The 40670-nt window shown below is 71.1% G+C and carries 33 protein-coding genes; 10 read left to right on the top strand and 23 right to left on the bottom strand.

What is annotated here, in order from left to right:
• Positions 1-316: 316 nt before the first annotated feature.
• From ACFY1P_RS27015 to ACFY1P_RS26990, 6 genes are all read left to right on the top strand, one after another.
• On the top strand, positions 317-976 hold the full coding sequence (locus ACFY1P_RS27015) for a response regulator transcription factor (protein WP_361533752.1): 660 nt from the start codon (positions 317-319) through the stop codon (positions 974-976).
• 272 nt (positions 977-1248) lie between these two features.
• The gene (locus tag ACFY1P_RS27010) at positions 1249-3237 is read left to right on the top strand and encodes a 2-oxoacid:acceptor oxidoreductase subunit alpha (protein ID WP_361533749.1); all 1989 of its coding nucleotides are present in this window, start codon (positions 1249-1251) and stop codon (positions 3235-3237) included.
• The gene (locus ACFY1P_RS27005; RefSeq protein ID WP_390752102.1) at positions 3230-4279 is read left to right on the top strand and encodes a 2-oxoacid:ferredoxin oxidoreductase subunit beta; all 1050 of its coding nucleotides are present in this window, start codon (positions 3230-3232) and stop codon (positions 4277-4279) included. The genes ACFY1P_RS27010 and ACFY1P_RS27005 overlap by 8 nt, the downstream gene beginning before the upstream one ends.
• 90 nt (positions 4280-4369) lie before the next feature.
• Positions 4370-6331: an APC family permease gene (locus ACFY1P_RS27000; RefSeq protein WP_390752101.1), complete on the top strand. Its 1962-nt coding sequence runs from the start codon at positions 4370-4372 to the stop codon at positions 6329-6331.
• Between the two features lie 219 nt (positions 6332-6550).
• Entirely contained in the window at positions 6551-7549 is a 999-nt protein-coding gene (gene rarD / locus ACFY1P_RS26995) for an EamA family transporter RarD (RefSeq protein ID WP_361533740.1), read from the top strand.
• Between the two features lie 110 nt (positions 7550-7659).
• Positions 7660-8658, top strand: a complete 999-nt coding sequence (locus ACFY1P_RS26990; protein ID WP_390752100.1) for a M28 family metallopeptidase — start codon at positions 7660-7662, stop codon at positions 8656-8658.
• A gap of 391 nt (positions 8659-9049) precedes the next feature.
• Here ACFY1P_RS26990 and ACFY1P_RS26985 read toward each other — a convergent pair whose 3' ends face one another.
• The 6 genes from ACFY1P_RS26985 to ACFY1P_RS26960 all read right to left on the bottom strand — a co-directional run bounded on the left by ACFY1P_RS26985 (position 9050) and on the right by ACFY1P_RS26960 (position 16557).
• Positions 9050-9937, bottom strand: a complete 888-nt coding sequence (locus ACFY1P_RS26985; RefSeq protein ID WP_390752099.1) for an ABC transporter permease — start codon at positions 9935-9937, stop codon at positions 9050-9052.
• Complete coding sequence (locus ACFY1P_RS26980) at positions 9924-10910, bottom strand: ABC transporter ATP-binding protein (RefSeq protein ID WP_361526283.1); 987 nt, start codon at positions 10908-10910, stop codon at positions 9924-9926. Before ACFY1P_RS26980 ends, ACFY1P_RS26985 begins: the two co-directional genes overlap by 14 nt.
• A gap of 70 nt (positions 10911-10980) precedes the next feature.
• The gene (locus ACFY1P_RS26975; RefSeq protein ID WP_361526280.1) at positions 10981-12192 is read right to left on the bottom strand and encodes a DUF2092 domain-containing protein; all 1212 of its coding nucleotides are present in this window, start codon (positions 12190-12192) and stop codon (positions 10981-10983) included.
• 573 nt (positions 12193-12765) lie between these two features.
• Positions 12766-13776, bottom strand: coding sequence for a polyprenyl synthetase family protein (locus tag ACFY1P_RS26970; RefSeq protein WP_361526278.1), 1011 nt, complete (start codon positions 13774-13776; stop codon positions 12766-12768).
• 276 nt (positions 13777-14052) lie between these two features.
• Positions 14053-15255 (bottom strand): NAD(P)-binding domain-containing protein, encoded by a 1203-nt coding sequence (locus tag ACFY1P_RS26965; RefSeq protein WP_361526275.1) that lies wholly within the window; start codon positions 15253-15255, stop codon positions 14053-14055.
• 42 nt (positions 15256-15297) lie between these two features.
• The gene (locus tag ACFY1P_RS26960) at positions 15298-16557 is read right to left on the bottom strand and encodes an ATP-grasp domain-containing protein (RefSeq protein WP_390752098.1); all 1260 of its coding nucleotides are present in this window, start codon (positions 16555-16557) and stop codon (positions 15298-15300) included.
• Positions 16558-16880: 323 nt separating this feature from the next.
• On the opposite strand from ACFY1P_RS26960, the gene fahA reads away from it, so the two are divergent.
• From fahA to ACFY1P_RS26945, 3 genes are all read left to right on the top strand, one after another.
• Positions 16881-18056, top strand: a complete 1176-nt coding sequence (fahA, locus tag ACFY1P_RS26955; RefSeq protein WP_390752097.1) for a fumarylacetoacetase — start codon at positions 16881-16883, stop codon at positions 18054-18056.
• A complete protein-coding gene (locus ACFY1P_RS26950; protein WP_390752096.1) occupies positions 18053-18706 on the top strand; it encodes a GPP34 family phosphoprotein in 654 nt (217 codons plus the stop codon). Before fahA ends, ACFY1P_RS26950 begins: the two co-directional genes overlap by 4 nt.
• A gap of 72 nt (positions 18707-18778) precedes the next feature.
• Positions 18779-19267: a hypothetical protein gene (locus tag ACFY1P_RS26945; RefSeq protein WP_361526268.1), complete on the top strand. Its 489-nt coding sequence runs from the start codon at positions 18779-18781 to the stop codon at positions 19265-19267.
• A gap of 61 nt (positions 19268-19328) precedes the next feature.
• Here ACFY1P_RS26945 and nuoN read toward each other — a convergent pair whose 3' ends face one another.
• From nuoN to ACFY1P_RS26875, 14 genes are read right to left on the bottom strand one after another with little or no spacing between them, the layout of a single operon-like run.
• Positions 19329-20945 carry an NADH-quinone oxidoreductase subunit NuoN gene (nuoN, locus tag ACFY1P_RS26940; RefSeq protein WP_361526295.1) on the bottom strand — a complete coding sequence of 539 codons (1617 nt, stop codon included), beginning with the start codon at positions 20943-20945 and terminating at the stop codon, positions 19329-19331.
• Between the two features lie 32 nt (positions 20946-20977).
• Positions 20978-22600 carry an NADH-quinone oxidoreductase subunit M gene (locus tag ACFY1P_RS26935; RefSeq protein ID WP_361526264.1) on the bottom strand — a complete coding sequence of 541 codons (1623 nt, stop codon included), beginning with the start codon at positions 22598-22600 and terminating at the stop codon, positions 20978-20980.
• Positions 22601-22602: 2 nt separating this feature from the next.
• Positions 22603-24522: an NADH-quinone oxidoreductase subunit L gene (gene nuoL, locus ACFY1P_RS26930; RefSeq protein ID WP_390752095.1), complete on the bottom strand. Its 1920-nt coding sequence runs from the start codon at positions 24520-24522 to the stop codon at positions 22603-22605.
• A gap of 12 nt (positions 24523-24534) precedes the next feature.
• Positions 24535-24834, bottom strand: a complete 300-nt coding sequence (gene nuoK / locus ACFY1P_RS26925) for an NADH-quinone oxidoreductase subunit NuoK (protein ID WP_361526258.1) — start codon at positions 24832-24834, stop codon at positions 24535-24537.
• Positions 24831-25661, bottom strand: coding sequence for an NADH-quinone oxidoreductase subunit J (locus ACFY1P_RS26920; protein WP_361526255.1), 831 nt, complete (start codon positions 25659-25661; stop codon positions 24831-24833). The genes nuoK and ACFY1P_RS26920 overlap by 4 nt, the downstream gene beginning before the upstream one ends.
• Positions 25658-26251, bottom strand: a complete 594-nt coding sequence (nuoI, locus tag ACFY1P_RS26915; protein ID WP_361526252.1) for an NADH-quinone oxidoreductase subunit NuoI — start codon at positions 26249-26251, stop codon at positions 25658-25660. Before nuoI ends, ACFY1P_RS26920 begins: the two co-directional genes overlap by 4 nt.
• Complete coding sequence (gene nuoH, locus ACFY1P_RS26910) at positions 26244-27584, bottom strand: NADH-quinone oxidoreductase subunit NuoH (protein ID WP_361526292.1); 1341 nt, start codon at positions 27582-27584, stop codon at positions 26244-26246. Before nuoH ends, nuoI begins: the two co-directional genes overlap by 8 nt.
• A gap of 32 nt (positions 27585-27616) precedes the next feature.
• A complete protein-coding gene (locus ACFY1P_RS26905) occupies positions 27617-30121 on the bottom strand; it encodes an NADH-quinone oxidoreductase subunit G (protein ID WP_361526249.1) in 2505 nt (834 codons plus the stop codon).
• Positions 30118-31497, bottom strand: a complete 1380-nt coding sequence (gene nuoF / locus ACFY1P_RS26900) for an NADH-quinone oxidoreductase subunit NuoF (protein WP_361526246.1) — start codon at positions 31495-31497, stop codon at positions 30118-30120. Before nuoF ends, ACFY1P_RS26905 begins: the two co-directional genes overlap by 4 nt.
• Positions 31494-32318, bottom strand: a complete 825-nt coding sequence (gene nuoE, locus ACFY1P_RS26895; RefSeq protein ID WP_361526289.1) for an NADH-quinone oxidoreductase subunit NuoE — start codon at positions 32316-32318, stop codon at positions 31494-31496. Before nuoE ends, nuoF begins: the two co-directional genes overlap by 4 nt.
• Positions 32319-32335: 17 nt before the next feature.
• Positions 32336-33658: an NADH-quinone oxidoreductase subunit D gene (locus tag ACFY1P_RS26890; RefSeq protein ID WP_361526243.1), complete on the bottom strand. Its 1323-nt coding sequence runs from the start codon at positions 33656-33658 to the stop codon at positions 32336-32338.
• Positions 33658-34416 (bottom strand): NADH-quinone oxidoreductase subunit C, encoded by a 759-nt coding sequence (locus tag ACFY1P_RS26885; RefSeq protein ID WP_361526240.1) that lies wholly within the window; start codon positions 34414-34416, stop codon positions 33658-33660. Before ACFY1P_RS26885 ends, ACFY1P_RS26890 begins: the two co-directional genes overlap by 1 nt.
• Positions 34413-34967, bottom strand: a complete 555-nt coding sequence (locus ACFY1P_RS26880) for an NADH-quinone oxidoreductase subunit B family protein (protein WP_361526237.1) — start codon at positions 34965-34967, stop codon at positions 34413-34415. Before ACFY1P_RS26880 ends, ACFY1P_RS26885 begins: the two co-directional genes overlap by 4 nt.
• 13 nt (positions 34968-34980) lie before the next feature.
• Positions 34981-35340: an NADH-quinone oxidoreductase subunit A gene (locus ACFY1P_RS26875; RefSeq protein ID WP_058047631.1), complete on the bottom strand. Its 360-nt coding sequence runs from the start codon at positions 35338-35340 to the stop codon at positions 34981-34983.
• Positions 35341-36055: 715 nt separating this feature from the next.
• On the opposite strand from ACFY1P_RS26875, the gene ACFY1P_RS26870 reads away from it, so the two are divergent.
• A complete protein-coding gene (locus tag ACFY1P_RS26870) occupies positions 36056-36898 on the top strand; it encodes an NlpC/P60 family protein (protein ID WP_361526234.1) in 843 nt (280 codons plus the stop codon).
• Positions 36899-37130: 232 nt separating this feature from the next.
• On the opposite strand, the gene ACFY1P_RS26865 is transcribed toward ACFY1P_RS26870, so the two are convergent.
• From ACFY1P_RS26865 to ACFY1P_RS26855, 3 genes are all read right to left on the bottom strand, one after another.
• Entirely contained in the window at positions 37131-38414 is a 1284-nt protein-coding gene (locus ACFY1P_RS26865) for a geranylgeranyl reductase family protein (protein WP_361526231.1), read from the bottom strand.
• Positions 38415-38960: 546 nt separating this feature from the next.
• Positions 38961-39653: a demethylmenaquinone methyltransferase gene (locus ACFY1P_RS26860; RefSeq protein ID WP_361526228.1), complete on the bottom strand. Its 693-nt coding sequence runs from the start codon at positions 39651-39653 to the stop codon at positions 38961-38963.
• Positions 39654-39897: 244 nt separating this feature from the next.
• A complete protein-coding gene (locus ACFY1P_RS26855; protein ID WP_390752094.1) occupies positions 39898-40548 on the bottom strand; it encodes a hypothetical protein in 651 nt (216 codons plus the stop codon).
• Positions 40549-40670 lie beyond the last annotated feature (122 nt).

Genomic DNA, 40670 nt, shown 5'->3' with positions numbered 1-40670 from the left:
GGCACACTCAAGCCGCACCCGGACACGGGCCCGGGGCGGAGCCCCGGCCGCGGCGGAGCCGCGCATCAGATGCTGCGGGAAGGGGCGGGGCTGGGGAACAAAGCGCCGCAGGCACACTCAAGCCGCACCCGGACACGGGCCCGGGGCGGAGCCCCGGCCGCGGCGGAGCCGCGCATCAGATGCTGCGGGAAGGGGCGGGGCTGGGGAGCAGAGCCCGCCGCAGGCGGCAACGCACCCCCCGGCCCCCATTTGCTGCAATGCTGGACCGCACAACAGCAGCAGCGAAACAGGGGGCAGGGAAATCGTGGAGGACAGAGTGCGGGTCGTCATCGCCGAGGATTCGGTGCTGCTCAGGGAGGGGCTGACCCGTCTGCTGACCGATCGAGGGCATGACGTCGTCGCGGGCGTCGGTGACGCGGAGGCGCTGCTGAAGGTCATCGGGGAGCTCGCCGACGAGGGCGCCCTGCCGGATGTCGTGGTCGCGGACGTGCGGATGCCGCCGACGCACACCGACGAGGGCGTGCGCGCGGCCGTGCGGCTGCGCCGGGAGCACCCGGAGCTGGGTGTGCTGGTGCTCTCGCAGTACGTGGAGGAGCAGTACGCGACGGAGCTGCTGGCGGGGAGCAGCCGGGGCGTGGGCTATCTGCTCAAGGACCGGGTGGCGGAGGTGCGGGAGTTCGTCGACGCGGTGGTGCGCGTCGCCCGGGGCGGTACGGCCCTGGACCCGGAGGTCGTCGCGCAGTTGCTCGGCCGCAGCCGCAAGCAGGACGTGCTCGCCGGGCTCACCCCGCGCGAGCGCGAGGTGCTCGGCCTGATGGCCGAGGGAAGGACAAATTCCGCCGTGGCACGGCAGTTGGTGGTCAGCGACGGTGCCGTCGAGAAGCACGTCAGCAACATCTTCCTGAAGCTCGGACTGTCGCCGAGTGACGGGGATCACCGACGTGTGCTGGCGGTGCTGACCTACCTCCGGTCCTAAGACGTCCGGCCCGCCCCCCTCCGGGAGAGCCGCCCTGGTGAGAACGGTTGCCAGGGCGGAGCCCCAGGACAAAAGACCCAGCGGAGCCGCCGCCTCCGCAAGAGCCACCGGGGTGGCTCAAAATCCGCTTACCAGGACAAAGCGGAGAGGCTACGGCGCGGGCATCTTGTGATCCATCCCAGGTAGGCGACCCTTACCCCCGTACGATGGCGATGGGAACGCCGGCCGTCACCACCGTGTGCGAGCCGCCGCCACGAGGGAGGTCCGAAGCAGTGACCAGCCAGGTCAGCAGCCCGGCCGAGCAGGCCGAACCAGGCGAGCAGCCGAGCGGGGCCGCCCCGCCGTCGGCAGAGCGGGAGCCTTCACACCTCAGCCCGCCGCGCCATCTCGACGAGGAGTCGTCGGGCGCCAAGTCCGTGCGGAAGCTGGAGCGGGTGATCATCCGGTTCGCGGGGGACTCGGGTGATGGCATGCAGCTCACAGGTGACCGGTTCACGTCGGAGACGGCGTCGTTCGGGAACGACCTGTCGACGCTGCCGAACTTCCCCGCCGAGATCCGCGCCCCCGCCGGGACGCTGCCGGGTGTCTCCAGCTTCCAGCTGCACTTCGCCGACCACGACATCCTCACCCCCGGCGACGCACCCGACGTGCTGGTGGCGATGAACCCCGCCGCCCTGAAGGCGAACATCGCCGACGTCCCCCGGGGCGCGGAGATCATCGTCAACACCGACGAGTTCACCAAGCGCCCGATGGCGAAGGTCGGTTACACCGCCTCGCCGCTGGAGGACGGGTCGCTGGACGCCTACCGCGTCCACCCCGTGCCCCTGACGACGCTGACGATCGAGGCCCTGAAGGACTTCGACCTCTCGCGCAAGGAGGCCGAACGCTCCAAGAACATGTTCGCCCTCGGCCTGCTGTCGTGGATGTACCACCGCCCCACCACCGGCACCGAGGCATTCCTGCGCAAGAAGTTCGCGAAGAAGCCCGACATCGCGGAAGCGAACGTGGCCGCCTTCAGGGCCGGATGGAACTTCGGTGAGACGACGGAGGACTTCGCGGTCTCCTACGAGGTCGCCCCCGCCACCGCCGCCTTCCCCACCGGCACCTACCGCAACATCTCCGGCAACCTCGCCCTGTCCTACGGCCTGATCGCCGCCGGCAAGCAGGCGGACCTGCCGCTCTACCTCGGCTCGTACCCGATCACCCCGGCCTCGGACATCCTGCACGAGCTGTCGAAGCACAAGAACTTCGGCGTGCGCACCTTCCAGGCCGAGGACGAGATCGCCGGCATCGGCGCCGCACTCGGTGCCGCGTTCGGCGGGGCGCTCGCCGTGACCACCACCTCCGGCCCCGGCGTGGCGCTGAAGTCCGAGACCATCGGCCTGGCCGTCAGCCTCGAACTGCCGCTGCTGATCGTGGACATCCAGCGCGGCGGCCCGTCGACGGGTCTGCCCACCAAGACCGAGCAGGCCGATCTGCTCCAGGCGATGTACGGGCGCAACGGCGAGGCCCCGGTGCCGATCGTGGCGCCGCGTACCCCGGCCGACTGCTTCGACGCCGCCCTGGACGCCGCCCGCATCGCGCTGACGTACCGCACGCCCGTCTTCCTGCTCTCCGACGGCTATCTCGCCAACGGCTCCGAGCCCTGGCGGATCCCGGACGTCAACGAACTGCCGGACCTGCGCGTGCAGTTCGCCACCGGCCCCAACCACACCCTGGCCGACGGCACCGAGGTCTTCTGGCCCTACAAGCGGGACCCGCAGACCCTGGCCCGCCCGTGGGCCGTGCCCGGCACCCCCGGGCTCGAACACCGCATCGGCGGGATCGAGAAGCAGGACGGCACGGGCAACATCTCCTACGATCCGGCCAACCACGACCTCATGGTCCGCACCCGCCAGGCCAAGATCGACAACATCGTGGTCCCCGACATCGACGTCGACGACCCCGACGGCGCCAAGACCCTGGTCCTGGGCTGGGGTTCGACGTACGGCCCGATCACGGCCGCCGTACGTCGCCTGCGCACCGAGGGCGTCCCCATCGCCCAGGCCCACCTGCGCCACCTCAACCCCTTCCCCCACAACCTCGGCGACGTCCTGGCCTCCTACACCAAGGTGATCGTCCCGGAGATGAACCTCGGCCAGCTCGCCACCCTCATCCGCGCGAAATACCTGGTCGACGCCCACTCCTACAACCAGGTCAACGGCATGCCGTTCAAGGCCGAGCAGCTCGCCACCGCGCTCAAGGAGGCCATCGATGACTGAGGCGCTCAAACTGGTCCCCAAGGCCGAGGCCGCCCAGAGCATGAAGGACTTCAAGTCCGACCAGGAAGTCCGCTGGTGCCCCGGCTGCGGTGACTACGCCATCCTCGCCGCCGTCCAGGGCTTCATGCCCTCCCTCGGCCTGGCGAAGGAGAACATCGTCTTCGTCTCCGGCATCGGCTGCTCCTCCCGCTTCCCGTACTACATGAACACCTACGGGATGCACTCCATCCACGGCCGCGCCCCCGCCATCGCCACCGGCCTCGCCTCCTCCCGCCCCGACCTCAGCGTGTGGGTCGTCACCGGCGACGGCGACGCCCTCTCCATCGGCGGCAACCACCTCATCCACGCCCTCCGCCGCAACGTCAACCTCAAGATCCTCCTCTTCAACAACCGGATCTACGGCCTCACCAAGGGCCAGTACAGCCCGACGTCGGAGGTCGGCAAGATCACCAAGTCGACGCCGATGGGCTCGCTCGACGCGCCCTTCAACCCGGTCTCCCTGGCCATCGGGGCCGAGGCGTCCTTCGTCGCCCGCACCGTCGACTCCGACCGCAAGCACCTCACCGAGGTCCTCAAGCAGGCGGCCGAGCACCCCGGCACCGCGCTGGTGGAGATCTACCAGAACTGCAACATCTTCAACGACGGCGCCTTCGAAGCCCTCAAGGACAAGCAGCAGGCCCAGGAGGCGGTGATCCGCCTGGAGCACGGGCAGCCCATCCGCTTCGGCACCGACGGCGCGAAGGGTGTCGTCCGCGACCACACCACCGGTGACCTCAAGGTCGTCGACGTCACCGCGGACAACGAGGCCGACATCCTCGTCCACGACGCCCACAGCGCCTCCCCCACCACGGCGTTCGCACTGAGCCGGCTCGCCGACCCGGACACCCTGCACCACACCCCCATCGGTGTCTTCCGCAGCACCGACCGGGCCGTCTACGACACCCAGATGTCCGACCAGCTCGAAGCCGCCATCGTCCAGAAGGGCAAGGGCGACCTCGCCTCCCTCCTGGCCGGCAACGACACCTGGACCGTCGTCGGCTGACGCGTCACCCCGAACGCCGGACGGGCCGACTTTTCGGCCTGTCCGGCGTTTGGCCGTACGGAGCCCGGGGCGGGGCCGGAAGATACGGTCATGGCCGACCGCCCCGAAGTCGTACCCGAGGTCCCCGACCGGCTCGCCTACCGCGTCAAATGCCGGCTGCTCGGCCGCCCGCTGGTCACCCAGCAGCTCGCCCATGAGACGCTGTCCAACCCGCTCGCCCTGGGCGTGCTCGCCTCCGACTGCATCTCCTCCACCGCGTACGGCAGCGAGGAGATACTGCGCATCCTCGTACCCGTCGTGGGAGCCGCCGCGTTCACCCTGCTGATGCCGGTGACCGGCGCGATCCTGCTCGTCCTGCTGCTCCTCACGCTCGCCTACCGCGACGTGGTGTCGGTCTACACCCGCGCCGGCGGCTCGTACGTCGTCGCCCGCGAGAACTTCGGGCCGCGCGTCGCCCAGATCGCCGCCGTCGCGCTCCTCGTCGACTACATCGTCACCGTCGCCGTGCAGACGGCCGCGGGCACCGACGCGCTGATCTCCCTCGCGCACCTCACCGGCGACGGCTACACCGGCCTCGACCACCTCAAACTCCCGCTCACCGTGGGCGTGGTGGTGCTGCTGATGTACGGGAATCTGCGCGGGCTCCGGGAAGCGGGGCGGGCGTTCGCGGCGCCCGCGTACCTCTTCATGGCCGCCGTCGCGCTGATGCTGGTCATCGGCCTCGTACGCGCCCTCACCGAAGGGCTCCCGCACGCCGACCTGCACGCCTCCGGGGTGGTGCCGCTCGGCACGTCCGGGCACGGCTGGCTCTACGGCGCCTCGCTGTTCATGGTGCTGCGCGCGTTCGCCAACGGCGGCTCCTCGCTGACCGGCCTGGAGGCGATCTCCAACAGCGTCTCGGCCTTCCGCAAGCCGCAGGGCCGCAACGCCCGGCGCACCCTCACCGTCATGAGCTGCGTCCTCGGCGTCATGGTGCTCGGCGTCTCCACGCTCGCCCACTTCACGCACGCCGTCCCCTACCGGAACGGCAATCCGACCGTCATCGCGCAGGAGGCGCACCTCGTCTTCGGCGACGGCTGGCTCGGCACGGCGGGGCTCGTCTACGTCCAGCTCGCGACCGCGCTCATCCTCTACACCGGCGCCAACACGCCCTTCACCGGCTTCCCCTTCCTCGCCAGCTTCGTCGCCGAGGACCGCTTCCTGCCGCGCCAACTGACCCGCCGCGGCCACCGGCTGGCCTTCTCCAACGGGATCATCTCGCTGACCGTCGTCTCGCTCGCGCTGCTGATCGTGACGGGCGGCAGCGTGGACAAGCTCGTCGCGCTCTACGCCATCGGCGTCTTCACCGGCTTCACGATGGCGGCGGCCGGGATGACCGCCCACTACTGGCGCCGGCCCGGGGAGAGCCACCGGCACTGGAAGGTGGGGGTGAATCTTGTGGCGGCGGTGGTCTCGGCGCTGGTCGTGATCATCTTCGCGATCACCAAGTTCACGGAGGGCGCGTGGCTGGTCGTGGTGGTCTTCCCGCTGGGCGTGTGGGCGCTGATCCGCATCAACCGGCAGTACCGCGAGGAGGCCGAGGCGCTCGGCAACGTCCCCGCCGTGGGCACGGACCAGCCGCACTGGCGGCGGCACCTGGTCTTCGTCCTCGTCGAGGACCTCGACCTGGCCACGGTGCAGGCCCTGCGGTACGCGCACGAGCTCCGGCCCGACGACGTCCGGGCCCTGCACTTCGTCATCGACGCGGAGCGGGCGCGGCGCCTCACCGAGAAGTGGGACGCGACCCCCGGCACGACGATCCCCCTGGAACTGGTCGACTGCCCCGACCGCCGCCTCCGCCACGCGGTCGCCGCCCTCGCCGCCCGCACGACGGCGGACGGGGAGACGGCCCTGACGCTCCTGATCCCCATCCGCACGTACGCCGGGCCGCTCGGGTCCCTGCTGCATCATGACCGGGGGAACGAGATGGCGCGGGCGCTGGAGCAGTTGGCGAATGTGGCGGTGACGGTACTTCCGTTCGACGTGAGCGGGGCGGTGCGGGCGCGGCGGTAGGTGGGGGCGGTTTTTTCTCCCCAGCCCCGCCCCTTCCCGAACTGGGGGCAAGCCCCCAGACCCCCTGACCGCGCCCTGCGGGCGGCAAACGAACCCGCAGCCGGAGGTCCGGCCACGCGCCGCCGGCACGCGTCATGACCGTCATTCGATACACGCATGACACCACCCCACCCACCCCGCTACCTTCACAAGCGTCGCCGCCGCACCCAGGAGCCGCCCGTGAAGACCACCGAGAACGAGACCCGCACCGGCCTGCTGTGCAGCATCGCCGCCTATTCGATATGGGGGCTCTTTCCCCTCTACTGGCCCCTGTTGGAGCCGGCCGGGGCCGGGGAGATCCTCGCCCACCGCATGGTGTGGTCGCTCGCCACCGTGCTCGTCGTGCTCACCGTCACGAAGCGCTGGGACTGGATACGGCCGCTGCTCCGGCAGCCGAAGCGGCTGGGGATGATCGCGCTCGGCGCGGGGCTGATATCCGTGAACTGGGGCGTCTACATCTGGGGCGTCAACTCCGGGCACGTCGTCGAGACGTCGATGGGCTACTTCATCAACCCCCTGGTCAGCATCGCCTTCGGCGTCCTCGTGCTGCGCGAGCGGCTGCGGGTGTTGCAGTGGGTGGCGGTCGGGGTCGGCGCGGCCGCGGTCGTGGTGATGGCCGTGGCGTACGGGAAGCCGCCGTGGATCGCGCTGACGCTGGCCATCTCCTTCAGCACCTACGGCCTGGTCAAGAAGAAGGTCGGGCTGGGCGGCCTGGAGTCGATGGCGGCCGAGACGGCGGTGCAGTTCCTGCCCGCCCTCGGCTTCCTGCTGTTCCTGGGCGGGAGCGGCGGCAGCACGTACGCGAGCGAGGGCACCGGACACGCCCTGCTGCTGATGGGCACCGGCGCGATCACCGCCCTGCCGCTCATCTGCTTCGGCATCGCCGCCGTGCGGCTGCCGCTGTCGGTGATGGGGATGGTGCAGTACCTCGCGCCCGTCTTCCAGTTCGCCCTGGGGCTGCTGGTCTTCCACGAGTCGATGCCCGCGGAGCGGTGGGCCGGTTTCGCCCTGATCTGGCTGGCGCTGGCGCTGCTCACCGGGGACGCGCTGCGTACGGCCCGTAGCGCGCGGGTGGAGCTGCGGGCCGCGCGGCGGAAGGCAAGGGCCAACGTTCACACAGAAATCACAGACGCCACACAGACCACAGAAGCACCTGAAGCCACAGCTCAGGGGCGGTAGAGCGGCGCCCGATATCCGGAAAGCGGTGTTCGGTGTCCGAAATCCACTCTTGACTCACCCCACAGGGCCCCCGAATATCATGGCCACGTCAAATGAGTCGGGAGCCCCCCATGCTTGAACTCCACGGACCGACCCGCAGACGCCGCGCCGTAGCCCTCCTGGCCACCGGCGCGGCCCTCACCGCCACCCTCTTCGGCACGGCCTCCAGTACGGCCACCGCGGCCCCCACCACCGCGGCCGTCGCCAAAGCCACCGTCAAGACGAAGGCCGGCGCGCCCACCATCCCCGTCGCCAACGTCAAGGCCCACCTCAACCAGCTCCAGTCGATAGCCAACGCCAACCACGGCAACCGCGCGCACGGCCGCAGCGGCTACAAGGCGTCCCTCGACTATGTGAAGGGCAAGCTGGACGCCGCCGGATTCACCACCACCGTGCAGCAGTTCAGCGCCAACGGCGCCACCGGCTACAACCTCATCGCCGACTGGCCCGGCGGCGACACCAACCACGTCGTCTTCGCCGGCTCGCACCTGGACTCCGTCAACGCGGGTCCCGGCATCAACGACAACGGCTCCGGCTCGGCCGGTGTCCTCGAGATCGCCCTCGCCGTCGCCCGCGAGGGCTACAAGCCCGACAAGCACCTGCGGTTCGGCTGGTGGGGCGCCGAGGAACTCGGCATGGTCGGCTCGCAGAACTACGTCGACAAGCTGTCCTCCGACGACCGGTCGAAGATCGACGCGTATCTGAACTTCGACATGATCGGCTCGCCGAACCCCGGCTACTACGTCTACGGCTACGACTCGGGCCTCCAGAGCCTCTTCGAGAACTGGTTCGCCGCGAAGAACATCGCCACCGAGGTCGACCACGAGGGCGACGGCCGCTCCGACCACGCGCCGTTCCAGAACGCCGGCATACCCGTCGGCGGCCTCTTCAGCGGGGCGGACTACATCAAGACCGACGACCAGGCACGGAAGTGGGGCGGCACGGCGGGCAAGGCGTTCGACGCGTGCTACCACCGGTCTTGCGACACGTCTGCGAATCTTGATGACGGGGCGCTCGGGACGAATACGGATGCGATTGCTGGGGCGGTGTGGTCTTTGAGCGGGTCGTAGGTCGGGAGCGGCCCGCTGCGCCTGCGGCGGGCTTTGTTCCCCACCCCGCCCCTTCCCGAACTGGGGCGCTGCCCCAGACCCCGACCTGCGGGTCCGTTGCCTCCCCCAGCTACCTCCCCCAGACTCCGTCCGGGGGAGGTAGCTGGGGGAGTTTGAGGACACCGCGCGGAGCGCGGTCAGGGGGTCTGGGGTCTCCCCGGTTTCGGGAAGGGGCGGGGTAGGGGAACAAAGCGCCGCTGGGGGCACCTCCCAGCGGTAGCTGGGGGAGCACTCCAGCCGCACCCGGGCACGGGTCCGGGGCGGAGCCCCGGCCGCGGCGGAGCCGCGCAACAGATGCTGCGGGAAGGGGCGGGGCTGGGGAAAAAAAGAAACAGCCGCCGCCAGGCGACCTTCACGCCGTTACGTCCCGCACCGTGAACCTCGCCCAAGCCGCCGAGCCGAACACCGCCGCGTACACCGCCTGAAGCCGCAGATTGTCCAGCAACTGATCCCAGTACACCGGCTCCCGCAGCAGATCCGCGAAGCTCAGCCAGTAGTGCGGGAAAAGATACGGCTGCACCGCATGCAGCTGCGGGAACTGGTCGAGGATCTGGACCGTGATGAGCAGGCCCACCGTCGTGGCCATGGCCGCGATCCCGCTGTTGGTGAGCGTGGAGACGAACAGCCCGACCGCCGCGACGCCGATCAGCGACAGCGCGACGACCCCCGCGACGGCCAGCGCGCGCAGCAGGCCCTCACCGAAGGACACGGTCGTCCCACTGATCAGCGTGACCTCGCCCAGGGGGAACAGCAGCGCCCCCACGGCCAGCGCCGAGACGGTCACGACGAGGGTGGCCGCGAGGCAGAAGACCAGGGTCGACGCGTACTTGGCGCACAGCAGCCTGGTCCGTCCGGCGGGGGCGACGAGGAGATAGCGCAGGGTGCCGGAGTTCGCCTCCCCGGCTATGGAGTCGCCCGCGATCACTCCTATCGCCATCGGCAGGAAGAACGGCAGGGTCGCGGCGAGCGAGGTGAAGACCAGGAAGAGGCCGTTGTTGGTGACCTGGTTGATGAACGCCGGGCCGCCCCCGCCGCCCTCGTGACCGACCGTGCCGCCGCCCCTGGTCTCGATCTTCACCGCGATGCCGACGAGCACCGGCACGGCCGCGAGCACGCCCAGCAGGGCGATCGTCCGCCAGCGCCGGAAGACCGTGCCGACCTCGCTGCGGAAGAGCGACAGCTGCCACAGCGGGCTCGCCGCCCGGGGCCCGGCCGCCGCCATGGCCTCAGCCCGCGACATCGAAGCCCTCCCCGGTGAGCGCCACGAACGCGTCCTCCAGCGAGGCCCGTTCGGTGCCGAAGGCCCTCACCCGCACCCGGGCGTGGACGAGCGCGGCGTTGAGGTCCGCGAGGTCGGGCGGCGGGGCGCCCTCGGGCGGCTCCCCGGTGGGGAGTTCGCCGGTGACACGGTCGTCCACGACGACGAGATCGGTCACGCCGTGCTCCTTGAGGACGCGCACGGCGTCCGCGGTGTCGGGGGTGGTGACGGTCAGCCGGCCGCGCGTCGAGGAGGCGAGGTCCGCGACGGTGCCCTGGGTGAGCAGCCGGCCCTGGGCCATGACGGCGGCGTGGGTGCAGACCTGCTCGATCTCGTCCAGGAGGTGCGAGGAGAGGAAGACGGTGGTGCCCTCGGCCGCGAGCTCCCTGACGAGCGTGCGGATCTCCCGCATGCCCTGCGGGTCCAGGCCGTTGGTCGGCTCGTCCAGGACGAGCAGTTCGCGCGGCTGGAGCAGCGCCGCGGCCAGCCCGAGGCGCTGCTTCATGCCCAGGGAGTACGCGCGTGCCTTCTTGCCGGCCGCGGCCACGAGGCCCACCCGGTCGAGCGCCGCGTCCACCCGGGCGGCACGGGTACGGGGATCGGCGGCCGGGTCGGCGGCGTCGAAGCGTACGAGGTTGTCGCGCCCGGTCAGGAAGCCGTAGAGCGCGGGGCCCTCGATCAGCGCGCCCACCCGGGGCAGCACCCGGCGGGCGGCGCGCGGCATCGGCTCGCCCAGCACCTCGGCCGTGCCGGAGGTCGGCTCGATGAGCCCCATGAGCATGCGGATGGTGGTCGTCTTGCCCGAGCCGTTGGGCCCGAGGAAGCCGAAGACGCTCCCGCGCGGCACGGTGAGGTCGAGCCTGTCCACGGCGAGCTGGCCGCCGCGGTAGCGCTTCGTCAGGGAGCGGGTGTGGACGGCGGCGTCCGCGGACGCGCGCTCGGTGGATCCTGGCACCCGTTCTCCCCTCGTCACACCGGTGCGGAACACCCGCGGCCGGTCTCCCGGGACCGGCCGCGGGCCGTGTCTACTTCGCGGCCTTGACGAGCGCTTCCTTCGTCACCGCGCCCGCGTAGACGTGGCCGTCGTCCGTCATCAGGACGTTGACGATGCGGGTGCTGAAGACGTGGCCCGAGCCGAAGGGGCCGGAGACCTTGGTGCCGAGGGTGTCCAGGAGGGCACCGGCGCCGCCGGCGTTCTTCCCGAGGCTGCCGCCCTTGGCGTCCTTGGCGCCCTTGGCCGCGTCCGCCGGCATCTTGAACTGGGCGATGGACGTCCAGCTCTTGCCCACCACGTCGAGGCCCGACAGCTCGGCCGGGGCGCCCTTGTGGTCCCGCTGCTTCGGGGCGTCGGCCTTGTCCTCGGTGACCTTGGCGCCCTTGGGCGGGGTGAAGTCGAAGGTGCTCGCGCCCGGCTTGGCGAAGTCCACCTTGGTGAAGGCCGCGTCGATCGCCGCCTTGCCGCCGCTCTTCGGGGAGAGCGTGAACTTCAGCGGCACACCGGTCTTGGCGTCCACCGCGATCCGGACCGCGCCGACCGTCGACTCCTGCGCCTTCGGCTTGACGACCAGCTGATAGGCGTCCCGCCCGGCCACCTTGGCCGTGCCGTCGACCGAGACCGCCGTCGAGTCGTCCACGGCGGCGAGGGCCTTCTTGGCCAGCTCCTGCGGCGAGGCGCCCTTCAGCCCCTCCGGGCCCGCGTGCCGCTCGGCGTCGCCCTTGTCGCGCGGGGCGGTGGAGTGGTGGACGGTGTTGCTGCCGCTGTCGTACGCCCAGACCTGGTCGCCGTTGCGGATGACGCTGTACTCCGCGGCGGACTCGACGATCGACACACGCTGCTTGTCGGGGCCGTCGACGGCGACCCGCAGCGTGTGCGAACCCGAGGCGAGCTCCGTGAGCTTGGCCTGCGGCGAGACGTCCGCGCCGCCCGCCTTCCCGCCGTGGCCCCCGCCCAGGGAACCGAACGAGGCGCCGCCGGGCAGCGACGGCAGGCCCAGGTCGGTGGTCACCTTCACCGAGCCGGACATCTGCTGCACGTCCGACTTGGCGACCTTGGCTATCAGATCCTCCGCACTGATCTTCGGCAGATCGGGGTCACCGCTCTTGGCCAGCGCCGGGACGAGCCCGATCGCCCCCGCCGCGAGCCCCGCCACCGCGACCGGAACGGCATAGCGGACCGCTTTGCGGCGCCCCGGTGTGCGGTGGCCTTCCGGGCTCTCGGTGAGTTCATTCCGTGCCATCAGCCATTACCTCCGTCGTCGGCGCCCCCGGGCCGCTCTCATTGTGGCCCTGCCGCTGGTTGGTGGAGCAGTGTCAATTCCACCAAATGCGCTGCGCTCCGGCATCAGCCGACGGGAGCAGGTGGCTGTACCTCTTGGGTATGACGTGGCGTTGGTGACCGGACGGGCTGCGTTGCGCCTGCGGCGGGCGGCCTCAAACGCCGGCCGGGCTGGGTTGTGGTGGGTGCCGGGGGTGGGCAACATCGGGTTGTGGGGCGCGCCATGCTTTTGTTTTTCAGCCCGTTGGGGGCACCCCCGGACGGAGTCTGGGGGAGGTAGCTGGGGGAGGCAACGGACCCGCACATCGGGGTCTGGGGCAGAGCCCCCCACGCGGCGGAGCCGCAAATTAGATGCAGCCGGGAAGGGGCGGGGTAGGGGAACAAAGCCCGCCGCAGGCGCCCACCCACACGCCCCCAGAGGTCCGGGGCAGCGCCCCTCACGCGGCGGAGCCGCACATCAGATGCAGCGGGAAGAGGCGGGGCCGGGGAAGAAAAAGCCCGCCGACAGGCAACGACGGCGGGCAAGCAACCCCCGTCACCCCGCCCGGTGCACCACCGCGTCGCAGAGGTCTTCCAAAGCCGCCTTGGCGAAGCCGGACGGCAGAGGAGCCAGGATCGCCCGAGCCTCCTGCGCATAGCGGATCGTGTCGCGTCGCGCCTGCTCCAGCGCCGGGTGGGCGCGCAAGCGGCGCAGTACCTCGGCGTGCAGCGCGTCGTCGGTGAGGTCGCCGTCGAGGAGCTCGCACAGCTGGAGGTCCTCCGCCGAGCCGCTCGCCGCCGCCTGGGCGCGCAGGTGCAGCACCGGCAGCGTGGGGATGCCCTCGCGCAGGTCCGTGCCGGGCGTCTTGCCGGACTCGTGGGAGTCGCTGGCGATGTCGAGGACGTCGTCGGCGAGCTGGAAGGCGATGCCGAGCCGCTCGCCGTAGTGGGTGAGGATGTCGACGGTGTGCTCGTCGGCGCCGGACATCATCGCGCCGTACCGCCCGGAGACGGCGATCAGCGAGCCGGTCTTGCCGGCGAGGACGTCGAGGTAGTGCTCGATGGGGTCGCGGCCGTCGCGCGGTCCGGCCGTCTCCAGGATCTGGCCGGTGACCAGCCGCTCGAACGCCTCGGCCTGGATGCGGACGGCCTCCGGGCCCAGGTCGGCGAGGATGTACGAGGCGCGGGAGAAGAGGAAGTCCCCGGTGAGGACGGCCACGGAGTTGCCCCAACGGGCGTTGGCGCTGTCGACACCGCGCCGCACCTCCGCCTCGTCCATGACGTCGTCGTGGTAGAGCGTGGCCAGGTGGGTGAGCTCGACGACGACGGCCGAGGGCACGATGCCGGGGGCGTGCGGGTCGCCGAACTGCGCGGCGAGCATCACCAGCAGCGGGCGGAACCGCTTGCCCCCTGCCCGGACGAGATGCTGGGCCGCCTCGGTGATGAAGGGCACGTCGCTCTTGGTGGCCTCGAGGAGGCCCTCCTCGACGGCGGCCAAACCGGCCTGGACATCGGCTTCAAGAGCCTGGTCCCGCACGTTCAGCCCAAAAGGCCCGACGACGGTCACGAGGGGTACTCCTGTCTGCCTGCGAACACGGGGATTGTCGATGTGTCGCTGTCTCCACCGAAAGTCAGCGTATCCGGTCGGCTGTCGATCACCGTGGGCGCCTTCCCGGTCGACCGGACGTGTGCCCCGTTATGTGCGCGCTCATCCCCCCGGAACGGGCCTCAAGGACCCCTTGACACAGGCCCTGACACGACTTCGCCGCTCGTCGTCCGGCGGCGGAGGGGTCCGGTTCCGGCCAACCCCGGAACCGGACCCCTCCGCCCGTGCGGCCCCACCTCACGAAAGGGCACCCACCGCCTTCGCCAGCCGCGGCGACGCGTACTCCGTGCCGCAGACGAACCGCATCACCGGTCCGTAGCTCGCCGCCGCCGGGAGGCCCGTGAAGAACAGGCCGGGGACCGACGAGTGGTAGCCGGGGCCCAGCCGTGGCCCGCCCGCGCCGACCGCGAGCCTGGTCCGCAGGCCGTGGCCGAGGAAGTCGAGGGCGGCCAGGTCGACGTGGTAGCCGGTCGCGGCGATGACGTGGTCCGCGGCGAGCTCACCCTCGGTGGACCCGTCGGGCCCGGCGAGCGCGAGGACCGGACGGCCGTCCTCCACCCTGGCCCGCACGATCTTCTTGCCCTCCGTCACCCGCACGCGGCCGATGAAGCGGTCCCGCAGCCACCAGGCGCCGAGCGGCCCGAGCACCCGCTGGACGAGGTACTTCCGGGTCGGCGCCGGGAGCCTGCGGAATCCGTCCGCGTAATACGAGAACGCGTACAGCGACCAGGCCCGGCCGAACGGGGTGTCCGGCTTCAGCGGCGACTGGCCGTCCGGCGCCGCCCCGAAGCGCACCGCGCCCCGCCGCCGCGCGAGCACCCGCACCGACGCGGCCCCCCCGTCCGCCAGCAGCACGGCGCTCTCCAGCGCCGACTGCCCCGCGCCGACGACCACGACGTCGCGCCCGGCGAACTTCGAGAGGTCGTCGTGCTGCGAACTGTGCGAGATCGGGCCGCTCGCCGACGGGCCGTCCGGCACGGCCGCGGCCAGCTCGGCCGGCAGCCGCGCGAACCCGCTGAGCCCGGTCGCGACGACCACGGCGCGGGCCGCGAACTGCTCGCCGGAGTCCAGCTTCAGCTCGAAGCCGCTGGACCGGCGGTCCACGGACACCACCCGCACCTGCTCCAGGTCGGGCACCAGGCGCTCCTGGAACCACAGGCCGTAGCGGGCGAAGGTCTCGACCGGGATGGCGTCCCAGTCCGATTCGTAGCGCCGCTCCCCCACGTCACGGCAGAAGTCGAGCAGCGTGTGACCCGGCTGAGGGGCGTCGATGTTGGACGCCACCGGGGTGGATTTCAGCAGCATTCCGGCGGGCATGTGCTCGCGCCAGCTCACCATCGGCGAGCCGAAGACGCGGGTCGCTATCCCGTGCGCCCTCAGGTGGGCGGCGGTCGACAGGCCGTACGGACCGGCTCCGATGACTACGACAGGAAGTGCCACGAGTCCCCTCCCAGGGCGTTGCTTGCTCGACGCTTGCTCGACTTACTCGGCGAGAGCAGCGGCACGCCTGGAGCGCCACAGCTGCCAGAGGTGCCGGACGCCCGGCTTGACGAACCGGGCGAGCATGGTGAAGAACGGCTTCATGTCGTCCCTGGCGGCCCAGGCCAGCTCCGTGCCGCTCGCGCGCGCGGGCGCGTGCGGGGTGGTGTAGCCACTGCGGCGGTAGGCGGCGAGGGCCGGCAGGTCGATGTTCTCGACGACGAACCTGCGGCCCGCGAGCTGCTCCCCCTCGGGGACCCTCCGCCCGGTCAGGTCGAGGTGCTGGGCACGGACGACGTCGACGCCCGCCTCGCTCTCGAAGAGGCGGAACTGCGCGCCCATCCGCGGGTTGAAGTCCAGGAGCTTGTAGCGGCCGTCACGCCGGTCGAAGCGCCAGTCCAGGTCGATGATCCCGCTGAAGCCGATCTGCTTGATGAACTGTGCGGCCATATCGGCCAGTTCGGGGTTGTCGACGACGTACGCGTTGGCCGTCATGCCCGCGTGCGGCGGCCAGGAGCGCACCTTGACGCCGGTGAACATCGCGAGCGGGGTGCTCTCCGCGTCGAAATACGCGTGCACGATCCAGTCCTCCGCCTGCTCGCGGGGCAGGTACTCCTGGAGGATCACCCCGGGCGAGGGGCCCCAGCCGCGCGCCAGGGCCAGCAGCTCGCGCGGGCCGCCGATCCGGGTGGTGCCGTGCACGGCGGGCCTGCGGCGCCGCTCGAACGCCTCGCGGTTCTTCGCCACCAGCGGGAAGCGGGCGCGCGCCGCGTACTCCTCGATCTCCTCGTACGAGGAGGGGAAGAGGGCCTCCGGGGAGGGCACCCCGTGCTCCACGCAGAGCTCGTGCAGACCCTGCTTGCTCGCGAGGCGGCGGGGCAACTCCCGCTCCACCGGCGGGAAGAGGAAGCTCTCCGACAGCTGCCCGGCGTGCTCGGCGACGAGGACGGCCGCCTCCTCGTCGGTGGGCAGCAGCACCGCGGGACGGCCGATGGACCGGCCGATGTCGAGCAGCCCCTCGACGAGCTCCTCGGGACGCTCGCGGCCCGTGGTCGGCCAGACGAAACCACCGCGCAGATAACGGGAGACGGCGGCGGGGGTCCAGCGGTCCTCGGTGATGGCGTACATCGGGATCCCGAGCCTGCCGAGGCTGCGGATGGCGCCGACCCCGCCGTGGTGCAGGGGGTAGTCGCCGATCTTCATGATGAGCCCCGGTACGGACCGGTCCGCCGCGATGGGCGTGTGCCTGCTCGCCACCAGCATCCCCCTTGGCCACTCAGCCGCAGCGGCCCCCCACTGTGCGTGACCTGATTAAGGACGCTACTTCGGAATTACCGCTTCCAGCAAGGAATTACCGGACATTGCTCGCCCTTTAGTGAGCGGTCGGACAGCGGTTCGGGCGCGCTCGCCGGAGGCCGTTCCGAGCCGGTGCGGACGGCGGTCCGAGCGGCGCCCACCCCTGCCCGGGCGCGCGGCGCGCACGCCCCTCACCACCCCTTTCGGTCACCCCTTGCCTGGCGGCCGCCAGCACGTAATGTGGGCACGGACGGTCACCAGGCGTCCAGGAGAGAGCGAGGCAGCGTCCCATGCCCCAGCACAGCCCCCGCGAGCTTCCCGAAGGCGACCCCTTCGGCGCGGCCACCCTCCCGTACGGCGTCTTCACGACGCCCGACGCCCCGGACCACCGCCGGATCGGCGTCCGCTACGGCGGGTACGTGCTCGACGCCGCCGCGGCCGCCGCCGCGCACGGCTCGGCGTACGCCGGGCTGCTGGACCGACCGACGCTCAACCCGCTGCTGGCCGCGGGCCGCTCCGCCTGGCAGGCCGTCCGCGCCGAGGTGCGCGGCTGGCTGGACGGCGAGCACTTCCACCCGCTGGACGAGGTGACGCTGCACCTGCCCTTCGAGGTCGCCGACTACGTCGACTTCTACGCCAGCGAGCACCACGCCACCAACGTCGGACGCATCTTCCGCCCCGACGGCGACCCGCTCACGCCCAACTGGAAGCACCTGCCGATCGGTTACCACGGCCGCGCCGGCACGGTCGTGGTCTCCGGCACCGAGGTGATCCGCCCCCAGGGGCAGCGGCGGACGTCGGACGGGCCGGTGTTCGGGCCGTCGACCCGCCTCGACATCGAGGCCGAGGTCGGCTTCGTCGTCGGCACGCCCGCACCGCCGAACACCCCGGTCACCCTCGACGGGTTCCGGGAGCACGTCTTCGGCGTCTGCCTGGTCAACGACTGGTCGGCGCGCGACATCCAGGCGTGGGAGTACGTCCCCCTCGGCCCGTTCCTCGGCAAGTCCTTCGCGACGTCCGTCTCCGCCTGGATCACCCCGCTCGACGCCTTCGACGAGGCGCGCACCGCCCCGCCGGAGCGCACCCACCCGCTGCTGCCCTACCTCGACGACTCCGCGGCGGAGCCGGGCGGCATCGACCTGCGCATCGAGGTGACCATCAACGGCGAGACGGTCTCCCGGCCGCCGTTCGCCTCCATGTACTGGACGGCGGCCCAGCAGCTCGCCCATATGACCGTCAACGGCGCCTCGTTGCGCACCGGCGACCTCTTCGCCTCCGGCACGGTCAGCGGGCCCGACCCCGACCAGCGCGGCTGCCTGCTGGAGCTCACCGAGGGCAAGGGCCCCTGGCTGGAGGACGGCGACGAGGTCACCCTCACCGCCTGGGCCCCGGGGCCGGACGGCACCCGCGTCGGCCTCGGCGAGGTCACCGGCAGGATCGCGCCCGCGCGCACACCCACGTCATGACCGGGTACACCGCCCCGGGCCTCACCCTGCCCGAGGAACTGCTGCTGCTCTCCTTCGATCCGGCCACCGGACGCAGGCTGTGCCGGCACCGCTTCCTCCAGTACGGCGTGGCCGGGGCGGTGCTCGCCGAACTGGAGCTGGCCGGGCGGATCGTGGCGGAGTACGACCACCCCGCGGTGACCAATCCCGTGCCCCCCGAGGACCCCCTGCTGGCCATGGCGCTCGCCACGCTGCCGCCGCCCGGCAAGGGCCGCGCGGGCCGGGGTCCGCGGGCGGTCACCTGGGTGCGCCGCACCTCGCGCCGCCTGGAGGAGCCCTGGCTGCGGCGGCTGGTGGAGCGGGGCGCGCTGCGCCCCGAGCAGGTGAAGGTGCTCGGCCTCTTCCCCTCCACGCGCTTCCCCGCCGGGCCCGCCGAGCGGCACACCGAGGCCCGTGAGCACCTGGCCGCGGCCGTCCGTACGGGCTTCGCCGAGCCGCGCGGCCGCGTCCTCGCCGCCCTCCTCTCCGCCACCGGCGCGGGCCGCCGCGTCTGGCCCGGCCCCGACGGGCGGGCGGCGCGCAGGGCGATGCGGCAACTGGTGCGCAGGGAGTGGCCGGCGCTCGCGGTGTGGCGCAATGTGCAGCGCGACCGGTCCGCGGACGCCGGCTGACGCTGCTCCGGAGCGGTGGATCAGGACTGCTAATTTGTCGTGTCCAGATCCACTACGGAGGAGCGAGCGCACGTGCGCAAGGCAGTACAGATCACGGGGGCGGCGGTCATCGCCGCTGTGCTGATGACCGGTTGCAGCAGCCAGAGCGACGACAAGGACAAGAACATCTCCGCCACGCCGCCGGCTTCCGCGCCGGCCAAGCCCGCGGACCCGGCCGCCCAGGACCCGGCGAAGGGGACCGGCGTGACCGGCCCCGTCGACGGCACCTACGCGGCCAAGATCGACGGGACGGGCTGGGGCCTGGTCGTCTCCTCCACCATGGCGGCGCTCGCGGGCGCGGGCCACGTCTGCAACGGCACGGTCGACCACAACGCCAAGCCCCCCACGCTCACCCTCAAGTGCGCCGACGGGGACACCCTGCGCACCCAGGGCAAGATCGTCAGCGCGGACGGCAAGGCGCTCGTGGTCAGCTGGAGCTCGGGCAAGAAGGACACCTTCCTCAAGACCGAGAAGGGCGGGGCGCCCGCCGGCCTCCCAGACCTGGGCAAGCTCGGCCACTGACGCACCGCTGCCCGGCACCCTTCACGGGGTGCCGGGCAGCGCGCCTGTCGCTCTGCCACCGCTACCGCACGAACACCCCTGCCTGGCCCGCCAGATCGAGGAAATACTGCGGGGCGACACCGAGGACGACCGTGACCGCCACCCCGACCGCGATCGCCGTGGAGGTGAGGGCACTCGGCACTGCCACGGTCGGGCCGTCGGCCTTCGGCTCGCTGAAGAACATCAGCACGATCACCCGGATGTAGAAGAACGCGGCGATCGCCGAGGACAGCACACCGACGATGACCAGCGGCACCGCGCCGCCCTGCGCCGCGGCCTTGAAGACCGCGAACTTCCCGGTGAAGCCGCTGGTCAGCGGGATGCCCGCGAAGGCCAGCAGGAAGACCGCGAAGACCGCCGCGACCAGCGGCGAACGGCGGCCGAGCCCCGCCCACTTGGACAGGTGCGTCGCCTCGCCGCCCGCGTCGCGCACCAGCGTCACCACCGCGAAGGCACCCAGGGTCACGAAGGAGTACGCCGCCAGATAGAAGAGGACGGAGGAGACCCCGTCCGGGCTGACGGCGATGACACCGGCGAGGATGAACCCGGCGTGCGCGATGGAGGAGTAGGCGAGGAGCCGCTTCACATCCGTCTGCGTGACGGCGACGATCGCGCCCACCAGCATCGTGATGATCGCGACGCCCCACATCACCGGCCGCCAGTCCCAGCGCAGCCCCGGCAGGACCACGTAGAGCAGGCGCAGCAGCGCGCCGAACGCGGCGACCTTGGTGGCGGCGGCCATGAAGCCCGTCACCGGGGTGGGGGCGCCCTGATAGACGTCGGGGGTCCACATGTGGAAGGGGACCGCGCCCACCTTGAACAGCAGCCCCATCAGGACCAGCGCCCCGCCGATCAGCAGCAGCGCGTCGTTGCCCGTGGTCGAGGCGAGGGCAGGGTCGACCGTCCTGACCGTGCCGCTCACGACGTCCGCGATCCCGGCGTACGTGACGGTGCCCGCGTAGCCGTAGAGCAGCGCCACCCCGAACAGCAGGAAGGCCGAGGAGAAGGCGCCGAGCAGGAAGTATTTGACCGCCGCCTCCTGGGAAAGCAGCCGGTGGCGGCGGGCGAGCGCGCACAGCACGTACAGCGGGAGGGAGAAGACCTCCAGCGCGATGAAGAGGGTCAGCAGGTCGTTCGCGGCGGGGAAGACGAGCATGCCCGCGACCGCGAAGAGCACGACCGGGAAGATCTCGGTGGTGGTGAAACCCGCCTTGACGGCGGCCTGTTCGGCCTCGCCGCCCGGCACGGCGGCGGCCTCGGCGACGAAGGAGTCGACACGGTTGCCGTGCGCCTTCGGGTCCAGCCGCCGCTCGGCGAAGGTGAACACCGCGATCAGCGAGACCAGGAGAATGGTCCCCTGGAGGAACAGCGCCGGGCCGTCGACGGCGACGGCGCCCATGGCGGCGACGTGCGCCTTGCCGGTGCCGTAGCCCCGGGCGGCCAGGGCGACGACGGCGGCGAACGCGGCGACGAGGCCGACGGCGCTCAGCAGGGTCTGCGCCGGATAGCGCAGGCGGCGCGGCAGGAACGCCTCCACGAGGACGCCGAGGACGGCGGCGCCGAGGACGATCAGCGTCGGTGACAGCTGGGCGTATTCGATATGGGGAGCCGGGATCTTCTTCGCCGGGTCCGCCGACATCGTCCACAGGCTGTGGACGAATGCTGCGTGACTCACTTCGCGGCCTCCACATCGTTCGTCGGGGAAGTCGGCACTTGGGGCTTGGGGTCGACCTCGTGGACCTGCGACATCGTCCGGCCGACCGCGGGATCGATGATCTGCGTCAGCGGCTTGGGATAGACGCCGAGGAAGAGCAGCAGGGCGATCAGCGGGCCGACGACGACCAGTTCGCGCACCTTCAGGTCCGGCATGCCGCGCACGGGCTCCCGGACCGGGCCGGTCATCGTGCGCTGGTAGAGCACCAGGACGTAGAGCGCGGCGAGGACGATACCCAGCGTCGCGACGATCCCGGCCGCCGGATAGCGGCTGAAGGTGCCGACCAGGACGAGGAATTCGGAGACGAAGGGTGCCAGGCCCGGCAGCGACAGCGTGGCCAGGCCGCCGACCAGGAACGTCCCCGCGAGGAGGGGCGCGACCTTCTGCACCCCGCCGTAGTCGGCGATCAGCCGGGATCCGCGGCGGGAGATCAGGAAGCCGGCGACCAGCATCAACGCGGCTGTGGAGATGCCGTGGTTGACCATGTAGAGCGTGGCGCCGCCCTGGCCCTGGGTGGTCATCGCGAAGATGCCGAGGATGATGAAGCCGAAGTGCGAGATCGACGCGTAGGCGATCAGCCGCTTGATGTCCCGCTGCCCGACCGCGAGCAGCGCGCCGTAGAGGATGCCGGTCACGGACAGCACGATGATCACCGGCGTGGCCCACTTCGACGCCTCGGGGAACAGCTGGAGGCAGAAGCGGAGCATCGCGAACGTGCCGACCTTGTCGACCACCGCGGTGATCAGCACGGCGACGGGCGCGGTGGCCTCGCCCATGGCGTTGGGCAGCCAGGTGTGCAGCGGCCACAGCGGGGCCTTCACGGCGAAGGCGAAGAAGAAGCCCAGGAACAGGGCCCGTTCGGTGACGGTCGCGAAGTGCAGCTTGCCGGCCGCCCGCGCCTGGACGATCTCCGTCAGGGAGAAGGTGCCGGTGCCGAGCTGGTGCGCGGTGACGGCGTAGAGCCCGATGACGGCGGCCAGCATGACGAGCCCGCCGACGAGGTTGTAGAGCAGGAACTTCACGGCCGCGTACGAGCGCTGGGCCGCCGTCTCCTCCTCGGTCCGGCCGCCCGCCCGGTCGCCGAAGCCGCCGATGAGGAAGTACATCGGGATCAGCATGGCTTCGAAGAAGATGTAGAAGAGGAAGACGTCGGTGGCCTCGAAGGAGATCACCACCATCGCCTCGACCATGAGGATCAGCGCGAAGAAGCCCTGGGTGGGCCGCCAGCGCCGGTTGGGCGAGGGCCCTTCGAGCGGGTCCGCGTCGTGCCAGCCGGCCAGCATCACGAAGGGGATCAGCAGCGCGGCCAGGGCGATCAGCACCACGGCGATGCCGTCGACCCCCAGGTCGTACCGGACGCCGAAGTCCTTGATCCAGGCGTGCGACTCGGTCAGCTGGAACGGCTTCCCGGAGTCCGGGTCGAACCGGGCCAGTTGCACACCCGCCAGCGCGAGCGTGGCCAGCGCGAAGGCCAGCGCGAGCCACTTGGCGGCCGTGCGGCGCGCGGCCGGGACGGCGGCGGTGACGACCGCGCCGGCCGCGGGCACCACGGCCGTGGCCGTCAGCAGGGGAAAAGACATGATCAGACCGCCCTCATCAGCAGGGTCGCGGCGATGAGCAGGGCCGCACCGCCGAACATCGAGACCGCGTACGACCGCGCGTAACCGTTCTGGAGCCTGCGCATCCGGCCCGAGAGCCCGCCGACGGAGGCGGCCGTGCCGTTGACGACGCCGTCGACCAGCGTGTGGTCGGCGTAGACCAGGCTGCGGGTGAGGTGCTCACCGCCGCGGACCAGCACGACGTGGTTGAAGTCGTCCTGGAGCAGGTCGCGCCGGGCGGCCCGGGTGAGCACGTTCCCCCGGGGTGCCGTGACGGGGACGGGCCCGCGGCCGTACTGCGCCCAGGCGAGCGCCACGCCGAGGAGGAGGACGGCCATGGTGCCGATCGTGACGGTGAGCGCGCTGACGGGGGAATGGCCCTCCGCGTGCCCGGTGACCGGCTCCAGCCACTTCAGGAAGGTGTCGTTGACACTGAACAGCCCACCGGCGAAGACCGATCCGACGGCCAGGAGAATCATGGGGATCGTCATGGTGGCCGGCGCCTCGTGCGGGTGCGGGGCGTTGCCGTCACCCGCGGCGGAGCCGCTGTCGGATGCCGTGGGCTGCCAGCGCTTCTCGCCGAAGAAGGTCAGGATCATCACGCGCGTCATGTAGTACGCCGTGATGGCCGCGCCCAGCAGGGCCGCGCCGCCGAGGATCCAGCCCTCGGTGCCGCCCTTGGCGAAGGCGGCCTCGATGATCTTGTCCTTGGAGAAGAAGCCGGACAGGCCGGGGAAGCCGATGATGGCCAGATAGCCGAGGCCGAAGGTGACGAAGGTGACCGGCATGTACTTCCGCAGGCCGCCGTAACGCCGCATGTCGACCTCGTCGTTCATTGCGTGCATCACCGAACCGGCCCCGAGGAAGAGCCCCGCCTTGAAGAAGCCGTGGGTCACCAGGTGCATGATCGCGAAGACGTAGCCGACGGGGCCGAGGCCGGCGGCGAGGATCATGTAGCCGATCTGGGACATGGTCGAGCCCGCCAGGGCCTTCTTGATGTCGTCCTTCGCGCAACCGACGATCGCACCGAAGAGGAGCGTCACCGCGCCCACCGTGACGACCGCGGTCTGCGCGTCCGGAGCGGCGTTGAAGATCGCGCCGGAGCGGGTGATCAGATAGACGCCCGCGGTCACCATCGTCGCCGCGTGGATGAGGGCCGAGACCGGCGTCGGGCCCTCCATCGCGTCACCGAGCCAGGACTGGAGCGGCACCTGGGCGGACTTGCCGCACGCGGCGAGCAGCAGGAGCAGCCCGATCGCCGTCAGCTTGCCCTCCCCCGCGCTCGTCGCGTGGGCGAGGACCGGGCCGAAGGCGAAGGAGCCGAACGTGGTGAACATCAGCATGATCGCGATGGACAGGCCCATGTCGCCGACGCGGTTGACGAGGAACGCCTTCTTGGCGGCGGTGGCCGCGCTGGGCTTGTGCTGCCAGAAGCCGATCAGCAGATACGACGCGAGGCCGACGCCCTCCCAGCCGACGTACAGCAGGAGGTAGTTGTCGGCGAGGACGAGCAGCAGCATCGCCGCGAGGAAGAGGTTCAGATAGCCGAAGAAGCGGCGGCGCCGCTCGTCGTGCTCCATATAGCCGACCGAATAGAGGTGGATCAGCGTGCCCACCCCGGTGATCAGCAGGACGAAGGTCATGGACAGCTGGTCCAGCTGGAAGCCCACGTCCGCGCGGAAGCCGTCGACCGGCACCCAGCTGAACAGGTGCGAGGTGAGCGTGCGGTCCTCGCGGCCCTTGCCGAGCAGATCGGCGAAGAGCACCACGCCGAGAGCGAAGGACACCGCCGCGAGCAGCGTGCCGATCCAGTGCCCGGCGCGGTCCAGCCGTCGGCCGCCGCACAGCAGCAGGCCGGCGCCCAGCAGGGGTGCCGCGACGAGCAGTCCGATGAGGTTCTCCACGTCAGCGTCCCCTTACAGCTTCAGCAGGGCGGCGTCGTCGACCGAGGCCGAATGGCGGGAGCGGAAGACCGACACGATGATCGCGAGGCCGATCACGACCTCGGCGGCGGCCACCACCATCGTGAAGAAGGCGATGATCTGGCCGTCCAGATTGCCGTGCAGCCGGGCGAAGGTGACGAACGCCAGGTTGCAGGCGTTCAGCATCAGCTCGACACACATGAAGACGACGATCGCGTTCCGCCGGATGAGCACACCGGCGGCACCGATGGTGAACAACACGGCCGCCAGATAGATGTAGTTGACCGGGTTCATTTCCTGGCCTCCTTCGCGTCCTCGCCGCGGCCGCGGCCGACCCACTCCGCGGACCGCTGCTCCAGGGCCGCCAGCTCCTCCAGCGCCTCGCCCGAGACGTCGCGGATCTGGCCGCGGGAGCGCAGCGTCGGGTTGACGGTGAGCTCGGCGGGGGTGCCGTCGGGCAGCAGGCCGGGGACGTCCACGGCGTTGTGCCGGGCGTAGACGCCGGGGGCGGGCAGGGGCGGCAGCTGCTTGCCCGCGCGGACCCGCTCCTGGGAGCGCTCGCGCTGGCCGGGGGCCCGCTCGGTGCGCTCCCGGTGGGTGAGGACCATCGCCCCGACGGCGGCGGTGATCAGCAGCGCGCCGGTGATCTCGAAGGCGAAGACGTACTTGGTGAAGATGAGCGCCGCGAGCCCCTGCACATTGCCGCCGGAGTTGGCCTGGCCGAGCCCGGTGAAGTCCTTCAGGGAGGCGTTGGCGATGCCCGCGACCAGGAGGATGCCGAAGCCGAGCACGCAGAGCCCGGCGAGCCAGCGCTGGCCCTTGATGGTCTCCTTCAGGGAGTCGGCGGCGGTGACGCCGACCAGCATGACCACGAAGAGGAAGAGCATCATGATGGCGCCGGTGTAGACCACGATCTGGACGACGCCCAGGAAATAGGCGCCGTTGGCGAGGTAGAACACCGCGAGCACGATCATGGTGCCGGCGAGCGACAGGGCGCTGTGCACGGCCCTCTTCATCAGCACCGTGGACAGCGCGCCGATGACGGCGACGGTGCCCAGCAGCCAGAACTGCACGGCCTCGCCGGTGGAGGCCATGCCCGCGGCGGCGAGAGGGACGCTCATGCCTGGCCCTCCCCCGTCTGCCCGGCGGTCTCCGCCGCCTTCTCGCCCTTGGAGACGGCCACTTGGCGCACCGTGCCCGGCGCGGCTTCCGTCACCAGGCCGCGGTAGTAGTCCTTCTCGGTCATGCCGGGGAAGATCGCGTGCGGGGTGTCGACCATGCGGTCCTCCAGGCCCGCGAGCAGCTCCTCCTTGGTGTAGATGAGCGATTCGCGGCTGGAGTCGGCCAGTTCGTACTGATTGGTCATGGTCAGCGCCCGGGTGGGGCACGCCTCGACGCACAGGCCGCAGAGGATGCAGCGGAGGTAGTTGATCTGATAGACGCGGCCGTAGCGCTCGCCGGGGGAATAGCGCTCCTCGTCGGTGTTGTCCGCGCCCTCGACGTAGATCGCGTCCGCCGGGCAGGCCCAGGCGCACAGCTCGCAGCCGATGCACTTCTCCAGCCCGTCCGGGTGCCGGTTGAGCTGGTGGCGGCCGTGGAAGCGTGGCGCGGTGTGCTTCTTCTCCTCCGGATACTGCTCGGTCAGCCGCTTCTTGAACATGGCCTTGAAGGTCACGCCGAAGCCGGCCACGGGGTTCTGGAAGTCAGGCACCCTCGCCCTCCTTTCCGTCTCGGGGACCGTCACTCACAGTATTGACCCCGCCACTGACAATGAGCTCGCGATCCTGGCGCGACGGCCTGCGCGGCACGGGCGGCAGGGTCTGGCCGGGCAGCGGGGGCACGGGGAAACCGCCCGCCATCGGGTCGAACTCCCCTTGTGGAGCGGCCTCTTCCGCCTCCTGCTCCGCCTTCGCGCCGCGGTCGCGGAAGACGTCGGCCACGAAGGACAGCAGCAGGATCGCGACGACCGCGCCGCCCACGTAGAGCACGATGCGCTGGAAGTCGTAGTGCTCGTTGCGCATGGCCCGCACGGTGGCCACGAGCATCAGCCACACCATCGAGACCGGGATGAGGACCTTCCACCCCAGCTTCATGAACTGGTCGTAGCGCAGCCGCGGCAGGGTGCCGCGCAGCCAGATGAAGAAGAAGAGCAGCAGCTGAAGCTTGATGACGAACCACAGCATCGGCCACCAGCCGTGGTTCGCCCCCTCCCAGAACGCCGAGACGGGGTACGGGGCCCGCCAGCCGCCGAGGAACAGCGTCACCGCGACGGCCGAGACCGTGACCATGTTGACGTACTCGGCGAGCATGAACATCGCGAACTTGATGGAGGAGTATTCGGTGTTGAAGCCGCCGACCAGGTCGCCCTCGGACTCCGGCAGGTCGAACGGCGCCCGGTTGGTCTCCCCGACCATCGCCACGATGTAGATGAGGAAGGAGACCGGCAGCAGCAGGACGTACCACCGGTCGTGCTGCGCGTCCACGATCGTCGAGGTCGACATCGACCCGGAGTAGAGGAAGACCGCGGCGAAGGAGACGCCCATCGCGATCTCGTACGAGATCATCTGCGCGCACGACCGCAGGCCGCCGAGCAGCGGATAGGTCGAGCCGGAGGACCAGCCCGCCAGGACGATGCCGTAGATGCCCACCGACGCGGTGGCGAGGATGTAGAGCACACCGATCGGCAGGTCGGTGAGCTGCATCGTGGTGCGGTGGCCGAAGATCGAGATCTCGTTCCCGGCCGGACCGAAGGGGATCACGGCGATCGCCATGAAGGCCGGGATCGCCGCGACGACGGGCGCGAGGACGTAGACGACCTTGTCGGCCCGCTTGACGACCACGTCCTCCTTGAGCATCAGTTTGATGCCGTCCGCGAGGGACTGGAGCATGCCCCAGGGGCCGTGCCGGTTGGGGCCGATGCGCAGCTGCATCCACGCGACGACCTTGCGTTCCCAGACGATCGAGAACAGCACCGTCAGCATGACGAACGCGAAGCAGAAGACGGCCTTGACGACGATCAGCCACCACGGGTCCCGGCCGAACATCGACAGGTCCTCGGCGGCCAGTGCGTATGCCTTCACTGTCGTGCCTCCGGTGTCTCGGTTCCGGTGCCGGCGGCCGCGGCGATCGTCACGAGCTCGCCGGGGCGGGCGCCGGTGTCAGTGGCGACCCCGGCCCCCACGGAGTTGAGCGGGAGCCACACCACCCGGTCCGGCATGGGGGTGATCCGCAGCGGCAGCCGCACGCTCCCGGCCGGGCCGGTGACGGCCAGCAGGTCGCCGTCGCGCGCACCCGCCTCGGCGGCGGTCGCGGCGGAGAGCCGGGCGACCGCGGCGTGCCGGGTGCCGGCCAGCGCCTCGTCGCCCTCCTGGAGGCGCCCCTGGTCGAGGAGCAGCCGGTGGCCCGCGAGCACCGCCTCACCGGCGCCGGGCGGCGGCAGCGGCCGGCCGGGCTCGGCGGGGTCGGCCGCGTGCGCGCCGTCCCAGGGGCCCAGGCGGTCCAGCTCCGTCCGCGCGGCGTCGACGTCCGGCAGGGCGAGGGCCACGCCCATCGCGTCGGCCAGCATGTGCAGCACCCGGACGTCCGGCGGCACATGACGGTGTGTCAGCTGATCGAGTTTGATGGCCACCTCGAAGGGACGGGCACGGCCCTCCCAGTTGAGGAACGTGCCCGCCTTCTCCTCGACCGCCGCGACCGGCAGCACCACATCCGCCCGTTCCGTCACCTCGCTCGGCCGCTGCTCCAGGCTCACCAGGAAGCCGATGGCGTCCAGCGCGGCACGCACGCGTGCCGGATCGGGCAGGTCCGCGACCTCCACACCGCCCACCAGCAGGGCGCCCAGCTCGCCGGTGGCCGCGGCCTCGACGATCTGGCCGGTGTCCCGGCCGGTGCCGCGCGGCAGGCCGGCCACCCCCCAGGCGGCCGCCGTCTCCTCCCGCGCCCGGGGGTCGGTGGCCGGACGGCCGCCGGGCAGCAGGCCCGGCAGCGCGCCCGCCTCGATCGCGCCCCGCTCGCCGGCCCGGCGCGGGATCCACACCAGACTCGCCCCGGTGGCACCCGCGGCCGCGAGGGCCGCGGTCAGCGCGCCCGGCACGGCCGCCAGCCGCTCGCCGACGACGATCACCGAGCCGTCCGCGCGCAGCGCCTCGGCCGCCGCCTCACCTGCCTCGTCCAGCCCGGTGGCATCGGCCAGCGCCCGCAGCCACTGCGTCTCGGTGCCCGGCGCCGCGGGCAGCAGCGTGCCGCCCGCCTTCAGCAGGCCGGGGGTCGTGTGGGTGGCGAGGGAGAAGACGCGCTGCCCGTGCTTGCGGTGCGCCTTGCGCAGCCGCAGGAAGACGCCGGGCGCCTCCTCCTCCGCCTCGAACCCGGCGAGCAGCACGGCGGGCGCCTGCTCCAGCGTCCGGTAGGTCACCCCCGCGCCGTCCAGATCGCGGCCCCGCCCGGCGACCCGCGCCGCGAGGAAGTCGGCCTCCTCGGCGCTGTGCACGCGCGCCCGGAAGTCCACGTCGTGCGTGTCGAGGGCGACGCGCGCGAACTTGGCGTAGGCGTAGGCATCCTCGACCGTCAGCCGCCCGCCCGTCAGCACGCCCGCCCGGCCGCGCGCGGCGGCCAGCCCGCGGGCCGCGGCCTCCAGCGCCTCGGGCCAGCTCGCGGGCTCCAGGGTGCCGTCGGCGCCGCGCACCAGCGGGGTGGTGAGCCGGTCCGGGCGCCGCGCGTAGCGGAACGCGAAGCGGCCCTTGTCGCACACCCACTCCTCGTTGACCTCCGGATCGTCGGCGGCGAGGCGGCGCATCACCTTGCCGCGCCGGTGGTCCGTGCGCGTCGCGCAGCCGCCCGCGCAGTGCTCGCACACCGACGGCGAGGAGACCAGGTCGAAGGGCCGGGAGCGGAAGCGGTACGCCGCCGAGGTGAGCGCGCCCACCGGGCAGATCTGGATGGTGTTGCCGGAGAAGTACGACTGGAACGGCACGTCCTCGCCGGTGCCCACCTGCTGGAGCGCGCCCCGCTCCAGCAGCTCGATCATCGGGTCGCCCGCGATCTGCTGGGAGAAGCGGGTGCAGCGCGCGCACAGCACGCAGCGCTCGCGGTCGAGGAGGACCTGCGTGGAGATCGGCACCGGCTTCTCGAAGGTCCGCTTGCGGCCCTCGAAGCGGGAGTCGGCCTGCCCGGCGGACATCGCCTGGTTCTGCAACGGGCACTCGCCGCCCTTGTCGCAGACGGGGCAGTCGAGCGGGTGGTTGATGAGCAGCAGCTCCATCACGCCGCGCTGCGCCTTCTCGGCGACGGGCGAGGTGAGCTGGGTCCGTACGACCATGCCGTCGGTGCAGGTGATCGTGCAGGACGCCATCGGCTTGCGCTGGCCCTCGACCTCGACGATGCACTGCCGGCAGGCTCCGGCGGGGTCGAGCAGCGGGTGGTCGCAGAACCGCGGGATCTCGATGCCGACGAGCTCGGCGGCGCGGATGACCAGCGTCCCCTTGGGCACGGAGAGCGTGATGCCGTCGATGGAGACGGAGACCAGGTCTTCCGGGGGCACCGCCGCGTTCCCTCCCCCGGAGGAAGCCGGCGTGGTGACGGTCATGCGGATACCTCCTGGTGGTTCCCGTCCGCCCACGCCGTGGACTTCGCGGGGTCGAAGGGGCAGCCCTTCCCCTTGATGTGCTGTTCGTACTCCGCGCGGAAGTGCTTCAGCGAGGAGAAGATCGGGCTCGCGGCGCCGTCACCGAGCGCGCAGAAGGACTTGCCGTTGATGTTGTCGGCGATGTCGGCGAGCTTGTCGAGGTCCGTCATGCGGCCCCGCCCGGCCTCGATGTCGCGGAGCAACTGCACGAGCCAGTACGTGCCTTCGCGGCAGGGCGTGCACTTGCCGCAGGACTCGTGGGCGTAGAACTCCGTCCAGCGGGTGACGGCCCGCACCACGCAGGTCGTCTCGTCGAAGCACTGGAGCGCCTTGGTGCCGAGCATGGACCCGGCGGCGCCCACCGCCTCGTAGTCCAGGGGGACGTCGAGGTGTTCCTCGGTGAGCAGCGGGGTCGAGGAGCCGCCCGGCGTCCAGAACTTGAGCCGGTGGCCGGGGCGCATGCCACCGCTGATGTCGAGGAGCTGGCGCAGGGTGATGCCGAGCGGCGCCTCGTACTGCCCGGGGCCCGCGACGTGGCCGCTGAGGGAGTAGAGCGTGAAGCCCGGGGACTTCTCGCTGCCCATCGAACGGAACCATTCCTTGCCCCGGTTGAGGATCGCGGGAACCGACGCGATGGACTCGACGTTGTTCACCACAGTGGGGCAGGCGTAGAGCCCCGCCACGGCGGGGAAGGGGGGCCGCAGCCGGGGCTGGCCGCGCCGCCCTTCGAGGGAGTCGAGGAGGGCCGTCTCCTCGCCGCAGATGTAGGCGCCCGCCCCCGCGTGCACGGTGATGTCGAGGTCGAGCCCGCTGCCGAGGATGTCCCGGCCGAGGTAGCCCGCGTCGTACGCCTCGCGCACGGCCTCGTGCAGCCGCCGCAGCACGGGGACGGTCTCGCCCCGCAGATAGATGAAGGCGTGCTGGGAGCGGATCGCGTAACAGGCGATCAGCATGCCCTCGATGAGGGCGTGCGGGTTGGCGAAGAGGAGGGGGATGTCCTTGCAGGTGCCCGGTTCCGACTCGTCCGCGTTGACGACGAGATAGTGCGGCTTGCCGTCGCCCTGGGGAATGAACTGCCACTTCATCCCGGTCGGGAAGCCCGCGCCGCCCCTGCCGCGCAGCCCGGAGTCCTTCACATAGGCGATCACGTCGTCCGGGGTCATCGCCAGGGCCTTGCGCGCGCCCGCGTAGCCCTCGTGCCGCAGATAGGTGTCCAGCGTCCAGGACCGCGGCTGGTCCCAGAAGGCGCTGAGCACGGGCGCGAGCAGCTTCTCGGGGTCGGCCCCTCCCCCGGCCGTGGGCCGGGGGGTCCCACCGTTCGCGGGTGCCATGGTCATTCCTCCCCCTCCTCGGTGACGGGTCCGGCGGGGAAGCCGGGGTCCGAGGCCGATGTCTGCTGGGGCGCGTCGTGGGAGCTGGGATGCTCGGCGGGACCCGGCTCGCGGGTGGGCCCGGCGGCCGGGGGCGCGCCGCGCGGCGGGCCGACGTGGGCGGCCGGGGTCTCGCCCCTGGCCAGCCGCAGGCCCGCGAGGGTGGCGGGCCCGGCGGCGCCGGACGCCTCGACGGCGCCGGGGCGGGGGTCGGGGAAGCCGGCCAGGATGCGCGCCGTCTCCTTGTAGGTGCACAGGGGGGCGCCGCGGGTCGGCTCGACGGTACGCCCGGCGCGCAGGTCGTCGACGAGGGCCTTGGCGCTCTCGACGGTCTGGTTGTCGAAGAACTCCCAGTTGACCATCACCACGGGAGCGAAGTCGCAGGCCGCGTTGCACTCGATGTGTTCGAGGGTGACCTTGCCGTCGTCCGTGGTGCCGCCGTTGTCGACGCCCAGGTGGCGGCGGAGGGCGTCGAAGATGGCGTCGCCGCCCAGCACCGCGCAGAGCGTGTTGGTGCAGACGCCGACCTGGTAGTCCCCGCTCGGCTCGCGGCGGTACATCGAGTAGAAGGTCGACACCGCCGTGACCTCGGCGACGGTCAGTTCGAGCACCTCGGCGCAGAAGCGCAGGCCGGTGCGGGTGACGTGCCCCTCCTCGGCCTGGACGAGGTGCAGCAGCGGCAACAGCGCGCTGCGGCTGTCGGGATAGCGGGCGATCACCTCCTTGGCATCGGCCTCCAGCCGGGCCCGTACGTCGGCGGGGTAATCGGGAGCGGGAAGCTGGGGCATCCCCAACTGGACGTCACTCACCGGTCGACGCCTCCCATCACAGGGTCGATCGACGCCACCGCGACGATGACGTCGGCCACCTGGCCGCCCTCGCACATCGCCGCCATGGCCTGGAGGTTGGTGAAGGACGGGTCGCGGAAGTGGACCCGGTAGGGGCGGGTGCCGCCGTCGCTCACCACGTGCACGCCGAGCTCGCCCTTGGGGGACTCCACCGCCGCGTACGCCTGGCCCGGCGGCACCCGGAAGCCCTCCGTCACCAGCTTGAAGTGGTGGATCAGGGCCTCCATCGAGGTGCCCATGATCTTCTTGATGTGGTCGAGGGAGTTGCCGAGGCCGTCCGGGCCGAGGGCCAGCTGGGCGGGCCAGGCGATCTTCTTGTCGGCGACCATGACCGGGCCGGGCACCAGCCGGTCCAGGCACTGCTCGACGATCCGCAGGGACTGCCGCATCTCCTCCAGCCGGATGAGGAAGCGCCCGTACGCGTCGCAGGTGTCGGCGGTCGGCACCTCGAAGTCGTAGGTGTCGTAACCGCAGTAGGGCTGCGCCTTGCGGAGGTCGTGCGGGAGGCCGGCGGCGCGCAGGATGGGGCCGGTCGCGCCGAGCGCGAGGCAGCCGGCGAGGTCCAGATAACCGACGTCCTGCAACCGGGCCTTGAAGATCGGGTTGCCGGTGGCGAGCTTGTCGTACTCCGGCAGGTTCCTGCGCATCTTCTTCACGAACTCGCGCACCGCGTCCACCGCGCCCGGCGGCAGGTCCTGCGCGAGCCCGCCGGGGCGGATGTACGCGTGGTTCATCCGCAGGCCGGTGATCAGCTCGTAGAGGTCCAGGACCATCTCGCGGTCCCGGAAGCCGTAGATCATGATCGTGGTGGCGCCGAGCTCCATGCCGCCGGTGGCGATGGCCACCAGGTGGGAGGAGAGACGGTTCAGCTCCATCAGCAGCACGCGGACGACCGTGGCCCGGTCCGGGATCTGCTCCTCGATGCCCAGCAGCCGCTCCACGCCCAGGCAGTACGCCGTCTCGTTGTAGAACGACGTGAGGTAGTCCATGCGCGTGACGAAGGTGGTGCCCTGGGTCCAGTTCCGGTATTCGAGGTTCTTCTCGATGCCGGTGTGGAGATAGCCGATGCCGCAGCGGGCCTCGGTGACGGTCTCGCCGTCGATCTCCAGGATCAGCCGGAGCACGCCGTGGGTGGAGGGGTGCTGGGGACCCATGTTGACGACGATGCGCTCGTCGTCGGTCCGTTTCGCGGCCGAGGCGATCTCGTCCCAGTCGCCGCCGGTGACCGTGTAGACGGTGCCCTCGGTGGTGTCGCGCGGGCTTGCGGGGGGAGTGCTCATCAGTTGTACGACCTCCGCTGGTCCGGAGCCGGGATCTGGGCGCCCTTGTATTCGACGGGGATGCCGCCGAGGGGGTAGTCCTTGCGCTGCGGGAAGCCCTGCCAGTCGTCCGGCATCATGATCCGCGTGAGCGCCGGGTGGCCGTCGAAGACGAGGCCGAAGAAGTCGTACGTCTCGCGCTCGTGCCAGTCGTTGGTGGGATAGACGTCCACGATCGAGGGCACGTGCGGATCGGCGTCGGGGGCGCTGACCTCCAGCCGGACCAGCCGGTTGTGGGTGATCGAGCGCAGGTGGTAGACGGCGTGCAGCTCCCGCCCCTTGTCCTCGGGGAAGTGGACGCCGCTGACTCCGGTGCACAGCTCGAAGCGCAGCGCCGGGTCGTCGCGGAGGGTGCGGGCGACGCGCGGCAGGTGCTCGCGGGCGATGTGGAAGGTGAGCTCGCCGCGGTCGACCACGGTCTTCTCGATCGCGTTCTGCGGCAGCAGCCCCTGCTCCTCCAGCGCCCCTTCGAGCTCGTCGGCGACCTCGTCGAACCAGCCCCCGTACGGCCGGGACGTGCCGCCCGGCAGCCGCACGGTCCGGACGAGCCCGCCGTAGCCGGTGGTGTCGCCGCCGTTGCGGGTGCCGAACATGCCGCGCTGGACGCGGATCGCCTCGCCCGTCCCGCCGCGCTGGCCGGGCAGGTTCTGGGCGTTGACGTCCTTGTCGGGGTTGACGCCGTTGACGGGCGGGGTGCCCTCGTTCCTCGGCTCGCTCACCGCAGCAGACCCTTCATCTCGATCAGCGGCAGGGCCTTGAGCGCCGCCTCCTCCGCCTCGCGGGCGGCCTCCTCGCGGTTCACACCGAGCTTCTCGCCCTGGATCTTCTTGTGCAGCTTCAAGATCGCGTCCATCAGCATCTCGGGGCGCGGCGGGCAGCCGGGCAGATAGATGTCGACCGGCACGATGTGGTCGACGCCCTGGACGATCGCGTAGTTGTTGAACATGCCGCCGCTGGAGGCACAGACGCCCATGGAGATCACCCATTTCGGGTTGGGCATCTGGTCGTAGACCTGGCGCAGCACCGGCGCCATCTTCTGGCTGACGCGGCCGGCCACGATCATCAGGTCCGCCTGGCGCGGTGAGCCGCGGAAGACCTCCATGCCGAAGCGGGCGAGGTCGTAGCGCCCGGCGCCGGTGGTCATCATCTCGATGGCGCAGCAGGCGAGTCCGAAGGTGGCCGGGAAGACGGACGCCTTGCGCACCCACCCGGCGGCCTGTTCGACGGTGGTCAGCGCGAAACCGCTGGGCAGCTTCTCTTCGAGTCCCATGGTGTGGTGCCCCCTAGTCCCATTCCAGGCCGCCGCGGCGCCAGACATAGGCGTAGGCGACGAAGACGGTGAGCACGAAGAGCAGCATCTCGACGAGCCCGAACAGCCCCAGGGCGTCGAAGGTGACGGCCCAGGGGTAGAGGAAGACGATCTCGATGTCGAAGACGATGAAGAGCATCGCCGTCAGGTAGTACTTGATCGGGAAGCGCCCGCCCCCGGCGGGCTGCGGGGTGGGCTCGATGCCGCATTCGTAGGCCTCGAGCTTGGCGCGGTTGTACCTCTTGGGCCCGATGAGCGAGGCCATGACCACGGAGAAGATCGCGAAGCCTGCTCCGAGGGCTCCCAGTACGAGGATGGGCGCGTAGGCGTTCACCGCTCCTCGCTCCTTCCAGTCGACGCTGACTGCTGGCTGACCGGACCCCGGCGGACTCACCGCCTCCGGGGGTCTCCGCGAAGATCACCCCTATGTGAGGCAGTTCACAAGCCCGGGTCGACTGCATCCTATGCCCGCCGGTCTGTGATCTGCGACACGGGGTACGTGCCCGCGTTTGTGATCTCCACCACCTGACGAACGATCATCAAGTCGGATGAGCACCGATCTTCGTACACGAAGCGGTCGAGTGATCACGAGAGGTGACAATTGACGGCTGCGGCGCTGGTCGGAGGGGTGTGGCTTTATCAAGGCGTGGCCGCTGCACGCAAATTGGCATCCGAGATCGCCAACTGATACAGGGGCGCCGCCGACTGAGACGACGACAGTCGGTGGCGCATCGACCCCGGCTCCGCGCTCCGCTTCACGAGCGCGCGGCCGGAGGCGGGCGGGGCGTGAGCTGCGCCACGCGGCGAGAGGTTCGGAACGCCGTTTCCGTGGGTAGCCTCGACACGCGAGTCGTAAAGGTGATATGCCCGCTGTCGATCATCCCCGGCGGCCAAACCCCGTGCTGAGGCGGCTGTTCACGCCCGGCGCGACGCGGGCCGCCGTGACTTCGCCGTGATCAAATGTCCGAATTCTGGGCGCGGGCATGCCAATTGTGACGCACGCCACCTTTATTGAACTCAACCTGCGCGGCCTGATAGTCCGTTGTCCCATGTCCCCGAACGCGCATATAACCAGCCACCGGAAGCCCCGTCGCACGGCCACCCAGTCGTGGGTCGTGCGCACGAGTGTTGCCGGTGGCGTCCTCAGCACCCTGGCCGTGGCCGGCGCCGGTTCCGCCACCGCCGTCGAGAAGCCCACCGAGGCCACGATGGAGATGCCGGCGATCAACGCGACGATCTCCTCCTCCATCGCGCAGAGCGCTGCTGCCACCCAGCAGACCGCCTTCGGCTACCAGGAGAGCGCGCAGCAGGACAAGGCCGCTGACACGGCCAAGGACGCGTCCAAGCAGGCCAAGGACGAGGCCCAGCGCATCGCCGACGCCGCGGAGAAGAAGGCCGCCGCGGAGAAGGAGAAGCGCGAGCAGGAGGAGGCCCGCGCCTCGCGTGCCACCGAGCGCAAGAGCCTCAGCGCCAAGTCCGCCGCGGACTCCTCCGACGAGGCGTCCTCCGCCGCGTCGTCCTCGGCGTCCGTCGGCAGCGGCAGCTCCGCCACGCTGATCTCCTTCCTCCAGGCGCAGCTCGGCAAGGCGTACGTGATGGGTGCCACCGGGTCGTCCTCGTACGACTGCTCCGGCCTGGTCATGTCCGCGTACAACCAGATCGGCATCAGCCTGCCGCGCGTCTCGCAGGACCAGTCGACCGCCGGTACGCAGGTGTCGCTGAGCAACCTCCAGCCCGGCGACATCCTCTACTGGGGCCCCGCGGGCAGCGCCTACCACGTCGCCGTCTACGTGGGCGGCGGCAAGTTCATCGGCGCGCAGAACCCGAGCTCCGGTGTGGTCGAGCGCGACCTCAGCTACGACATGCCCACGGGTGCCGTGCGCGTCATGTGACGCGACGCTCTGTGTGAAGGGCCGCCACTCCCCACCGCTCGGGGACGGCGGCCCTTTCGCGTACGCGGGGGCAGGACATGCAAGGACCGCCCGCCGTACGGGGGCTGTGGCGCACGGCGAGCGGTTGCTTGTCTGTTTCTTCCGCGAAGCGGACACGCCGAAACGGCATGAAAGCTACCCGAAAGGGTGAAACTTACTGGTTCGTCACGGGCGCTCTGTCAGGAGCGCTTTGTCAGGAGCGCGGCGCCACCTTGCTCAGGCCGTTGATGATCCGGTCCATGGCGTCGCCGCCCGTGGGGTCCGTGAGGTTCGCCAGCATCTTCAGCGTGAACTTCATCAGCAGCGGGTGCGTCAGGCCGCGCTGCGTGGCCATCTGCATGACCTTGGGGTTGCCGATCAGCTTCACGAAGGCGCGGCCGAGCGTGTAGTAGCCGCCGTAGGTGTCCTTGAGGACCTTCGGGTAGCGCTGGAGGGCCAGCTCGCGCTGCGCGTACGAGGCGCGGGCGTGGGCCTGCACGATGACCTCGGCCGCGATCTGGCCGGACTCCATCGCATAGGCGATGCCCTCGCCGTTGAACGGGTTGACCAGCCCGCCCGCGTCGCCCACCAGCAGCAGGCCGCGCGTGTAGTGCGGCTGGCGGTTGAAGGCCATCGGGAGGGCGGCGCCGCGGATCGGGCCCGTCATGTTCTCCGGGGTGTAGCCCCAGTCCTCCGGCATCGAGGCGCACCACGCCTTGAGGACCTCGCGCCAGTCCAGCTCCTTGAAGGAGTCGGAGGTGTTGAGGACGCCGAGGCCGACGTTGCTCGTGCCGTCGCCCATGCCGAAGATCCAGCCGTAGCCGGGCAGCAGCCGGTCCTGCGGGCCGCGCCGGTCCCACAGCTCCAGCCACGACTCCAGATAGTCGTCGTCGTGCCGGGGCGAGGTGAAGTACGTGCGGACCGCCACGCCCATCGGGCGGTCCTCGCGCCGGTGCAGGCCCATCCCGAGCGACAGGCGCGTGGAGTTGCCGTCCGCGGCGACGACCAGCGGGGCGTGGAAGGTGACCGGAGTCTTCTCCTCGCCGAGCTTGGCGTGCACGCCGGTGATCCGGCCCGTGCGGTCGTCGATGACCGGCGCGCCGACGTTGCACCGCTCGTGCAGCCGGGCGCCCGCCTTCTCCGCGTTCCGCGCGAGCTGCTCGTCGAAGTCGTCGCGCTTGCGGACGAGTCCGTAGTCGGGGAACGAGGCGAGCTCCGGCCAGTCCAGCTGGAGCCGCACGCCACCGCCGATGATGCGCAGGCCCTTGTTGCGCAGCCAGCCCGCCTCCTCGGAGATGTCGATGCCCATCGACACGAGCTGCTTGGTCGCGCGCGGCGTCAGCCCGTCACCGCAGACCTTCTCGCGCGGGAACGACGTCTTCTCCAGCAGCAGCACGTCCAGCCCGGCCTTGGCCAGGTGATAGGCGGTGGCGGAGCCGGCCGGGCCTGCACCGACGACGATCACGTCGGCGGTGTGTGCGGTGGGGGACTCGGTCACGGTCGGCTCTCCCGTTCGGCGGAGGGTTGGTGCGTCGAGTCTATGAGCCGGGGGGTGGGGCGGGGTGGGGTGGGGCGGCCCTGGGTGCGGGTCGGTTGACGCCTGCGGCGGGCTTTGTTCCCCAGCCTCGCCCCTTCCCACAGCATCTGATGCGCGGCTCCACCGCGGACCCGTGCCCGGGTACGGCTTCAGTGCGCCTGCGGCGCTCTGTTCCCCAGCCCCGCCCCTTCCCGAAACTGGGGCTCGTGCCCCAGACCCCCGAGTGCGGGTCCGTTGCCTCCCCCAGCTACCGCTGGGAGGTGCCCCCAGCGGCGGGGGCGCCCTGCGGGCGCGTCCTCAAACTCCCCCAGCTACCGCTGGGAGGTGCCCCCAACGGGCTGAATCGGCACCCACATCAGCCAAATTCAGCCCGTCCGGCGTTTGAGGACAACGCGGCGAAGCCGTGTTGCGGGGATCTGGGGCACGAGCCCCAGTTTCGGGAAGGGGCGGGGCTGGGGAAGAAGCCCGCCGCAGGCGGCAACGGCGAGCAACCACCCCCGGTCACCCCTACCGCTTCGTACCCCGATGCAAAGCCACAACCCCACCCGTCAGATTCCGCCAAGCCACATCCGACCAGCCCGCCTCCTGGAGGCGAGAGGCCAGCGCCGCCTGATCCGGCCAAGCGCGGATCGACTCGGCGAGATAGACGTACGCGTCCGGACTGCTGCTGACCACCCGGGCGATCGGCGGGAGCGCGCGCATCAGGTACTCCGTGTAGACCGTCCGGAACGGCCCCCACGTCGGCTGGCTGAACTCACAGATCACCACGCGCCCGCCCGGCTTGGTCACCCGCAGCATCTCGCGCAGCGCCTGGTCCGTCTCCTGCACGTTGCGCAGGCCGAAGGAGATGGTGACGGCGTCGAACACGCCGTCGGCGAAGGGCAGTCGGGTCGCGTCACCGGCGGTGAGCGGGAGCCAGGGGTTGCGCTTCTTGCCCTCGCGCAGCATGCCGACGGAGAAGTCGCACGGCACGACGTACGCGCCCGCCGCGGCGAACGGCATGGAGGACGTGCCCGTGCCGGCCGCGAGGTCCAGCACCCTCTCCCCCGGGCGCGCGTTCACGGCCTGGGCGACGGCCTTGCGCCACAGGCGGGCCTGGCCGAGCGAGAGCACGTCGTTGGTGAGGTCGTATTTCGCCGCCACGTCGTCGAACATCGCGGCGACTTCGTGCGGCTGCTTGTCCAGGGATGCTCGGGTCACGACCCCATTGTTCACCGCCCGCCACGGGCGGGGCACGTGGGGGGAAGTCTGGACGGCGGCGGGTCGCCGGCGCTCGGCGCCGGCGACGTCGTACCGGGGACCCCCGCCCCCCGGAACCGACTGGGTACCCCCCGGTCCCACCGCCCCCGCACGTCTCATTCTTATGAGCGAAAGAGGAAGATCCACATCCGTTAACGGGCCCCTGACGTCGCGCGCAACCGCTTTTACGGATCGCTGACGCGCGTCAGCGCGCGCGGTAGACCAGCCGCCCGGCGAGGACCGTGGCGACGCAGGACCCCGCGCCCCGCACCGCGAGCGCGGCGGCGTCCGGCACGTCGAAGACGGCGAAGTCCGCCCGCGCGCCCGGCGCGAGCGTGCCCGCGAACGCCGCGTCCGGCGGGGCGCCTTCGGGCAGGGCGCTCAGCGGGTCCAGGACCGGCGGGAGGCCGGGCGGCGCCTGCCGTACGACCTGGACGAGCCCCGCCCGCGCCACGGCCACGCGGACGGCCGGGCGGACGAAGGGGCCCGCCACCGCGGTCGTGCCGTGCCGCAGCAGCCGCTGCGCGCCGCGTCGCGCGGACGCGCCCCAGCGGGCGTCGTCCATGCCGAGCGCCACCAGCCGGTCGCCGGTCAGCGGCTCCTCGCCCAGCTCGTCCGCCTCGCGCGGATCCGGGTGGTAGGCGGCCTCCAGCAGCGCGGTGGCGCCGGGGTGCACGAGGCCGGGGGTGAGCACGCCGGGCCAGCGGCGGACCCTGGCCCGCGGATGCGCGTCGGCCACGGCGGCGTACGCCCCGACGGCCACGATCCGGTCGCCCTCCACGGCGACGGCCCCCTCGGGCAAGGGGGCCGCTCCGGGGCCGGCCAGCAGCAGCTCGGCCGTGTGGATGGTCAGCACGACCGGGGGTCAGCTCGTCGCGACGATCTTCAGCTCGGGGTGTGCGGTGCCCCCCGCGATCGCCGTCGAGGACAGATGCGAGACCACACGGTCGTCGACCGGGTCGTTCGCCGGGTCCTCGT

Source organism: Streptomyces sp. NPDC001407, from assembly GCF_042895325.1.
Lineage (GTDB): Bacteria > Actinomycetota > Actinomycetes > Streptomycetales > Streptomycetaceae > Streptomyces.
The sequence above is the reverse complement of the archived record's forward strand: the minus strand, read 5'-3'. Positions and strand labels throughout refer to the sequence as shown.

What these genes read in the sequence shown, in the direction of transcription:
- ACFY1P_RS26870 (WP_361526234.1), top strand. Translation starts at nt 36,056, where the DNA reads ATGTCCCCGAACGCGCATATAACCAGCCACCGGAAGCCCCGTCGCACG.
- ACFY1P_RS26905 (WP_361526249.1), bottom strand. Translation starts at nt 30,121, where the DNA reads ATGACCGTCACCACGCCGGCTTCCTCCGGGGGAGGGAACGCGGCGGTG.
- nuoF (WP_361526246.1), bottom strand. Translation starts at nt 31,497, where the DNA reads ATGACCATGGCACCCGCGAACGGTGGGACCCCCCGGCCCACGGCCGGG.
- ACFY1P_RS27005 (WP_390752102.1), top strand. Translation starts at nt 3,230, where the DNA reads ATGACTGAGGCGCTCAAACTGGTCCCCAAGGCCGAGGCCGCCCAGAGC.
- ACFY1P_RS26975 (WP_361526280.1), bottom strand. Translation starts at nt 12,192, where the DNA reads ATGGCACGGAATGAACTCACCGAGAGCCCGGAAGGCCACCGCACACCG.
- ACFY1P_RS26880 (WP_361526237.1), bottom strand. Translation starts at nt 34,967, where the DNA reads ATGGGACTCGAAGAGAAGCTGCCCAGCGGTTTCGCGCTGACCACCGTC.
- ACFY1P_RS26985 (WP_390752099.1), bottom strand. Translation starts at nt 9,937, where the DNA reads ATGTCGCGGGCTGAGGCCATGGCGGCGGCCGGGCCCCGGGCGGCGAGC.
- nuoH (WP_361526292.1), bottom strand. Translation starts at nt 27,584, where the DNA reads ATGTTCGGCCGGGACCCGTGGTGGCTGATCGTCGTCAAGGCCGTCTTC.
- ACFY1P_RS26960 (WP_390752098.1), bottom strand. Translation starts at nt 16,557, where the DNA reads ATGCTGGTGGCGAGCAGGCACACGCCCATCGCGGCGGACCGGTCCGTA.
- ACFY1P_RS26950 (WP_390752096.1), top strand. Translation starts at nt 18,053, where the DNA reads ATGACCGGGTACACCGCCCCGGGCCTCACCCTGCCCGAGGAACTGCTG.
- ACFY1P_RS26990 (WP_390752100.1), top strand. Translation starts at nt 7,660, where the DNA reads ATGCTTGAACTCCACGGACCGACCCGCAGACGCCGCGCCGTAGCCCTC.
- ACFY1P_RS26935 (WP_361526264.1), bottom strand. Translation starts at nt 22,600, where the DNA reads ATGTCTTTTCCCCTGCTGACGGCCACGGCCGTGGTGCCCGCGGCCGGC.
- nuoN (WP_361526295.1), bottom strand. Translation starts at nt 20,945, where the DNA reads ATGTCGGCGGACCCGGCGAAGAAGATCCCGGCTCCCCATATCGAATAC.
- nuoK (WP_361526258.1), bottom strand. Translation starts at nt 24,834, where the DNA reads ATGAACCCGGTCAACTACATCTATCTGGCGGCCGTGTTGTTCACCATC.
- ACFY1P_RS26920 (WP_361526255.1), bottom strand. Translation starts at nt 25,661, where the DNA reads ATGAGCGTCCCTCTCGCCGCCGCGGGCATGGCCTCCACCGGCGAGGCC.
- nuoE (WP_361526289.1), bottom strand. Translation starts at nt 32,318, where the DNA reads ATGCCCCAGCTTCCCGCTCCCGATTACCCCGCCGACGTACGGGCCCGG.
- ACFY1P_RS26890 (WP_361526243.1), bottom strand. Translation starts at nt 33,658, where the DNA reads ATGAGCACTCCCCCCGCAAGCCCGCGCGACACCACCGAGGGCACCGTC.
- ACFY1P_RS27000 (WP_390752101.1), top strand. Translation starts at nt 4,370, where the DNA reads ATGGCCGACCGCCCCGAAGTCGTACCCGAGGTCCCCGACCGGCTCGCC.
- fahA (WP_390752097.1), top strand. Translation starts at nt 16,881, where the DNA reads ATGCCCCAGCACAGCCCCCGCGAGCTTCCCGAAGGCGACCCCTTCGGC.